The sequence below is a fragment of the Paenibacillus arenilitoris genome, from assembly GCF_014705655.1.
Lineage (GTDB): Bacteria > Bacillota > Bacilli > Paenibacillales > Paenibacillaceae > Pristimantibacillus > Pristimantibacillus arenilitoris.
The window spans coordinates 57,672-113,870 of sequence record NZ_JACXIY010000023.1; the positions used below are offsets into that span (position 1 = coordinate 57,672).

The window sequence follows — 56,199 nt, forward strand, 5'->3', positions numbered from 1 at the left end:
GAAAATCGCGGAATGCTCGCTGTCGATCGGAAGAATCGATACGTTGTACTTCTTGGCCAGCTCCATTACGATGTGGCCTGCCGTAACCAGCGTCTCCTTGTTGGCGAGGCCGATCGCTTTGCCGGCCCGAATGGCCGCGAGCGTCGCGGGGAGCCCCCTGCTCCCGACGATCGCGGTCACGACGAGGTCGGCATCCGTGCCGGCCGCCGCCTCAATTAACCCTTCTTCGCCGTAGGCGACTTTCGTCCCCGCGGGAAGGCGCGGCTTCACCGTCTCGGCATCCGACTTGGAAGCAAGGCTGACGATCTGCGGTTTGAACCGGTTTGCCTGCTCGACGAGCATGTCGACGTTCGCTCCCGCCGAAAGGCCGACGACCTCATACCGCTCCGGGGCGTGCGCAATCACGTCGAGCGTCTGCGTGCCGATGGAGCCCGTCGAGCCGAGTATGCTTATTTTTTTCATGCATGCAACCTCCAAACTTATACGGGAAGCAGCTCCGTGAGCAGCAACAGCGGGAATACGATAATCCAGCTGTCGCATCGGTCGAGAACGCCGCCGTGTCCCGGAAGCAACGAACCGGTATCTTTAATATTTCTCACTCGTTTATAGGCGGACTGGATCAAATCGCCGAACTGGCCCGCGACCGCCGCGACGAGGCCGATGAGCAGCGCCTTCGGCAGAGCGATCAGCTCGGGGGCGCTCCAGGCGAACAGCGCCGCAACGATTAAGGAAAGCAGCACGCCGCCAGCAGCGCCTTCTATCGTTTTGTTCGGGCTGATCGACGGCCAAAGCTTTGTTCTCCCCACTGCCTTGCCCGTGAAATACGCGCCGATATCGGACGACCAAATGCAGCCGAAGGACAGAAAGGTCCAGAATAGCCCGTGCTCGACTTGGCGCGCCTCGATCATGGCCGCAAACCCGTATCCTACATATAAAGCGCCTAGCAACATGAGCGCGGCGCCGTCGATCGTCGTTTTATTTTTCGTTATAACGGTAATGGCGAGGAGCAGGAAGGCAAGCATCCATACGACCGTCAAAGGCGATGGAACAAGGATCCCCCATTCCCGCCACGGAAGCACGAACAACAGAACGCCCGCATAGCCGAGCAGCGCGGAAGGATGCGACCATTCCACGCCGTTCATGCGAGAATATTCCGTAAATCCGATAATAGCGAGCAGCACGAGCAAGAAGGTGTACAGCCACCCGCCTACGACGGCCAAACCGACGAATATTGCCCCCGCGATTAATCCCGTTATGATCCGTTGTTTCAATAAAGTCACTCTCCGTCACTTGAAGCTACAACCCGCCATACCTCCGCGCGCGGCGTTGATATTCCTTGATCGCTTCGTGGAAATGCTCTTCCGTAAACTCGGGCCAATAGACGTCCGTAAACCATAATTCGCTATAGGCAAGCTGCCACATCATAAAATTGCTGAGCCTGAGCTCGCCGCTCGTTCGAATGAGCAAATCCGGGTCGGGAAGCCCGCTCGTCAGCAGCCGGTCAGCCATCACTTTCTCGTCGATATCTTCGATCGCGAGCTGTCCCCGCTTGACTTCCGTCGCGATTTCCTTAACCGCTTCAAGCATCTCCATCCGGCTTCCGTAATTTAAAGCAAAATTAAGTACGAGACCCGTGTTGTCCGCCGTCTTGACGATCGCTTCTTCTACCGCGCTAATCGTATACGACGGCAAATCTTCTTTATGTCCCATCATGCGCACTTGTACGTTATTGGCGATCAATTCGTCCAATTCGATTTCGAGAAACTGCTGCGGCAATTTCATCAAAAAATCGACTTCAGCCTTCGGTCGTTTCCAGTTTTCCGTCGAAAACGCGTACAGCGTCAAATATTTGACGCCAAGCCGATCCGCAGCAATCGTAATGCGTTTGACCGCCTTCATGCCGGAATGATGACCTGCCATTCGTGGCAATCCGCGATCTTTAGCCCAGCGGCCGTTCCCGTCCATTATGATTGCAACATGCTCAGGCACATTATGGGGAGCAATAGGCTCACCCGGCTGCAGGGACGATTTGCCTAATTTGGCCCAAAGTCGCTCGATCATCTTACTTCCTCCCAAACCGAAATCAAAACCAAACCCCACCTGTCGGAGGGGCCCAGAACGTCTTTATACTTCCATAATTTCTTTTTCTTTGGCAGCGAGGACCTTCTCGACTTCGGCAATATATTTATCGGTCGCTTTCTGGATGTCTTCCTGATGTCCGCGGGACTCGTCCTCGGAAATCGTCGTTTTCTCCAGCTTCTTCACGGCATCGTTGGCGTCGCGGCGAATGTTGCGGACGGCAACCTTCGCGTCCTCGCCGAATTTTCTCGCCGTCTTGACGAGCTCGGCGCGGCGCTCTTCGGTAAGCGGCGGGATCGAAATGCGGATCGACGCCCCGTCGTTCGAAGGGTTCAGGCCAAGATCCGATTTCATGATCGCCTTCTCGATCGCAGCCATCGACGATTTGTCCCAAGGCTGGATAAACAGCGTGCGTGAATCCGGCGTATTAATGTTCGCGAGCTGATTCAGCGGCGTCATCGCGCCGTAATATTCGACTTGAATGCGGTCAAGCAAGGCAGGGTTGGCCTTGCCGGCGCGAAGCGTGGATAAGTCGCGCTTCATCGCGCCGATCGCTTTTTCCATCCGTTCTTCAGCGTTCTTCTTGATCTCTTGCGGCATTATTTCGCACTCCCTTTCACAATCGTTCCGATTTTCTCGCCGAGGACGACACGCTTAATATTCCCCTTCTCGGTAATGGCGAACACGATGAGCGGAATGTTGTTGTCCATGCAGAGCGACGAGGCGGTCGAATCCATGACGCCCAAATTGCGGTTAAGCACTTCGAGATAAGTAAGCTCCTCGAATTTTTCGGCGGTGCTGTCTTTGAACGGATCGGCGGAATAGACGCCGTCCACTTTGTTTTTCGCCATCAGAATGACTTCAGCCTCGATTTCGGCAGCGCGCAGGGCGGCAGTCGTATCGGTCGAGAAGAACGGATTGCCCGTGCCGGCTGCGAAAATAACGACGCGGCCCTTTTCAAGGTGGCGGATAGCCCGCCGTCTAATGTACGGCTCCGCGATTTGCTGCATGGCGATCGACGTTTGTACGCGTGTTGGCACATCGATTTGTTCCAGCGCATCCTGAAGAGCAAGCGAGTTCATGACCGTGGCCAGCATGCCCATATAATCGGCCGTTGCGCGATCGATTCCTTTTGCCGTACCCGCAATGCCGCGCCAAATATTCCCTCCGCCTACGACGATTGCGACTTCGACGCCAAGCTCGACGACTTCCTTCACTTGTTCGGCGATCGAGGAAATGACCGAAGCCTCAATGCCGTAGCCTTCTTGACCGGACAACGATTCACCGCTAACTTTCAAGACGATACGTTTATAAACAGGATGTTCCAACTTTTTATACCTCCATCATGCACCTCAGCAGCTGAGGTCCTTCATATAAATTGTTACGAACGAAAAAAGATGTACTGCCGTTTCATAAAAGCAGGCGGGGCGGACGCCCCGCCCCGCCTGTGCGTTCGGATTAAAGTTTCGCTTGAGCCATAACCTCTTCAACGAAATTGTCTACTTTTTTCTCGAGACCTTCGCCAAGCTCGTAACGAACGAAGCGACGGATCGAAATGTTCTCGCCGATTGCGCTGATCTTCTCGTTCAGCAATGTCGAGATCGTTTTGTCCGGGTCTTTGATGAACGATTGCTCCAACAAGCAATACTCTTCATAGTATTTCGAGATGCGGCCTTCGACCATTTTCTCGACGATTTTTTCCGGTTTGCCTTCGTTCAGCGCTTGAGCCTTCAAAATTTCACGCTCTTTCTCAAGCTCGTCTGCCGGAACTTCTTCGCGACGCACGAATTTCGGGCTGGCCGCCGCGATTTGCATCGCTACGTCTCTAGCGAATTCGCGGAACTGGTCGGTCTTCGCAACGAAGTCCGTCTCGCAGTTGACTTCTACGATTACGCCGATGCGGCCGCCTGCATGAATGTACGATTCAACGACGCCTTCCGTCGCGATGCGGCCGGCTTTGTTGGCCGCTGCCGCGAGGCCTTTCTCGCGAAGCAGGGCGATCGCTTTGTCGACGTCGCCGCCCGTTTCGTCCAAAGCTTTTTTGCAATCGAGCATTCCCGCTCCCGTTCTCTCACGTAGTTCTTTTACCGCGCTAGCGCTAACTGCCATAATTAACCCTCCTATAAGTTACGCGAAGCGGTGACCGCTTCGTCCTAATATACGATTTGGTAGCCTTGCCCTAATCTTCCCATCGATTTTCGTTCAAAAAAAGGGCAGTGAGAGGTTTATCACCATCTGACCACCCTTTGTCGTCCTGCATAAGGAAAATCGAAGCTTAAGCCGTTGTTTGCTCGCCTTGGTTCGCTTCGACGATCGCGTCGGCCATCTTCGAAGTGAGAAGCTTAACGGCGCGAATTGCGTCATCGTTGCCCGGGATTACGTAATCGATCTCGTCCGGATCGCAGTTCGTGTCGACGATGCCTACGATTGGGATACCGAGCTTGCGAGCTTCCGCTACCGCGATGCGCTCTTTGCGCGGATCGATGATGAACAGCGCGCTTGGCAAAGATCTCATGCCTTTGATGCCGCCGAGGAATTTCTCGAGACGGTCTTTTTCTTTGCGAAGGATGATGACTTCTTTCTTAGGCAGAACCTCGAAAGTGCCGTCCTCTTCCCATTTCTCAAGCTGCTTCAAACGCTCGATGCGCTTCTGAATCGTTTGGAAGTTGGTCAGCGTGCCGCCGAGCCAGCGTTGGTTGATGTAGAAATTTCCGCAACGTTCCGCTTCTTCCTTAACGGAGTCTTGGGCTTGTTTCTTCGTGCCTACGAACAGCATCGTGCCGCCCTCGGCCGCGATCGACTTGACGAAGTTGTACGCCTCGTCGACTTTCTTAACCGTTTTTTGCAAATCGATAATGTAAATTCCGTTTCTTTCTGTGAAGATATAACGATCCATCTTCGGGTTCCAACGACGAGTCTGATGACCGAAGTGTACCCCAGCTTCAAGAAGCTGTTTCATGGAAATAACCGCCATTTCTTCAACACCTCCTGTAATGGTTTTTTAGTGCCCTCCGCCAGTCGCATCTTTCGCCAAAACTTCCGCCGAGCGGAAGCACCGTTTGACAAAATTGACCTGCGTGCGTTTTTAACACCGTCAATTAATATACCATAAATGCATTTCATCCGCAACAATCGATTGCGATACGGTAAGTTAGCCGGCCTCTAAAGCTTCAATCCGATCGGCGAACTCCTTCGCCTTCCTTTCGGTCAGCGGCTGGTTCGTAACGATTTCCATCGCTTCGGCAACGGAAATCCCTTCCGATAACAAAAAGAAACCGGCGCGAACTCGTTTGTCCTGTTCCTTCATTAATTTGACGAACTTTGCTTCGTCGCGTATGACACGATTCGCGGCCAGCAGCGCCGCGGTTTCGTTAAGCCCCGTCCCCGCCTCGATGCGGATTACGTGCTCGACAGCTTTCGGCGGAACATCCTGGTCGCCGCCGGCTTCGTCGACTTCGGCAGCCGAATCGGCGACCGGCGCCTTCTCTTGCTCCGCTTTTAATTGCTCATCTAGCCGCGCCGTAGCGCGATCGGCTTCGAGCATCGCATCCACTTCGGCTTGCGTGTACACCTTGGCGCCCGATTCTTCGCCGATCCGCTTCAATTGATCCTTGCTCTGATCGCCGAGCAGCATAAGCTGGAATAATAACGCCCCGATGATGATGCCGGAGCCGAGTCCGATAAGAAACGAACGATTTTTAAGCATGCGCCGCATCCTCCTGCTTGGCGAGCTGAATGATCAGCTGCACCTCCCCTTTGTTCATGCCCAGCTTTTTCGATATCGCCTCTATGGACTTGCCTTGGCCGTACAAACGGAACAGATCCGAATACCGCGTTTGGATGGAATCGGACTGGGGAGCCGCTTCCGGAGTACCGGCGGGCACGGGAACTTCCCGAACCGAGTCCGCGACCGCTGCACCTGGCTTCGGCTCGGCGTGAGCCGTCTGCCGGGCGGCGCCGGCAGACGTATCCGACGAATGGCGAAGCTGCTCGGCCAGCTGCTCGCATTTGCGCTCCAGCTCCGCGATACGCAGCTCCTTCCGCTGTGCTTCCAGCTTCGCTTCCTGCTGCGACTTGGCCACGAGCGAAGCGAGCTCGGCGTTATCCTTCTCCATATTTTCCATAAATTGCTCAAGCGCGGTTTCCATGTTTTGTACGGTTTGCTCCGGTATCGATTCATTCTTCTTTCGGGGCATCGCCAAGGCGCCGACGATGACAACCGCTCCGAGTAACAAAATATATTGCAAGTATGGCTGCATCGTTCATACCCTGCCTTTCCCGTAAATCCCGCTTCTTAAAGCTTTATGTCGAGGCGATGCCCTTTGAACGGATGGACGGGCTGCTGCCCGGCCGAATCATCCGGCTCTTCGGCAGTACGCTTGCGCTTCTCGCTTTTATGGGCGCCACCGTCCCCGGCCCGATTCTCGTTCCCGCTTCTTACTTGAAGGCCCGCAGATTGCTCTACGCCCGTATTTTTGCTTCTTAACCGTTCCGTATGCTTAGCCGATTGATCGGCCAGCATATTTTGTTCGGCAACCGGTTTATGGATGGCTTGTCCCTGCATGCCGCCGTACTCCTGCGTGCGCGGGACGGACATTTGCAGATCGATGGATTTAAACGTCATGACGGATCGCTCCTTTGCCTGTCCGCTGCCTTCACGGCGTATACGGAACGAATGCGATATCCCCTTCGGAATAGCGGAAGGTGACGCGCTGGGCGGAATCCTTGACGAATTTGGTGTAGCGCCCGATGACGATTTTGGTGCCGCCGAATACGGTGCCTGCGACGTTCACTTTCGATTGGTCGGAATCCTCGAGCGATTTCTCGATTTCGAGTATTCTCTCCTTCATTTGATCGTTCTCCGCGACCGTCTGCCGCTTCGTTGCGGTCAGCTTGATGCGAAGCGCGAGCCGGTCCGGCGTCAACTGCCCGGAAGCGGCCAATTGGTCGAGAATCGTAAGCGCTTTATCCGTTTTGTCTAAATTTTCGACGCCTTGCTTCAGCCTCGTACGCAGCTCGATCATCTCGGAACGAAGCTCCGGCTTGACGCCGACTTCGATCGAGGTTGCCGTCGACATCGAGTTGCCGATCGTCCGGGCCGTCACCGTCTCCCCGGCCTGAACGGCGCCGCCTACGATCAGCGCTTTGGCGCCCGAGCAAATGACGCTTCTGCCGGCTTTGACATGCGAATGCATGATGCTTTGCGATACGAGCACGTCTTCGCCCGCAATCACGTTTCCATCCTGTATGAAAGAGCTGCGGACGTTGCGAGCCGCTTTGACGAAGCCTTTGTTGCCGGCCAATATGCCGCCCGTGATTTCAACGGATCCTTCCGATTCGATCTCGGCGCCTTCGACGCCTCCCACGATCCGGATGTCGCCCGACGCTTTGACGCGAAAGCCGCTGAGCACGTTGCCGCGTATGACGACGGTACCGACAAAGTCGATGTTGCCGATGCTGTAATCGACGTCGCCGTTCACTTCATAGACGGGGAACACGTTGATTTTTTCTTTGTCCGTCAAAGTGATCAGTCCGTCGATCGCCGCGTACATCGCCGTCTGTTCGTCGTTGACGACGACGTTTTTTCCAACCTTGAACCTCGCCTGCTTGCCGTACTTCCCCGGAATTGCCTCGCCGGTGACGGTCATGCCAGGGACGCCGATCTCCGGCTCGAAGCACTCCGCGATCAGTTGGCCCCGCTTCACGTTCTTCAGCTTGACGACTTCCTTGAAATCGACCTTCCCGTCCTCAAGCTCCGTCGGACCGTTATGCCGATCGTCCATGTCGTAAGCAAGTCTGATAGATCCGTCCTTGCCGGGCTTGGGGGAGTCCCCCTCGGCGATTTGCGTTTGTTCCTTGCAAAAGGCGATCGGATTCGCCGCAATTTGATTCAGCACCTCGGTGCGGAGGCCATGGACAACCCCTTTGCTGCGTATAAAACGTTCGAGTTCCCCGCCATTCGTCTCGAATTCATCGGTCAAACGGTTAAACGTTAGGAAGGCAGACTGTTTGTCGGCTGATGTCTGTATACGCAGATAAGATTCCAATTGCAGGATGTCCACCTTGCTCCCCCCTTTCTAATGCTGCATAAGTTGATCTTTATGCTTAGCCAAAGCTCCGCGCAAGCGCAAAATGGCTTTTGAATGGAGCTGGGATATTCTCGAAGGCGATAATGACATGACTTCCGCGATTTCGCTTAACGACAGTTCTTCATAATAAAACAGCGAGACGACGGTCCGCTCTTTCTCCGTCAGCCGCTCGATGCCTTTGACGAGCGATTCCTTCAAATAAAACTCATGTACTTTATAATCGGGGTTTTTGGCCTTGTCGTCAACGAGCAAGGACATTCTCGTCTCCGATTCCTCTTCGCGGATCGGATCCTCCAGGGAGCATACCGTCGTAACGGCAATATCCTGCAGCATGCCTAAAAATTCTTTTTCCGACACCTGCAGGTAGCTGCTTATTTCCGAGTCGGTAACGGAGCGCAAATATTTTTGCTCCAAGTGCTGATAAGCTTCCTCCACTTTTTTGGCCTTCTCCCGGACGGAGCGCGGCACCCAGTCCCCTTGCCTCAGCCCGTCGATAATCGCCCCGCGAATACGCCAGGATGCGTACGTTTCGAATTGCAAGCCTCTGCGGTAATCGAACTTCTCGATCGCGTCGATCAAGCCCATCACGCCGTTGCTGGCCAAATCGTCCTTGATGACGTTTTTGGGCAAACCGATCGCCATCCGGTTCGTCACGTAATCGACGAGCGGCAAATATTGCTCGATCAGCGTTTTCTTCGCTTCCAAATCGCCCTGCTCTTTCCAGGATTGCCACATCTGGAAGTTTGTCAAATGAGGCGTCTTCTGCTCGATCATCGACTCACTCTCCTGTCAGGTGACGAATGGCTTTGGCCAATTCCTCAGGCTGTGAATTTTTTGTAGATAGCAATTGAGGAGGCTTTAAAGGACGAAATTGAGCCGCGTCCGCGGCTTTCGCTTGCTTCTCTTCCGGCGGCTGCGCCGTCGCGCCTTCCTGCAGCTGGGACTTCAGCAGTTGGTTCAAGTCATCGGTCTCATCCGGCGTTTTCGCGTCAAACTGCGCCCCTAAGCCGTCTTCCTGCCCGGACTGCGACGGCGCGAGCGTCGGAGGCCGAAGAATGTAGGCGAGCAAAGCGCGGGCCGCGTAAGCGAGAACGAAAAAAGCGACGAAAGCATAAAAGCTTCTGAGCATCACGACCGCGACCGGATTGCTTCCGAACGAGAAGGCTGCCGTCAGCACGACGCCGACACCTCCAAATACGGCATTCCATCGCCAAGTTCCGAGCATATCAAATCTCCTTTGTACCAAACTGCACGCTTCGGATCGCTAGCATCCCTTTGGCGCTGTCGAATTCGATCGTACGGCCGAAGCTTCCGCCCGTATCCTGGGCAACGATCGGTATTTTAAAACGGTTCAGCACGGCCGTGCACGATTCGACGTTCCGGGGACCGATTCGCAGGGAATCGGTTTGCCCCGACATCGCGAACATTTGCGCGCCGCCGGCCATTTTGGCTTTCAGCCTCACGACATGCGCGCCGGCCGCGATCATTCGGTCAAGCAATTCCGGAATAGCGGTATCCGCATATTTCGCGAAGTTGAACGTCGTTTCGCGGGCTATGTCCGACGAGGGCAGCATGACATGCGCCATGCCGGCTATTTTTTTGATTGGATCGTATAGGGTAAGCCCGACACAGGAGCCGAGCCCCGTCGTTTTGAGTACGGCTCCGTCCGTCGCGATATTTAAGTCCGCCATGCCAACCTTGACCAAATTTTGCTGTATCATTCGACGACGACTCCCAATGCCTTGAAAATTTTTTCGAACGATTCCGGATCGGGAATGAGGAAGAAATGTCCTTCGAGCGATTGACAGTCTTCCAAAAACGTCGTTTCGATCAACAAGGCCGAATCGCCCATTTCGCCGTATTGCATAAGTCCGTAGCTGAGGACGGCGCCGGCCATGTCGACGGCGATCGCCGGAGGGGAAGGCGCCATCGGCAATTGCGTAAAATCGGCGAGCGAGGATAAATACGACCCGGCCAATATGTTGCCGATCTCGCAAAGCGCGGACAGTTCCATGTCGGTATAGCCGTCCGTCTCCTCCACTTGCATCGACAGCAGCTGGCGCAGCAGGCGCCGGGCGGATTGCTCTTCGATGATGAAAAACATGTTTCCGGGAGCTTCGCCCTCGACCCGGAGGAAGACGGCGATCACGATCTGCTCCGAACCCCCGACGCGGTCCGCGACTTCCTCGAACGGAAGCAGGCTGACCTTCGGAACCGCCATGTCTACGGGCTTGTCCAGCAAGCGGGACAATGCGGTCGCGGCATTGCCCGCTCCGATGTTGCCGACTTCCTTCAGCACATCCAATTCAAAGGCTTCAAACCGGCTGAATAAACTCACGTTATACCTCAAGCTGCTCGAGCTGGATGATTTCGTTTTTGTTCAGCACCTCGGACAAGTTAAGCATAATGAGAAGCCGTCCTTCGCCGAGCCTTGCGATGCCGCGCAAATATTTGGCTTTGATGCCGCCGACGATTTCCGGCGGCATGTCGATCGCATCGGCATCGATATCGATGACGTCGTTCGCGGAATCCACGATGAAGCCGACCTCCATGTCTGCAACCGCGACAACGATGATTCTGGAATTTTCGGTCGGCACCGTCTCCGTCAGATTGAAGCGGCCGCGCAGATCGATGACCGGAACGACGACGCCGCGCAGGTTAATGACGCCTTTAATGAATGCGGCGGTCTTCGGAACGCGGGTGATCGGCGACAGTCTTTCGATCGTGCGAACCTTGTCCACTTCAATGCCGTACTCTTCGGTGCCCAGCGCGAACACGATAACCTTCAATTCTTCTCCCATCGTAAAAACCTCCCTATTTGATCAGCGCATTCGGATCGATGATCAAAGCAACGTAACCGTCGCCGAGAATCGTCGCGCCGGATATCGCTTCGATGTTCGTTAAATATTTGCCTAACGTTTTCAAGACGATCTCGCTTTGGCCGATGAACTCGTCAACCATGACGGCCGCCCACTTATCGCCCTTGCGGATGACGACGATTTCCGTTTCCTGTTCTTCGTTTTCGTCGTAATCCGGCGACTCGAGCACCTTGCTAAGCGAAACCAGCGGGATAATCGAATTGCGGAATTCGATCATCCGGTTGCCGTGAACGTTCACGATTTGCTCCTTGCGGATAATGCCCGTCTCGACGATGGAAGACAGCGGGATCGCGTACTTCTCCGATCCGAGCTTAATGAGCATCGCCGAAATAATGGACAGCGTCAGCGGAAGCTGAACGGAAAATTTGCTTCCCCTTCCGGCTGCCGAGTCGACGGTGACGTTGCCGCCGAGCGACGTAATCTTGGATTTGACGACGTCAAGGCCGACGCCCCGTCCGGAGATATCCGATATTTTATCGGCCGTGCTGAAGCCGGGGGCGAAGATCAGCATGTTGATTTCGTCCGGGGATAGCCGGCTGGCCGCCTCTTCGGAGACGACGCCGTTTTTGACGGCGATTTGGAGCACCTTCTCCTGATTGATGCCGCGGCCGTCTTCTTCGACCTCGATGAAGACGTGGTTGCCGCTGTGGAACGCCCTCAAATAGATGGTGCCGGTCTCAGGCTTGCCGGCCGCGATGCGCTCATCGATTGTTTCCAGGCCGTGATCGACCGAATTGCGAAGCAGATGCACGAGCGGATCGCCGATCTCGTCGATGACGGTGCGGTCAAGTTCCGTATCGGCGCCGGTTATGACGAGATCGATTTTTTTGTCCAGCGATTTGGCAAGGTCGCGGATCATCCGCGGGAAGCGGTTGAATACCGAGTCGACCGGGACCATCCGAAGCTTCAGCACGATGCTCTGCAGATCGGAACTGACGCGGGACAAATGCTCGACCGTTTCCGTCAGGTCCGATCGTTTGATTTCGCTCGCCAGCTGCTCCAGCCGAACGCGATCGATCAGCATTTCGCTGAACAGATTCATGAGCGTGTCCAGTCGCTCGATATCGACCCGAATCGTTCTTGAAGCTACGGCCGCGCCGCCTGCCGGGGCGCCCGAAGCGGGAGCTTTGGCCGGTGCCGCCGGCCGGACGGGTTGTTCTTCCTTTGGAGATTGCACCGCGGTCAACGCCTCTTCCATGGCAGCCGTTTCCGCCGCCGCCGCTGCGGGAGCCGCGTTGAGTTCCGCGAGCGATTCCTTGTCCAGCGCCATGACGACGGCGGATTCGATTTCGGAAATGTTCAAAATTTGAGCCTCGAGCTCCTCTTTGCTAATATTGGAAACGATGAAAACGGCAAACGAAAAGTCGAATTTTTCCTGCTCGATGTCTTGTACCGAAGGATTGGATTTAATGACCTCGCCGCTTCGCTCGAGCACTTCGAACACCATGTAGGCGCGCACCGCCTTCAATAAGCAGCTGTCGCGGATCGCGATTTGAACATGAAACACATGGTGACCGGATTCGATCGATTGCAGCAGGACGGAGGATTGATACTCGTCCAATAGCATCTCCTCCGCGACGAGCGGAACGGCGGACGTTGCGGCGGCGGCGGCTGGAGCCTGTGCCTGTCCGGCAGCCTTGGCGGGACTGTAATCGCTCTTCAGGATGACCTGCAGCGAGGCTACGATCGCCGTTACGTCGGCCTTGCCCGTGCCTCCGCCTACGATGTCCTGCACCATCGCCTCCAGCGCGTCCAACCCTTTAAACAGCGTATCGAAAATAAAACTGTCCATCTTCAGCTTTTCATTACGGACAAGGTCAAGCACGTTTTCCATCTCGTGCGTCAACGCCGCCAAGTCTTCGAAGCCCATGGTGGCGGACATGCCCTTCAGCGTATGCGCCGAACGGAATATGGATTGCACGATGCTCAGTTCCTCCGGCTCGCTTTCCAGCCGCAGCAGGTTCTCATTCAAGGATTGCAGGTGATCGTTCGACTCGTCGATGAACATCGACAGATAAGCATTCATATCCATATTTCCCAGCACCTCCTATTAGTGTGGTTAAACGGTTCTAGCCTGATTATTTCAACACGGCGTGCACCAGTTGTGCCGCAATGTGTTGCAACGGTAGAATTTTGTCGACACAGCCCGCTTCGACGGCGGAACGCGGCATGCCGTAGACGACGCAGGTCTCCTCGGCTTCGGCGATAGACGTTTCGATGCCGGCCTCCGACAGCTTCTTCATCCCTTTCGCCCCGTCGCTGCCCATCCCCGTCATGACGACCGCGTGGCGCTTCAATTCCTTGAAGCCGATCAGCGATTCGAACAGAACGTCGACGGACGGGCGATGACCGTTGCGCTGCGGCTGATCCGTCAACAGAATCGAGTAGCCGGAGGAATCCTTGGCCAGTTCCAAGTGATACCCCCCCGGCGCTATGTATACGACGCCAGCGGATACTCGCTCTCCTTGCTGCGCCTCGACGACTTGAAGCTCGCTGAAGCTGTCCAGCCGCTGCGCGAGCGACTTCGTAAACTTCGGCGGCATATGCTGGACGACGAGCACGGGAGCCGGAAAATCGCCGGGCAGCGACGTGATTACTTCGTGCAGCGCCCGAGGCCCGCCCGTAGAAGTGCCGATCGCGACGATATGGTTGAATGGGGCCGAGTTACCGCCTCTTCCTTTCGGCTTGATCGGCTCCGTCGGCACCGGAAGCTTTGCGGCGTATTCCGCCATTGCTTCCTTCGCTACCGACTTGACTCTTGCCTTGGATTGCGATTTGGCTTCGTCAGGCATACGCTTGACGCTTTGCGGCTTCGCCTGGCTCGCCGGCTCCGTGATCGGCTTGTCCTTCCGCGGCGACGGCGGTTCCTTCCCCGCCGGTTCCGCGGCAGCGGGCGGTTGAGCGGATTTAGCCCTCGCCCGATTCGGATCGTCCGTATTCGCGACGGCCGCTCGTTTGCCGTCGCCCGGGTTCGGACCGATCTCCCGTATCGTTAAAGCCGGTTGATGCCGCTTCGTCTTAACGGCAATCCGCAGCTTCTCGAGCAGCGCGTCGCAGGCGTGCTGGATATCGTTCGAGAGTATTCCGGACGGCTTGCGAATGAAGTCGAATGCGCCGTATTGCAACGCCTTGATCGTCTCTCTCGTGTTGTCGTCGCTGATGCCGGACAGCATGATGACCGGCGTCGGATCGGACTTCATGATTTGCTGCAAAGCCTCGATCCCGTTCATGACGGGCATCTCCAAGTCAAGCGTCACCGCGTCCGGCTTCCATTCGCGGACCGCTTCGACGGCTTCCTGCCCGTTGACGGCCGTGGCGACAATCGTAAATTGAGAATCCTGCTGGATCAGATCGCATATAAACTTCCGCATGAACGCGGAGTCATCGACGACCAGCACGCGATATGGAGCCATTCGTTTCCCTCCTTGGTCCCAAAGGATTATCTTGAAAGCCTGAACATTTTATGTATAAATCCTTTGACGCCGCCAAAGGCGGCCTGCGCCTGCGGAATGTCGAGAAACCGCTTCGCGACATATTCGATTGCGAGCGAAGCCTCGCTGACCGGATAGGCGATCGTGAACGGCGATTGCCGTTTTACCGCCTTGGAGACGGCCGGATCGTCGGGCAGTATGCCGAGCGTCGGCAGCTCCGATTGAAGGAAGCGCTGCGACACCAGGTTGATTTTGTCCGCGGTCTGCTTGCCTTCGCGGCTGTCGGCCGCACGGTTGACGATAAGCTTGAAGCTTACGTCGGCATTCATCGCTTTTACCATCTTAATTAGCGCGTACGCGTCCGTGATCGAGGTCGGTTCGGGTGTCGTCACGACGATCGTCTCCTGCGCGGCGGTAATGAATTTGACCGTTTCCTTCGATAGTCCCGCTCCCGTATCGAACAAAATGACGTCGTATTTGCCATGCAGCTTGCCGATCTCATCCGCGAATCCGTTCAGCTGCTCGGGCGACAAATCGAGCAAATCCTTGAAGCCGGAGCCGCCCGCGATAAAATGCAAGCCTTCCGGGCCTTCCTGCACGATGTCCCAAATCGTTTTCTCCTGCTTCAGCAGGTGGTACAAGCTGTATGTGGACGAGACGCCCATCAGCACATCGATATTCGCCATGCCGATATCGGCGTCGAATACGAGCACTTTCTTCCCGAGCCGTTGGAGCGAGATCGCGAAGTTTAAGCTGAAATTCGATTTCCCCACGCCGCCTTTGCCGCTTGTGACCGTGACGACGCGGGTCGTGCGGCCCTCCTCCCGAAGCTCCCGCTGTCTGACTAAATTGCGCAATGCTTCCGCTTGATCGTTCATCGGCCGCTGCTCCCTAACAAATGCTGAATGTACGAGTCGATCCGGAACCGCTCGATATCGTCCGGGACGGTTTGGCCGCTTGCCATATAGGTCGGAACGAAACCGAAGTTCGCGATCAGATTGAAAATCGCGCCGTATACGGACGTTTCGTCAAGCTTCGTGAACAGCACCTTCTTCACGCCGTACTTGCTGAATTGCTCGGCCACGGCAGCCATATCCTTCGTTTTTCCCGTTAAGCTGAGCACCAGAATCGTCTCACTCTCCTCGCTGGACTGAAGGAGGCTGTTCACTTCGGACACATGCAGCTCGCTGCGAAAGTTTCGGCCGGCGGTATCCATATAAATCAGCTCCCGTTCTTCCAGCTGCTTGAACGCCTTGGGCAAATCCATCGGCGAGAAGACGACCTCGAGCGGGACGTTCAAAATATTGGCGTACGTGCGAAGCTGATCCACGGCCGCGATGCGGTAAGTGTCGGATGTAATGAAGCCGACCTTCCTGCCGTGCTTGATGGTCTGCTCGGCGGCCAGCTTGGCGATCGTCGTCGTCTTGCCGACGCCGGTCGGTCCGACGAAATGAACGATGCGAGCCTCCGGGCTGATGCCGGATTCGCCGTACGGACTGAGCCACTCCGTCAGCAGGGAAGCCGAATGCTCCCACACCTGCTCTCTGGAATACGAAACCCCTTCTTCCGTCTGACGCTCGGCAATCGATTCAATCAACCGGTCGATCCATTGCGGATCGAGCTCCTGCTCGGTTAGATGCTCCTTCAATCCTCTCAGCTCGTCGGTCATGGCCGTTGCGTCGCTTGGCTGATTGGCCAGCTTGGCCATATACGCTTTCAGGTTGCGAATCTCTTCGATAATAAATTGCTCGCGGTCCGCTTTCGGGGTCTGCTCCGCGGCGGCATGCGCCTGCGGCGGATCCATGACGGCCGCAATGGACCGCTGCGCCTCGGAAGCATAAGCCGTCCTGCCGAATGCGGCATCCGCAGCCGGAGCGGGTACCTGCGCCGGGACCGGCTGCTGAGCAGGCGCTTTCGACGGATTCGATTCAACCGCGGCGATTACTTCCATTTTTTTCTTGCGAAACATCCCCATGAAGCCGCCGACTTTAATTTCCTTCGTATTCAAAATGACCGCATCCTTGCCCAGCTCGCTGCGAATCATCGACACTGCTTCGGGCAGCGCGTTAACGACATACCGTTTCACTCTCATAAATTCACCACCCCGACGCTTTGTACTTCAATGTTCGGCTCCAGCTCGCTGTAGGACAACACGGGCACGTCTTGCATCGTCCGCTCAACGATTTGCCTCAAGTACATGCGAATGGTCGGCGAGGCCAGAACGACGGGCTGTTGACCGGACTGAATTTGACGGTTTACCTGCTCGTTAAGCCTCTGATAAATCTGCTGCGTCGATACCGGATCGAGCGCGATGTAGCTGCCTTGGTCCGACTGCTGTACCGACTCGGCGATTTTTTTCTCGAGCTGGGGACCGACCGTAATGACGCGAAGCGTCTCCGCGCCGGATGAAAATTGCTGCGTAATTTGCCTGGACAGCGCCTGCCGGACATACTCGGTCAAAATATCCGGATCCTTCGTGTAATTGCCGTGATCGGCCAGCGATTCGAAGATCGTCACGAGATCGCGGATCGATACCTTCTCCCGAAGCAGCTTCGCCAGAACCTTCTGTACGTCCCCGACCGTAAGGATTGAAGGAATAAGTTCATCAATAAGGGCCGGATAAGATTCTTTGACATTCTCGACGAGCATCTTCGCTTCTTGGCGTCCGATCAACTCATGGGCGTGACGTTTAATGATTTCCGTCAAATGCGTCGCGACGACGGACGGCGGATCGACGACCGTATAGCCCGACAGCTCCGCGCGCTCCTTCATCTGCTCGTCGATCCATATAGCCGGCAGTCCGAATGCGGGCTCCGTCGTCTCGATGCCGACGACCGAATCGTCCTCGAACCCCGGGCTCATGGCCAAATAATGATTGAGCAGCAGGTCGCCTCGCGCCACCGTGTTGCCTTTGATCTTAATGACGTATTCATTCGGTTTAAGCTGAATGTTATCGCGGATCCGGATGACGGGAACGACGAGCCCAAGCTCGAGCGCGCACTGTCTGCGGATCATGATGATCCGGTCAAGCAAATCGCCGCCCTGCTGCGTGTCCGCCAGCGGAATAAGCCCGTAGCCGAACTCGAATTCGATCGGATCCACCTGAAGCAGGCTGATGACGCTCTCCGGACTGCGAACCTCTTCGATCTGCTGTTCTTCGACCAGCATTTCTTCCTGAGCCTGCTGCTTGCTGATCGCCTTCTGCATGAACCAACCGCCTAAGGCGAGCAGTATCGCGAACGGCCACGTCCGAACGATGCCGATCGGCGTGAGACCGAGCATGGCGATCGTGCCGGCCGCAATATAGAGAAGTTTCGGGTATTTGAATAACTGCGAAGTGACGTCGGTGGCCAAGTTGCCGTCGGAGGCCGCTCTCGTCACGATGAGGCCAGCCGCTGTCGAAATGAGCAAAGCCGGAATTTGGCTGACGAGACCGTCGCCGATCGTCAAAATCGAGAACGTCGACAGCGCTTCGGCAAAGCTAAGCTCGTGAATCGCCATGCCGATAATGAAGCCGCCGACAAGGTTAATGATAAGAATAATAATGGATGCGATCGCATCCCCTTTGACGAACTTGCTCGCGCCGTCCATCGCCCCGTAGAAATCGGCTTCGCGTTCGATTTTGGACCGCCGCTCCTTGGCCTGCTGTTCGTTGATCATGCCTGCGTTCAGGTCGGCGTCGATGCTCATTTGCTTACCCGGCATCGCATCGAGCGTAAATCTTGCCGCAACCTCGGCGACGCGTTCGGAGCCCTTCGTAATGACGATGAACTGAACGACGACGAGAATGAGAAAGACGATGAACCCGATCGCGATCTCTCCTCCGCCTACCCAGCTTCCGAACGTCGCGACGACCTCGCCCGCTTCGGCATGCGACAAAATATTTCTTGTCGTCGAGACGTTCAAGGCGAGACGAAATAGGGTCGTAATGAGCAATATCGCCGGAAATATGGAGAAATCAAGCGCTTCTTTCGTATTCATCGCAATCAGCAAAATCATGAGCGCTATTGAAATGTTAAGAATAATAAGTATGTCCAGCAGCAGAACGGGAATCGGGATGATCATCATGAGCACGATGCCGATTACGCCGATTAAGATGACTAGATCCTTTGCTTTCATGAAGCGGTCTCCCTCCCTTACGACGTTGATTTCGCTCGACCTTTCAGTTTATATACGTATGCCAGCACTTCCGCCACGGCTTGGAACAAGTCGGGAGGAATAACGTCCCCTATCTCGGCCCGTTCGTAAAGCGCTCTGGCCAGCGGCTTGTTTTCCATCGTAATGACGCCGTTTTCTTTCGCGATTTCCTTGATGCGCAAAGCGACATGATCCATCCCTTTGGCGATGATTTTCGGCGCCTCCATCCGTGACGCGTCGTACTTTAACGCGATGGCGAAGTGGGTCGGATTCGTAATGATGACATCCGCGTTCGGCACTTCCTGCATCATGCGCTGCAGCGCCATTCTGCGCTGCTTTTCCTTGATGCGACCCTTGATGATCGGATCGCCTTCCGTTTTTTTGTATTCGTCCTTAATATCCTGCTTCGACATCCTTAAGCTTTTGTTATGCTCATAACGTTGGTAGAGATAATCGGCGAAGGCCAGAACGGCCAATACCGCGCCGATCTCGACGCCCAGCCTTATCGTAAGGTCCGCGGTGAAGCTGAAAATTTGCTGGAGCGGCATGCTCGCCAGTACCAGTATTCGTTCCCATTCCTTCGAAATGGCCGCAAAGACCAGAATCCCGATAATGAGAAGCTTCAACACGCTTTTCAAAAACTCGACCAGCGACCTCATCGAAAAAATTTGTTTGAAGCCGTTGATCGGATTGATTTTCGTGAACGTCATCTTCAGCGGCTCGCCCGTTAACAAAAAGCCGAACTGCACGATGTTTCCGACGATCCCGATAATCATGGCGATCGCAAATATGGGAAGGAGCGTTAACAGCAATTCGAACACGATATTATTGAATAAAGTAATGACGCTCTCGGCATTCAGCTCCATGAGAAGCCAGCTCTCGAACAAATTGCCGAACAGCGACATGATATGCTGCTTGTAAAATCCACCCAGCATAATGAAGCCGAGAAAGGTGAACAGCAGCACGAACGAACCCGGCAAATCGGCCGATCTGGCGATCTGACCCTTCTTTCTCGCCTCGTTCATTTTTTTCGGCGTCGCCTTTTCCGTTTTCTCCTGGCTGAATAATTGGAGGTCTAGCTCCAGGCGGTAATTGCGCACGTTCGTATCCTCCCATTATCCTTCAGGCGGCGGCGGGCCTTGCACGATGCCAAACAACTGCTCCAGCGATTCGAACATGATCGAAAACAATTTTTCGAAAATGCCCGCAAGACCGGGCATAAGCAGAATCAATAAAATCATGCCGATGATCAGCTTTAGCGGAATGCCGATAACGAACACGTTGTATTGCGGCGCCGTCTTCGTCAGAAAGCCGAGTCCGACGTCGGCAAGGAACATCGCGACGATTAGCGGAGCCGCCACTTGAATCGCGAGCAGAAACGTATTTCCGACCGTTCTCGCCAAAAAATCCGTCACGCTGCCGCTCATCAGCCTGCCGAACAGCTCGTTTGACAGCGGCATCCATTCGTAGCTGTCCATCAAGCCGGTCAATAAAAAATGATGGCCGTTCATCATCAGGAATATCACGATGATCAGCATATACTTGAAATTGCCTAACAGCGGAGCGGCCGTGCCCGTATGCGGATCGACGATGTTGGCCATCGCGAAGCCGACCTGCAGATCCATGAAAGCCCCCGCCGTCTGCACGACGGTAAAAAACAAATAAACGACGTAGCCCATTAGTATGCCAAGCAACACTTCGCGCAGCACAAGCAGCACATATTCGGCGTCCGGCACGATCGTCTGTTTCATTCCGTACGTCAAGAAAACGATAAACGAAATGAAAAAGCCGAGTCCGATTTTGAACATATTCGGTACGCCTCGCGACGAAAAAACAGGCGCCACGACGAAAAACGCAGTAATTCGACAAAAGATAAGCAAAAAAATAGGAAACCCTTGTACGATCGCGTTCATCCCTTCACAACCTAACCGATGTATTGATGAAGATTATTCAGCAGATTGTAAGTGAAATCGATGACCGTATTTAGAATCCAGGGGCCAAACACGATAAGGGACACGAACACGGCAACGATTTTCGGAACAAACGCAAGCGTCTGCTCCTGGATTTGCGTGGTCGCCTGAAAGATGCTGACTAGCAATCCGACGATCAAAGCAAGAGCGAGCATCGGCGCACTGGCTTTCAACACGACGTATACGGCCTCTCCGGCCAATCCGATTATGAAATCAGTACTCATCGAACGTCCCTCCTTGCTTGTCTCAGGTGTTGAAGCTTAACAGTAACGACTTGACGATTAAATACCAGCCGTCGACGAGGACGAACAAGAGCAGCTTGAACGGCAGCGATATCATGACCGGCGGAAGCATCATCATCCCCATCGCCATCAACGTGCTGGCGACGATCATGTCGATGATCAAGAACGGGATGAAAATCATGAATCCCATTTGGAACGCGGTCTTAAGCTCGCTTATCGCATAGGCGGGCACGAGCACCGTAAGCGGAATATCCTCGTAGGAAGCCGGTTTCTCCGTCTTCGTATAGTTCATGAACAATAGAAGATCCTTCTCCCTCGTATGGGAGAACATAAACTTCTTCATCGGGACGGCCGCTTGCTCGAACGCTTCGGTCTGCGTCATTTCGCCTTTCAAATAAGGCTGCAGCGCCGTTTCGTTTACTTGCGAGAAGGTTGGCGCCATAATAAAGAAAGTCAAGAACATGGCAAGCCCGATCAATACTTGGTTAGGCGGCATCATCTGGGTGCCCAGCGACGTTCGAACAAAACCGAGCACGATGACGATTCGGGTAAAGCTGGTCATTAACACCATGATCGCCGGCGCGATGCTTAAAACCGTAATCAATAGAAGAATGGACAGCGCGCTGGTGCCTGGCGCCTCGCCGTTGCCTTCCCCAATGTTAATGGAAATGTCGGGCAAAGGTTCGGCGAATGCTTGATTATGAACGAACATGGCAAGCAGCTGCACGGCAACGATTGATATCCACCACTTACTTTTCATCATCCATCAACCGTTCGTTTGATTTTGGGTCGTGAAGCAGCGTTTCCAGCTGCTGCTTCCGTTCGGCTTGCTGGCTTAGCTTCTCCTGCAGTATCGTTTGGAAGGACGACGCCGAATTCCAACGTTCCCGCGTTGGCTCCGTCTTCTCTTGCCCGCTGCGTTTTTTTGCTTTATCAAGGAAACCTGCAAGCAAGTTATGCGGCCAGACCGACTCGGGCTTGCGTTCCAATTGGGCGATGACCGCGCGGACTTGCTCGGGATCGTCCAGCTTGTCAAGCAGCGTAATGCTCTCGCCGACTCCGACGATATAGACGCGGCCAGCGATCTCTACAGCCTGAATGGAACTATTTTGTCCGAGCGCGACGCCTCCGAGCGAGCGGAGCGAACGGTTCGTCCCCCAGGATCGGCCGCGCTGGGACAACCATTTGATCACGAGAACGATAAGCACGATCACGATCGCAAGCGAGACGATAACCCATACGAGGCTGCCCGCCACGTTGCTTGTCCCGGTAAACGCGAGCTGCCCGCCGCGTTCCGCGCTGCTGCCGTCCGTAGCGGCAGCAGCCGCAAAGCGCGACCAATTCGCCATCCCCAGAGCAGACGCCGTCGAAATGCTCGAAAGAATGTTAAGCATGGCTGGCTTCCGTTATCCGAGCGTTTTCTTGATCGCTTCGATGACGCGGTCGGCTTGGAATGGCTTGACGATGAAATCTTTGGCGCCCGCTTGAATGGCGTCGATAACCATCGCTTGCTGCCCCATCGCGGAACACATGATCACTTTCGCGTTGCCGTCCATTTTTTTGATTTCTTTGAGGGCGGAAATGCCGTCCATTTCGGGCATCGTAATGTCCATCGTGGTCAGGTCCGGTTTCAATTCCTTGTACTTCTCTACTGCCTGCGCGCCGTCTTGGGCTTCACCGACGACCTCGTAGCCGTTTTTAGTCAAAATGTCCCGAATCATCATGCGCATGAATGCTGCGTCGTCTACGATAAGAATGCGGTTTGCCATCATTTTTATCCTCCTAGGATGTTATTGTAATTTTTGAATGCGGTCCCATTGGCTTACGATATCCGTTACCCGTACGCCAAAGTTTTCATCGATGACGACAACCTCGCCTTTCGCGATCAGCTTGTTGTTCACCAAGATGTCGACTGGTTCGCCGGCCAGCTTGTCCAGCTCGATGATCGAACCTTGCGACAGTTCCAAAATATCCTTAATTTGCTTCTGGGTCCTTCCTAATTCTACCGTTACCTTCAGCGGAATGTCGAGCAACAAATTGAGGTTCGTATCCTCCGTTTGAACGTAGGAAGCATTGCCGAAATTCGCGAATTGAACGGGCTGAACGTTGACGTTTCGGTTCGCGGCGGGGCCGTATGTATGCGGTCCTGGCGGCTGCATCGGATAATCGTAACCCGGCACGGGCGCTTGGTACGGCATAGGCGGCACATGCTGCATCGGTGGCGCCATATTCGTCTGCGGCGGTACGGCATGAAGCTGGGCGGCTGCCGCAGTCTGCTGCATCGCGGCCGTTTGCTGCATTTCGGCCGAGAGCTGTGCGGCGGGTGGCTCCGGAGCCGCAGGCTTCGCGGGCTCATCCTCGACCACGCCCATAAGGATGTCAACCATTTGCTTTGCGAACGCGACCGGCAGCAGCTGCATGATCGTCGAATCGATCAGATCGCCGATCGTCAGCCGGAACGAGATTTTAATGAACGCGTCGACTTGCGGCAGATGATCCATGCCATCGCCTTTGTTGACGTCCAAAATATCGATGCCCGGCGGCGAAATGTTGACGAACCGGTTAAAAATCGTGGACATCGACGTAGCCGATGAGCCCATCATCTGATTCATCGCTTCCTGCACGGCGCTGATATGAATTTCGTTCAGCTCTTCGACGGTAACTTCGCCTTCGCCTCCGAGCATCAGATCGGCGATGATTTGGGCGTCCTTCGTCTTGATGACCAGAGAATTGATACCCTGGAAGCCGTCAACGTATTGCACGCTTACCGCGACATGCGGCTTAGGAAACACGTCGGCCAGTTCTTCCTTCTTGACCAGCGTGACTTGTGGCGTCGTGATGTCGACTTTTTTCCCGAGCAGCGTCGATAAAGCGGTCGCCGCGCTGCCGAACGTGATGTTGCCGATTTCTCCGAGCGCATCCTGCTCCAGGGACGATAAATAATCGGATAGCACATCCTTGCCGGAGGATGGCGCGGGTTCCGGCTCGTTGGACGACTGACGAAGCAGCGCGTCGATCTCCTCTTGCGACAAATAATCTTTACTCATCATGGTTTTCTTCAACCCCTTCGCTAATAACCTCGTCCACTTGAACGGCCAGCCGATCTTTGACGGAGCCCGGGCTGCCGATGAATTTGAGCTTGTCGCCGACCTTGATCCTCAGCCCTTCATCTACCGCCTTATTCAGCGAAATGACGTCGCCCACGTTCAATCCGAGAAACTCTTTGATCGTGATGGAGGATTCGCCAAGTTCCGCGACGATCGGAAGCTTCGCTTTGCTGAGCCGCTGCTCCAATATTTCTTTTTCCTCGGGGGCGCGCGCTTTCTTCTGCGACACGAACCAGTGATGGACGGACAACCTGGACATAATCGGCTCGATGACCACGTGAGGGATACATAAGTTGATCATGCCGGTCGTATCCCCGATTTTGGTGCTGAAGGAGATGAGCGCGATCGTCTCGTTCGGTGATACGATCTGCATGAACTGCGGGTTCGTCTCGAGCGCTTCCAGTCTCGGCGAAATGTCGATTACCGTACGCCAAGCCTCCTGCAGACTCTCGAACGTCCGACTGAAGATCCGCTCCATGACGATCGTTTCGATCTCGGTCAGATTGCTGATCTTCGCCGGCGCCGCCCCTTGGCCGCCCAGCATGCGATCCACCATGGCAAAAGCCACGTTCGGGTGAACTTCGAGCACCATCCGCCCTTCCAGCGGCTCCGCTTCGAATATGTTCAAAATCGTCATCTTCGGAATCGAACGAATGAATTCGTCATAAGGCAGCTGCTCGACCTGTACGACATTAATTTGAACGAATGTGCGGAGTTGCGCTGAGAAATAGGTTGTCAAATATCGCGCGAAGTTTTCGTGTATACGGGTCAAACTGCGAATATGATCTTTCGAAAAACGAACCGCGCGCTTGAAGTCGTAGACGCTGACCTTGCGCGTCGTCTCTTCCTTCTTCAGGTCCTCCGCATCCATCTCCCCCGACGACAAGGCGGCCAGAAGGGCGTCGATCTCGTTCTGCGATAAAACATCAACCAATTTTCTCACCTCCTTCGAGGAATGTCGGCATCATTCGTTAAAGCTCCTGAATCATGAAATTCGTGATCTCTACTTTAACCAGCTTCCCTTTCGGGATGATGGGGTTAATCAAATTTAGAAGTTTCGATTCCAGGGCGTCCTCGCCCTGCGAGCCGTTAAATTGATCGGCCGTCATGTCCGCAACGGTGCGGTTAATAATCGGTCTAACTTCAATTTCCAGCAGCTTATCGAAGTCCTCTTTCGTTTTCTTGCTGTCCAGCTGGAAGGCGAAGCTAAGCACGACGACGTATTCGGCGTCTTTTAAATTTCGTCTGAAGTCTTTCAGTTCCGAGGTGACCTCGACCCGCTCGTCCGCGGACAGCACCTCGACCTCGATCGTTTCCGTCTCCGGCGACTCTTCCTTCGGATCCGCGAAAAACGATTTAAACAATATAATCGATACGATCGCAATGAGCGTAATGGACAGCAAAATCGTAATTAGCCATGGTAGCATCTTTTTCATGACGAGGGACCCTCCGTATGCTCACTCTTTTGGGCCGCCGCTATAAGGCCGATTGAACGAAGATACTGCACGTTTAACGATACCAGTTCCGCCGACTTTTCCTTCACGACGAGCTTCTTGCCCGTCGTAAGCGTAATAACCGTATCGGCGGACTCTTCGATTAATTCGATGAGAAGAGCGTTGATTATGACTTTAGTGCCGTTGAGACGCGTTACGGTAATCATGAGTGACCCCCCACACCTAGGGAGGCCTTACGCCTCCCGCCGAGTTATGACTTGCTTATCGTTTCAAGTTGACGACTTCCTGCAAAATTTCGTCGGATGTCGTAATGATGCGCGAATTTGCCTGGAAGCCGCGCTGCGCGACGATCATCTCCGTAAATTCGGCCGTCAAGTCGACGTTTGACATTTCAAGCTGGCCGGCGATAATCGCGCCCGTGCCGAATTCCGGATCGCCCGCGAAGCTCAGGAAGCCCTCGATGTCGGCTTCGGGGTTGGCGTTGGCCGTTACGCGGTACATGTTGCCGCCCAGCTTCTCAAGACCGCTCGGGTTAACGACTTTCGCGACGCCGATCTGCTCGATCGGCTCCGTGCCGTCTGCCGTTACGCCCATGATCGTGCCGTCCTGGCCGATCGAGAACGCCGTTACGGCCTCGTCAAGCGTGATGATGTCGCCGGCGGACGATAGTACGAAATAACCGTCGGATGTAACGAGCTGCCTGTTCGAGTCGAGCGTAAAGTTGCCTGCGCGCGTCAGCAGCATCTCCGAGTCTTCATTGGCGCGAACGACAAAAAATCCGTCTCCATCTATCCGCAGGTCCGTCGGCTGATTCGTGGTCATGGCGCTGCCCGCGGTATGTACCGTGTCGATCGAGCTGATCGACACGCCAAGGCCGATCTGCTTCGCGTTCACGCCGCCGCGTTCGCCTTCTTCCGGTGCCGTAACGCCCGCAACCGTCTGGCTGAGAATGTCTTTAAACATGACGCGGCCGGCTTTGAAGCCTACCGTATTGACGTTCGCGATATTGTTGCCGATTACGTCCAGCTTCGTTTGAAACCCGCGCATGCCGCTGACGCCCGAATACATCGATCTAAGCATTGAATTTTTCCTCCTATTATAATGAATGAATGGATGACGGAACTGTATCGACTCGCGATTTCCCGCGCTATCCGAGCTGCTTCAATCGGTCCGCAGCCCGAGGCTCCCGGATAGGTCCAGCCTTACGATAAAATAATAGCGCTGTCGATCTGGGTGAATACGTTGCTTCTCATTTGGCCGCCGTCCATCGCCGTCACGACCGTCCGGCTTGGCACGTTCACGATCATCGCGATATCGCGGAACACGATCAACGAATCCTGAGCGCCCTTCGATTCCGCTTCGTCCACGGCGTTCATGATTTTCGTAAGCGATTCCGGCTGCAAATGAATGCCGCGCTGCTGCATGCGGACTTCCGCGTGATGGCTGAATTTCAGCACCTTGGCGTCGAGCATGTCCCGGAATTCCGTCGATTGCGACGATCGCCCGCCCGGCTTGCCCGGCTGCAAAGGCGTCGATTTCAACGGAAAGAGATGTCCGATCTTCATGCGATCGTTCATGACTCGCGATCCCCTTCCCCGGAATCAAAAGAGCCTGCGTCGTCGTCCTCCCCGGATGTCTTCGATATGGAAGTTACGTAATCAAGCGCGATTTCTTCTCCGTCGACCGAAGCGTACAGCACGCCTTCCTTGGATAGGATGGAATCGACCACGCCGCTTAAAGTCTGAATTTCTCCCGCATCGTCATATTCGTTCCATTCGATCGTTTTGCCGATCAGGCTGGAAGCCGAACCGATATTTTGCCGAAGCAGCGATAGCTCCGTCGCCATATTCATCAGCTGCTCGACGGACGTGAATTGCGCCATCTGGGCAATGAACTCCTTGTCCTGCAGCGGCTGCATCGGATCCTGGTTTCGAAGCTGCGTAACGAGAATGCTTAGAAATTGATCCTTCCCGAGCGTATCGTTTTTTTTGGCGGCTGCCGCCCGCACGTTTTCCGTGCTGTAATTGGGCCAGACGACTTTGGTCGAAACGCTGTCTGCCATTTCTGATCACCTCCGATCAATCAAGCCTTGCGCCTACCCATTAGGCTCTCACGTTAATCCCCCTGCCGAATCCAAGTCCCTGGACCGCGGCTTGTTCAACCAATTCGGTTTCAAAACGAACTTCATCGGCTCCCTCGCCTCCGCTGAATAGCTGTCTGGAGGATTCATGCTGCCTGCCGCCGCCTTGTCCTTGGTGCTGCTGGGACCAAAGCGTATCCGTCTGCCCCTGCGAAACCTCGAGCTTGTCGACCGTTATTCCTTGCGCCTGGAGCGCTGCGCGGAGCTGGGCCATCTGGTTGTCCAGCATATCTTTGGCCATCGCCGTGTCCGTTTGGAATACGGCCGTCAGCAAGCCGTTTTGCATCGAGATGCGAACGTCCACCTGGCCCAAATGCTCGGGGAACAATTGCAGCTTCGCTTCGGAGATGCCGTTTACTGTCGTTACGTCGAACCTTTGAACGATCATGCCCGTCATGGTCTCGGCGAACTGATCCGCTGCGACAAATGACGCAGCCGCGCCAGCCGTTGCATGGACGGTCAGCGGAGCAAATCCGCGCGTCAGTTCCGCATTGGCCGTTCCGTGCGGCATTTGCGGAATCGCTTCAATTACGGTTCCCGCTTGCTCCGTTATTGCCAAGGATTCAAGCTGCTGAGCCGAGACCGCGGTGAACGCGGGATGAACGGCTTGTTGCGAAAGCCGCTGCAGCATAGTTGCCGCCTCCGGTTGAGGGACGCTCTGAACGGCGAATAATTGCGTCGCGACCGATGCTTCAGGCTTTAACCGGAAATTATTAGCCGATGCCGGCTCCTGTTCCAGAAGCTGCGCCAACGCTTGAAGCTGGTGGCCGATAAAAACCGTCGGATCCTGCTGCTGCACCCGCTTGACGTTTCCTTGCTGGAGCACGGCTTGCAGTTGAAGCAGCGCGTCTTGAAGACTGCTTTTGAGGCTTGCCGTCAATTGAACGCCAAGCTCGGACGCTTGCCCCCCATCCTCTCCGCTTGCCGCGGCAGCGACCGGTTGAATGATCGCGGACGGAACGCCAAGCAGCGCAAGCAGCGCGTTCATTTGATCGAGAGCGGCTTCCAACTGATGCAGGTCGTGTTGTTCCGTCTCTGCGGATTGACCGCCATCCTCCGTCGGAGCTTCCAATTGCTCGATAAGGCCGTCAATGATCGCGAGCAGGTCGGACAGCGATGTCCCGGTCTGACCGGCACTGGCAGTCGCGGCTTCGGGAACGGCTGGGCCGGCTAGGTATGGAACCGGCGAGGTGCTCTCTCCGCCCGCCGATATCCCGCCGTTTATTTGCCGGATCAGCGCTTTTTGGAAATCGGCGCCGCCCGCGCCATTGGCGCTCGCTCCGCTCGCCGGCGTTGACGGTTGCGTCTGCGACGGCGTCGTAACCGATTGTGAAACGATCATTTCCATCTTTTTCACCCCCTTTCCGAAACCGGAATTCCATTCGGCAAGGCTAAGCTCAAGTGCCGGTCATTAATTTGGAAACAAGCTGGGCGGCAATCGCGTCGTTTATGCCCGACATTTCGGCCAGAATGCCCGAACGGGTCTGGTCGTCCACCGCATTCAGGATGCGAAGCACTTTGCTCGGGCTAACCTCCGCCATCTTGATCAACAGCTCGGCGGCGCTTTTGGCATCCATCGCGGTAAAGGTGGCGCCAAGCTGCTCTTGATCGAGCACCGTGGATGGCGTCTTGGTTTCGGCCGGCGTCTGCTTGTTCAGTCTGGCCTGCAGCGCCGCGATCTGCAAATCCTTGGCCGTCACGTTGTCCTTAAGCATCATCGCCGCATCCGCCGCGGTCTGCGGATTCATTTTTTCCATGATGCGCACGCGGTCGTCCGCGCGCATATTGGCGAAGACGAGCACCATTTCCTCGAGCGTCATGCTTTGCAGAATCGGGGCGGCTTTGCTCGGCGTAATTTTGGAGAACATGCCGGACAGCTCCTGGATCTTCGCTTGATACTGCTCGTCCTCGAGCAGCTGTTCCTCGCTCGACGCTTTGAGCTGCGTATTATCGGCCTTCAACCCGTTGACCTCTTGCTCGAGCGTCGACTTCGCTTGATTCGCCGCCGCCAGCTCGCTCTCGATCGCGGTAAGCTGGGCTTGCAGATCGGCGATCTTCGCCGACAAGTTGGCCGACTTTATTTCTTCGTCGTCCAGAATGGCTCCTGCAACCTTTGGCTCGGGAAGCACGTCTTTGAGGAGAGGTACATTGTTGCCGACTTCAAGCATCTTGTTGCGGAAATCCATGTTGAATAACGTATAAAGCACGCCGAGCAGCACAATCGCGAATAAGACCGGCGTCATCAAGAACATAAGCCGCTCCATAGCGCTGTAGCCCTGCTTTTCCGTTTCGGGTCCAGCCATTTCGTTCACTCCCTCTAGCCGGCGTCACATGCGTGTTATGGGGTTGAAAGCGTGAAGCGGACGCTTGCCAGCTCGTCAAGCTCGTTCTGTTCCTTGATTTGCATGGCGTATTGGAAGCGTGCGAGCGCATGATCCTTTGCTTTCAGCCATACTTTCTCGTCCTTCATTTTGTCGGACAGCCTCGTTCTGCTCTGTTCGACCGCCTTTTGCGCATGCAGCACGTCTTTTGTTTTGTTTGCGATGCCGTTTTTCAAGTATTCGACATATTGCTGAATAACCTGGAGCTCGGACAACGGGATCGCGGCTTGCGAAGCTTCGTGAAGCTTGCGTTCCCAGTCCGTCTTCTCCGTCTGCAGCTGTTCAAGCGATCGCTCCTCGGCCGCAAGCGCGCCGATGGCCGAAGACAAGAGCCATTCCGCCTGCGTTTTCTCGCTTGCTTTTAAATCGACGACCCGTTGAAAGGAATATCGAAACGATGCCATTTACCGGTTCAGCTCCTGTAAAATTCGGATATTAATCGATGCTGCGCCTCTTCCAGGCTTACCTTTTCATTCGTCTTCTGCTTCGTAAAGCCGTGTATCGCATCTATGGATTGGAGCGCCGTATCGATTTCCGCATTCGAACCTTTTTGGTACGCCCCGATATTGATCAAGTCTTCCGAATCTTTATAAATAGATAACAGCTTTTTCATTTCGTTGGCCGCATCCTGCTGCTCTTCCGTCACGATTTCTTTCATGACGCGGCTTACGGACGCGAGCACGTCGATTGCCGGAAAATGCCCTTTGTGCGCCAAGTGCCTGCTTAGCACGATATGGCCGTCCAATATGCCCCGAACCGCGTCCGCGATCGGTTCGTTCATGTCGTCGCCGTCGACGAGCACGGTATAGAAGGCGGTGATGGAACCGGTCGGGCCCGTTCCCGCCCTCTCGAGCAGCTTCGGGAGCGCCGCGAATACCGACGGCGTGTAGCCGCGGGTCGCCGGAGGTTCGCCGATCGCAAGACCGACTTCGCGAAGCGCCATTGCATACCGCGTAACGGAGTCCATCATAAGCATGACGTCGAGCCCGCGGTCGCGAAAATATTCGGCGATGGAAGTCGCGATAAGCGCGCCCTTCATCCGGATGAGCGCCGGCTGGTCGGAAGTCGCGACGATGACGACGGAACGGGCCAAGCCTTCCGGGCCAAGATCCTTCTCGACGAACTCGAGCACTTCCCTGCCGCGCTCGCCGATTAAGGCAATGACGTTCACGTCGGCCGAAGTATTGCGCGCGATCATGCCGAGCAGCGTGCTTTTGCCGACGCCGGATCCCGCGAAGATGCCGACGCGTTGGCCGCGGCCGACCGTTAGCAGGCCGTCGATCGCCCGCACGCCGATGCCAAGCGGCTCGACGACCCGCGGCCGCATGAGCGGATTGCTCGGCTCGTTGTGCGTCGAATAATGCGGCATCCGCCTCGGAAGCATGGAACCGTCCAGCGGATTGCCAAGTCCGTCGAGCACTTTGCCGAGCAGCTCGGATCCGACTTGGACCGACAGCGGCTTGCCGGTCCCGACGACATCGCAACCCGGGCTGATCGCATGCAGCTCGCCGAGCGGCATAAGAATGACCTTGTTGTCCTTGAATCCGACGACTTCGGCTTTGATCGGCTTCGCCCCTTTGGACGGATAAATGAAGCAGACGTCGCCGATGCTGGCGTCCGGCCCTTCCGATTCGACCGTAAGGCCGATAACCTGCGTAACTTTGCCGTTCACCCGTACGGGATCGAGCGGCTGCAAATGCTCGATGTACTTCAGCACGTCCAAATTATTCGCCGCCATCGGAATGCCCTCGCTCTTCTCCGCTGTGATGGGCGAGATGCAGCAGCTCGCGCTTGATCTCGGTCAATTGGGTATCGATGCGCGCATCGATGCTTCCGAATGCGGAACGAATGACGCACCCGTTATCCTTAACGGAAGAATCGGGCAAAATTTGCAGCTCGGCTTGCGAATCGATCGCCATATGGAGCTCTTCCCTGGCCGCTTGGACGAATGCAAGCTGCCCGGGGGCGACGCATAATGTAATGACGCCCTGCTCTCTTCTTCTGGTCAACGATTTCCGTATCAAATCGATGGCGATTTCCGGAACCAGCGTTAGCTGCTGACCGATAATTTTCTCGGCGACCGCGCAGCTGAGCTCGACCAGGAAAGGCTCCGCCTCTTGAATGATTTGCTCGCGCATTTCATAAGCAGCCTTCAGGACGGTCGACGCTTCGGCGAGCTTGTTCTCCCATTGTTCTCTCAAATCGCGTTCCGACCGGTCCGCACCTTCCGAGTAACCGAGCTCGTAGCCGGTTTGTCTTGCGCTTTCCGCGGCCGATTCGTCCTCGGAACGTTTGTCGAGCCACCATACTTCGATTTGCTGACGGGCTTCGGTCAGCATGCGCTCGCTCGTCTCGGCGGCTTCGCGAAGCCGCTCTTCCGCGAACTGCTGGGCGTCGTTCAAAATTTGGTCGCGCAATTGAATCGTCTCTTCATCGGGAACCGGCTCAGCAATGGCCGGCGCTTCAACCGGATCTACCGCTTGGTATTGGCGCTGCCGAAGCCGCTGCAGCTGCTTGAGCTGCTCGACCGATACGACGCTCGAAGATTTGATCAGATTAGACAATGATATCGTCTCCTCCGCCGCGCGCGATGATGATTTCTCCGGATTCTTCTAGCCTGCGGATCGTGGCGACGATGCGCGTCTGCGCCTCTTCGACGTCGCGGAGGCGCACCGGGCCCATAAATTCCATTTCTTCCTTGAAGGTCTCGGCCATACGCTTCGACATGTTGCGGAATATCGCCTCGCGCACCTCTTCGCTGGCCACTTTGAGGGCAAGCTGAAGATCGGCGTTCTCGATATCGCGGATAATACGCTGAATGGAACGATTGTCGATGTTGACGATGTCCTCGAATACGAACATCCGTTTCTTGATTTCTTCCGCAAGCTCCGGATCTTGAATTTCGAGGGCGTCCAGAATCGTTCTCTCCGTGCCGCGGTCGACGCCGTTCAAAATTTGAACGATCGAATCAATGCCGCCCGCGTTCGTGTAATCCTGCGTCACGGTAGCCGACAGTTTCTGTTCGAGCACCCTCTCGACCTGAGAGATGACTTCCGGCGAAGTGCTGTCCATTAAAGCGATTCGCCTGGCCACGTCGGCCTGTTTTTCCTGGGGCAAGGAAGACAGAATGTGCGATGACTGCTCGGATTGCAAATAGGACAACACGAGCGCGATCGTCTGCGCATTCTCGTTTTGAATAAAGTTCAAAATTTGTGTCGGTTCCGCTTTTCTCGCGAAGTCGAACGGCCTTACTTGCAGCGTCGCCGTCAGCCGGTTAATCACTTCAAGCGCCTTCTGTTCGCCGAGCGCCTTCTCCAATATGTCTTTCGCGTACGTGATGCCGCCCTGGGTGATGTACTCCTGCGCCATGCAAATTTGATGAAACTCGCTTAAGATCGTTTCGCGATCTAAGCTGTCTACTTTGCGGACATTGGCGATCTCGAGCGTTAGCTGTTCGATCTCGTCGTCGCGCAAATGCTTGAAAATTTGGGCCGATACTTCCGGTCCAAGCGTGATGAGCAAGATCGCCGCCTTCTGGCGCCCCGTCAAGCCTTGGATCGCTTTTGACAATTTATCCACCTCTATTCGTCGACTAGCCATGTGCGTAGTAGGTTAACAAATTCGTCCGGCTTCCGTTTGGCAAGCGTTTCGAGATTTTTGCGCGCTTGGCTGTCGTTGCTGACGCTTTCCAGATCGAGCGTCGGATATTCCACTTTAGCCGTCGGCGCCGCAAGTTCGATCTCTTCTTCTTCGGCCGCCTTCTTGCGTCTGCGAACCAGCATGACGACGAGCCCCGCGATAACGGCAAGAGCCGCCGCTCCGATTCCGATGATCCATGGCATCGATAAGCCGGCCGATTGTTCGTTCGCCGTGCTGCCGGTGAACTCCCTCGCGATTAGCGCAACCTTCTTCGCCATAAGCGCGTCGTCGTTGACGTTTTGTCCCGAATCGGCAAGCTGTGCGCGGACCAACGAAGTCAGGTAAGTCATGATCGCCGTTCGGCTCGCATCGTCGGTCAGCTGCGACTGCTCGATGCCGATACTGATATTCAGGTCCTTGATTACGTACGGTCCCGATACGATGCTGTTGTTAATTCGGTTGACCTCGTAGTTTCGAATCTGATTGTTCGATTCCGAGGAGGTCTGGCCGGCTGTGGCCGCTTCGTAGCCGGGAACGTCGGTTTCGCCCGTGCCCGCCACGCCGCCCGCTTCGCCGGAGGAACCCGTCGACGTGCTGCTGTTGATTTCTTCGCTAATGATAATGCCGTTGTTATTGTTGTTCTCCAGCGGCTGGACAAGCATTTCCTCCGTCTGCTTCTTGTCGAAGTTCATGCTGCTGGAAACCTGGATGACGAGATTTTCCGGACCGACGATCGGTCCCAGAAACTGCTGAATGTTTTTCTTGAGCTCCGACTCGTACTTACGTTGAATTTGAAACTGGGCTTCGACCGCGTCCGTATTTCCCGCCGCTGCCCCGTCCGTTTCCGAGAACATCAGCTCGCCTTGGGGACTGGATATCGTGATATCCTGCACGGCCAGCTTCGGCACAGACGTCTTCACCAGGTTGTAGTACCCGTCGATCTCTTTTTGGCTCGGGCGGTAACCCGCCGCGAATTGAAGCATGATCGAGGCGGAAGCCGTCTCCGCGTCCTCCGGCGACAGAAACACGCTTTCTTCGGGCAAATTGATCAATACCTTCGAGCTCTCCACGCCTTGCATGGCATTAAGTAATTGTTGAACCTCGCCGTTTAAAGCATTTAAGTATTTGACGTTGAATTCGTTCTCCGTCGTGCCGAATGTGGACGAGCCCGTATTGAAGGCTTCGAAGCCGATCGACCCGTTCTGTACGAGCCCTTGCGAGCCGACATCCACTTTGATTCTAGAAGCGACCGCACTCGGAACGGAAATGCTTTTTCCGTTATCGCTGAGCTCATAAGGAATTCCGCTGCCGTCCAAATAATTCATAATGGCCGCGGCGTCCGTCGTGTCCAAATTTTGAAAAGCGATTTCGTATTCCGTCCTCGTGAATACGATCGTCAACAGAACGATTGCAAGCAGTAAACCTGCTACAGATGCCCCCAGCCATATTTTTTGTTTTCTGCCCATTTGGCTCCAAAACGTCGTAAGCCTTTGTCGATACTGGGCGAATCTCTCGCTCACGTTGTCACCCCACCCGATTGCTAAGCTAGGTCATATGTACGATCAAATCTGCATCCGCATCATTTCCTGATAGGCCTCTACCACTTTGTTGCGGATTTGTGAGGTAAGCTGCAAGCTTAGCTGCGCCTGTTCCGACGCGATGAGCACCTTCGTCACGTCCACTTGGCCGATCAGAAACTTGTCGTTCAAGTTATGTACGTTCTTCTCTTGGGCGCTGACGCCGTCGATGGCCGCCTGCAAATATTGCCCGAACGATTGAGTCAATTCGGCGGGAGTCGCCTGCTGGACCGGTTTGGATTCGACAAGCTTCGCCGGCTGGAATTGACCGGGCGTAATCGATTGAATCATCATTAAGCCTCCGCTTCGTCCACTAATGTCGACTTACTTTTATTTGCCGATTTCGAGCGCTTTGACGAACATCGCCTTCGTTGCGTTCAAGGCCGTTACGTTCGCTTCGTAAGAACGGGTAGCCGAGATCATGTCGACCATCTCCTTCGTTACGTCGACGTTCGGCATGTTTACGTACCCGTTAGCGTCCGCATCCGGGTGCGTCGGATTGTAAACCAGCTTGTTCGGGGACTGATCTTCTTGAATTCTCGTCACTTTGACGCCTTGGGCGCTCGAACCGCCGTTCAATTGCCGCTCAAGCACACTGGAAAACGACTGCCGGATCGGCTCCATCACGACCATCTTCCGCTTATAAGGCTGGAATTGTCCGTTAACGTAGCTGCCGCGAGTCGTTTCCGCATTCGCTATATTCGATGAAATGACGTCCATCCGCAGACGCTGCGCGGTTAAAGCAGAAGCGCTTATATCAAATCCCGTCGACAATTTCACTGTTAAGCTCTCCCTTCGATGGCGGTTCGCATCATTCTGACGTCATGATTGATTTGCTGGACGTAAAAGTTGTAGCTTAGTTGGTTTTTGGCGAGCAGCGACATTTCCCTGTCGATATCGACATTATTTTCGTTGTTATTCATGGATGTGGCGCCATCGACAATGACTTTAGGCGCAGGAAGCGCATAGGACCCGGAGCCAATGGCGATATGCCTCAGATCCGTCCTTGTGCCCGACAATTGTCCTAGACCAGCCGTTCCCATCGACTGTTCCAGCAGCTCTTCGAACAATACCTCCGACCGTTTGAAATGCGGCGTATCAGCGTTAGCCACATTGTTGGAAATGACGCGTTGCCGCATTTCTGCCGCTTGCAGTGCCCCTTCCATTCTTGTAAAAGCAGCGCCATTCAACAAATTCACGTAGTTTCACCACTTTCCGCTTCGAGATGTTCCTTTTTTACTATTCAACAGAATATGTCTCATTCCTGCCGTGTTCGACAATAAAAATTAAAAAAATGAGACATATGTGTCGATTCTTGCCGACATCCTAATCTTCAACAATTTCCTAAAATATTACAATAAGAAAAAAGCCCTATCTTTATAAAAAGATAGGGCCCTAATGGTCAAAACGTCCTAATTCACGCCTTCATTTTGTCCAATTCCTGCAGTAATTGGTGGTTTAAAATTTTAATGTACGTGCCTTTCATCCCTAACGACCGCGTTTCGATGACGCCGGCGCTTTCCAGCTTGCGGAGCGCGTTGACGATGACCGATCGCGTAATGCCGACCCTGTCCGCGATTTTCGACGCGACGAGCAGTCCTTCCTTCCCGTCCAGCTCCTCGAAAATATGCTCGACCGCTTCCAGCTCGCTGAACGATAACGAACCGACCGCGACCGACACGACGGCGCGGCTTCGCACTTCCTGCTCGATTTCCTCCGTACGCTCGCGCAAAATTTCCATGCCGACGATCGTCGATCCGTATTCCGCAAGAATAAGGTCGTCATCGTCGAACGCGCCCGACAACCTCGTCAGCACGAGCGTGCCTAGACGGTCCCCGCCGCCGATAATCGGCACGACGGTCATAATTTCCTGATCGCCAAGCCTCTGGAACGTTTCGAACACCCCCGGGTCGGGCTTCACGTTCGTCATCGATTCCTGCATTTCCAGAAAGCGTGAATTGCTGTCCTGCGGGAAACGCAGTTCTTCCGCCGACAAATTGCGAATAAAATCGTGGTCGTATACATCGACGGCCGCACATCCGAGTATCTTCCCCTTACGACTGACAACGAACACATTCGTCTGAATGGTTGTGCAGAGCACCTCCGCCATTTCCCTGAAGCTGAGCGCCTTCCCAGCGGCGCGTTGCAGCAGCCGGTTGAGCGTTCTTGTCTTTGTAAGTAAAGTCATTCCAATGCCTCCCAAAACTCTTAACAACTACAATATATATTGACTCAAATCTCGATTTTGCGCAATGGTTCCCAGCTTTTCCCTCACGTATTCCGGCGTAATGACCATTTTCTCGAGCGACAATTCGGGAGCCTCGAACGACAGATCCTCCAGCAGCTTCTCCAAAATAGTGTGAAGCCTGCGCGCCCCTATGTTTTCCGTATTACGATTCACGTCCGCGGCGATCGAAGCGAGCTCCCGGACGGCTTCGTCCGAAAATTCGATCTCGATGCCTTCCGTTTCTAAAAGGGCCGAGTACTGCTTGGTCAACGCGTTTTTCGGCTCCTTCAAAATACTGACGAAATCGTCGAGGCTGAGACTTGTCAGCTCTACGCGAATCGGGAAGCGCCCTTGCAGCTCCGGAATCAAGTCGGAAGGCTTCGCGACGTGGAAAGCGCCCGCGGCGATGAACAGAACGTAGTCAGTCTTGACCGGACCGTACTTCGTCATGACGGTAGAGCCTTCGACGATCGGCAAAATATCGCGCTGTACGCCTTCCCGCGACACGTCCGGTCCCGAACCTCGCGTCGGACTCGCAATTTTGTCGATCTCATCGAGGAAAATAATGCCCGACTGCTCGGCGCGGACGATCGATTCCGAGATGACGTCGTCCATATCGATAAGCTTATTCGCTTCTTCGGAGATGAGCGCCTTGCGCGCTTCTTTGACGGGCAGCTTCCTCTTCTTGGGCTTCTTCGGCATGAGCTGGCCGAACAGCTCCTGCATATTCATCCCCATGCCTTCCGGACCCTGGCCGGACAGCATATCCATCACGTTCGGCGTCGTGTCCTCGACCTCGATCTCGATCACTTCATTCTCGAGCTTGCCCGCGGCCAGCTGCTCCCTAAGCTGGGCTCTCCTCTGCGCCAACCCTTGATCGACGTCCGGCTCCTGCGGCTGTTCCTGCGTCTGTTGGCCGCCGAACAACATTTCGAAAGGATTTTTTTGCGTTTTCGTCTTTGCCGCGGAAGGAGCAAGCAGTGTGACGATCCGCTCGTTGGCAAGCTTCTCGGCCTTGTCCTTTACCTTCTCCGTACGTTCGGCCTTCACCATTCGGATGGACGTCTCGACAAGATCCCGCACCATCGATTCGACGTCGCGGCCAACGTAGCCGACTTCCGTGAATTTGGTCGCTTCAAGCTTGACGAACGGCGCTCTTGCAAGCTTAGCCAGCCTGCGGGCGATTTCCGTCTTGCCGACGCCGGTGGGACCGATCATCAAAATGTTTTTCGGAACGATTTCGTCGCGCAAAGCCTCATTCAGCAGGCTTCTGCGGTAACGGTTGCGGAGCGCGATCGCGACCGAACGCTTCGCTTGCTTTTGGCCGACAATGTATTTATCAAGTTCCGTTACGATCTGACGGGGCGTTAGTGCGTCATTTCCCATTTTTATATCCCTCCGAATTCGATTCGTCCTGCTTGCCTGCTCGAAGATTGCTGCGTTATTTCAACCTCGCGTCATGCTATCCGATTTCTTCCACGATTATATTGTTGTTCGTAAATACGCAAATTTCGGCCGCGATTTCGAGCGCGGATTTCGCGATATCCTTTGCCTCCATGCCATCGGCATGGCGCTTCAGCGCCCTGGCAGCCGAGAGCGCGAAGCTTCCGCCCGACCCGATTGCCAAAATGCCGTCATCCGGTTCGATAATTTCGCCGTTGCCCGATATGAGAAGCAGCCCGGTCTGATCCATGACCAGCATCATAGCCTCGAGCCTGCGGAGTATTCTGTCCGAGCGCCAGTCTTTGGCAAGCTCGACGGCCGAACGCTGCAAATTGCCGTGGTGCTCCTCCAGCTTCGCCTCGAATTTCTCGAACAGCGTGATCGCGTCGGCAACCGATCCGGCAAAGCCGGCAATGACTTGTCCCCGGTACAGCCTTCTCACTTTTTTGGCTTGATGCTTCATGACCATGCTGTTGCCGAAAGTGACCTGACCGTCGCCAGCGATCGCGCCCTTCCCTTGATGACGGACCGCGCAAATCGTTGTCGCGTGAAATTGCATTTCCATCGCTTTGCCTCCTCTAAATATTATTTAGAAAACAACCGGATATGTTCATTACGGTTTTCTATCGCAAATGTTCCCGTTTAAATTGCGCGATGCCTTCAAGCGCGCGATTCGCAATCATTTCATTCTTTTCTTTTTTGTTGCGGATCTTCTTCTCGAGAGGCGGGAAGAGCCCGAAATTCGCGTTCATCGGCTGAAAATGCTTAAAATCCGCCGTCGTGATGTAATTCGCCATGCTTCCGAGCGTCGTATGCGGCGGAAGAACGAGCGGATCGAGGCCGCGCGCGAGCCTTGCCGCGTTAATGCCGGCAATCAATCCGGACGCGGCCGATTCGACGTAGCCTTCGACGCCCGTCATCTGGCCCGCAAAAAACAAAGTATTTCGCGCGTTAAGCTGGTAAGTCGGCTTAAGCAGACGCGGCGAATTAATGAACGTGTTCCGGTGCATGACGCCGTACCGGACGAACTCGGCGTTCTCGAGACCCGGAATAAGCGAGAAGACGCGTTTCTGCTCGCCCCATTTCAAATGGGTCTGAAAGCCGACGAGGTTATACAGCGTGCCGGCCGCGTTATCCTGCCGGAGCTGAATGACGGCATGAGGCAGCTTGCCCGTGTGCGGGTTGACGAGACCGACCGGCTTCATCGGACCGAACAGTACCGTCTGCTTCCCGCGGGTGGCCATCACTTCGATCGGCATGCAGCCCTCGAAATAGACTTCCTTCTCGAATTCCTTCAGCTCCGCCGTCTCCGCCGTCGTTAACGCTTCGTAAAATCGGTCGAATTCCTCTTCCGTCATCGGACAATTCAAGTATGCCGCTTCGCCTTTATCGTACCGGGAGGCCAAATAAACCTTATTCATGTCGATCGAATCTTTCTCGACGATCGGAGCCGCCGCGTCGTAGAAATAAAAATATTCCTCGCCGAGCAGCTTGCGGATTTGCGCGGACAAGCCCGGCGCCGTGAGCGGACCCGTCGCAATGACGACGATGCCGTCCGACGGAATTTCCGTCACTTCCTCATTGCGCACCTCGACGAGCGGATGCTCGAGCAGTCTGCGAGTCACTTCGCCCGAGAAGCCGTCGCGATCGACTGCGAGCGCGCCGCCCGCCGGGACGGCATGTTGATCCGCGCAGCTTAAGATGAGCGAATCGAGGCGGCGCATCTCTTCCTTCAGCACGCCTACCGCGTTTGTCAAGCCGTTCGCGCGCAAGCTGTTGCTGCAGACAAGCTCGGCGAATTGATTCGTATGGTGGGCCGGCGTTTTTGTTTCCGGGCGCATTTCGTATAGCACGACGGGTACACCCTGCGATGCGACTTGCCAAGCGGCTTCGCTTCCGGCAAGGCCAGCTCCGATGACGGTTACTTTTTGCGTTTCTGACAACGTTGGTCAATCCTTTCGAATATAGTGCGCCCTGGCCCTCTCAAGGGAATTCTACCCTGGCCTTCAAAGGGGAAATTTTCTTACTAATGATTGATCAAAAACCTTTCGAACCCTCCCAAACCAACCTTTCGAACCCTCCCAAACCCTCCCTTCCAAGGGAGGGCCCCGAGGCGCTGCGCCCTCTGGACACCCGCAATTGAACTAACGTTGGAGCTGCAGAGGCGGGTGTGAGGTGAAGTCAAGTTGGAGCGCTTTCGTCCCTGGGAGACACGCTTAACGTTAGTGCGCTCGTTTACCATCAATGTACTTTTAATAATGTGCTGTAAATATCCATCCAGGGCAATCGGAGGAGGGACTTGATTAACGCCCTGCAAGGCCGTTTAAGAGCGGTCACGGTCGTTACTAATGGCTAGACCCTTCCGGGATGCTTGGAAGGGTCGTCTGCGCCAGCGAAGCTGTTATATGATCCTGTTAGGGACTAGCCGTTCTGCGAGTCAAGCTCTTCCTCGTCAAGCACCTCTTCGGAATAATCGCAGGACGGGCATTGGAGTCTTGCGCCGCTGCGGTTGCGCTTCTCGACGAGCATGGTGTCGCATTGCGGGCACGGCTTGTTCGTCGGCTTATCCCAGGAGACGTAATCGCAGCCCGGATATTGATCGCAGCCGTAGAAGATGCGTCCTTTTTTGCTGCGGCGCTCGATGATCTTGCCTTCCTTGCACTTCGGGCACGTCACGCCGATATCTTTGACGATCGGCTTCGTGTTCCGGCAGTCCGGGAAGCCCGAGCAAGCGAGGAACTTGCCGAATCGGCCCATCTTGTATACCATATGGCGGCCGCATTTCTCGCAAATCTCGTCCGACACCTCGTCTTGGATCTCGATTTCCTTCATTTCGTCCTCGGCTACTTCGAGACGCTTCTCGAACGATTCGTAGAACGTGACAAGAACCTTCACCCAATCCTCGGTGCCTTCCTCGACATGGTCGAGATTTCCTTCCATGTTCGCCGTGAACTCGGCGTCGAGAATTTCCGGGAAAAATTCCTCCATGAGCTGGTTGACCATTTCCCCGAGCTCCGTCGGCATAAATTTTTTCTCTTCGATGGCAACGTAGCCGCGCTTCTGGATCGTTTCGAGCGTCGGCGCGTACGTGCTCGGCCGGCCGATCCCCAGCTCCTCCAAAGTTTTCACGAGCCTGGCTTCCGTGTATCGCGGCGGCGGCTGCGTGAAATGCTGCTTCGGCTCAATCGACTCCGATTGAATGACGTCGCCGGCTGCGAGCGGAGGCAGAAACTTATGCTCTTCCACAGTGCCGTCATCGTTGCCTTCGACGTACACCTTCATGAACCCGGCGAACTTCACTTTGGAGCCGGCGGCTCTGAAAACCGTATCGCCGGATTGCAGGTCTACCGTCATCGTATCGAGTACGGCCGATTGCATCTGGCTCGATACGAAGCGCTCCCAGATCAGCTTATACAAGCGATGCTGATCCCGGCTGAGGAACGGCTTCATCGATTCCGGGTCGCGCATGCTCGACGTCGGCCGGATCGCTTCGTGCGCGTCCTGGGCGTTGCTGTTCTTCCTCGTATAGACGCGGGGCTGTTCCGGCACGAACGCCTCGCCGTACTTTTCCGTAATATATTCCTTCGCTTCCTCTTGGGCGACGGGGGAAATGCGGGTCGAGTCGGTTCTCATGTAAGTAATCAAGCCGACTGTGCCTTCCTTGCCTAGCTCGACGCCTTCGTACAGCTGCTGCGCGACCGACATCGTCTTCGAGGCACGGTAGCCTAGCTTGCGGGCCGCCTCCTGCTGCAAGGAGCTTGTAATGAACGGCGGAGCCGGGTTGCGCAGACGTTCCTTCTCCTTCACCTCGGCGACCGTGAACCGGTTGTCCTTCATCGCGGCAAGCACTTCCAGCACATCCGCTTCCTTGCCGAGCTCGCGTTTTTCCCCGCTCAGCGAATAATATTTCGCCTCGAAAGGGATACCCGAATGGTTCAGCTTGGCCGTTATCGACCAGTACTCCTCCGGCACGAATGCGTCGATCTCGTTCTCGCGGTCGATAATGAGCTTCACCGCTACCGACTGCACGCGACCGGCCGATAATCCTTTCTTGACCTTCTTCCATAATAGCGGGCTTATTTTGTAGCCTACGAGCCGGTCAAGAATGCGGCGGGCTTGCTGCGCGTTCACGAGATCCATATTGATTTTGCGCGGCGTTTTGAACGCGTCCTTAACCGCCTGCTTCGTTATTTCATTAAATACGACGCGGCAGCTGTCTTTCTCGTCCAGCTCCAAATAGTGAGCCAGATGCCAGGCAATCGCTTCGCCTTCGCGATCGGGGTCGGCCGCCAGAAAGACATGCTTCACTTTTTTGCTGGCATCCTTCAATTCCTTCAGGACGCTGCCTTTGCCGCGGATCGTTATGTACTTGGGGTTAAAATCGTTTTCTACTTCGACGCCGATCTGGCTTTTGGGCAAATCGCGAATATGGCCCATCGAAGCTTTGACGATGTATTTGCTGCCCAAATATTTGCCGATCGTCTTCGCCTTGGCCGGTGATTCGACGATGACTAATGAATCCGCCATGTGGGGCGCCTCCTCTCTCTACTGGAACTATAATGCCATATATATGGACCCGGACTGCAGCTCGATTTTCCGTTTTATACATAAATTTAGCAGAAGTGCGTTCAAATGTCCAAACGGAATCGAAGACAGCTCATGCAATTCGTTAATGGACAAGGGCTGATCCCGCAGCAAAGCTATGATTTTCCGTTCTTCTTCATTAAGCGCCGCTTCGTTCCCGGCCGGCCCGCCAGCCTCGCCCGATTCATCCAAATCGAGACGTCTCAGCGCGGCGGGCAGCCAGGCCAGCTCCTCGACAATATCGTTCACGCAGCCGATCAGCTTGGCTTCGCCGCGCTTGATCAGATCGTTCGGGCCCTCGCTCTTCGGCGAGGAGATCGGGCCGGGTACCGCGAATACTTCCCTGTTCATCTCCATAGCCTGCTGAGCGGTAATTAACGACCCGCTTCGCCTCGCGCCTTCGACGACGACGGTACCGAACGTCAAGCCCGCGATGATGCGGTTTCGCAGCGGAAATTGGCCCGGGTGAAGCGGGGTGCCAAGCGGCGTCTCGGAGACAAGCAAGCCGTGCTCGGCTATTTTATGGAAGAGAGAGACGTTCTCCGGCGGATAGCATCGATCGATCGGCGTCGGCAGCACGGCAATCGTGCCGCCTCTGCCGTAAAGCGCCGCTTCGTGCGCTTTGCCGTCGATACCGCGGGCCAGCCCGCTCACGACCGTAAGGCCCGCGGCGGAAAGCTCCCGCGCAAGGCTCGTCGCGGAATGCCGGCCATATGCGGTCGGAACCCTTGTCCCGACTACGGCTATGGCGGGCCGCTCGAGAAGCTCCAGCCTGCCGCGCGCATAGAGCACCCATGGCGGCTGGGCGATCTCCTTCAGCGCCTGCGGGTATTCCGAATCGAAAGGCGTCAGTACGGCCGTATGACCGCCGACGTTGTCCGCACGGTCGGCTTCGGACATCCATGTCCGCCCGGCATAGCGTTCCGAAGCCGCCTTTGCCTGCGCGCCGCGCATGCCGATGGCGGTCAAATCGTCCGTCTTCCAGATCGGCTTCTCCCAAAGCCGATGGCTAACCGCTTTATGGATCGCCTGCCATCCGATGCCCGGAATTTCATGCAAGGCGACGATCATCTGCTTGCGCATATGATGGTTTGCTGTCATTATGAACCAGTCCCTTCGTCATTGCGGGACGGCCTGCATTCTTATCTATTGTGCGTTACGCGGCAAAAGAATGCAAGTCGCCCGCTAAAATAGTAGTTTTCGGTCAAAAAAAAGCAACCTCCCAACTCCCGCGGACGGGTCGTTGAAAGGTTGCTTACCTTCATGACTTCGGTTCGATTATTTGCGTGTAATGCATTTCTCCAGCAAGCCTTGCTCTTCGAGCACGCTGACGAGCGTAGAGCCCATATCGGAAGGCGTTGGAGCCACTTTGATGCCGCAAGCTTCGAGCGTTGCGATTTTTTCGGCGGCCGTACCTTTGCCTCCGGAAATAATGGCGCCCGCATGGCCCATCCGTTTACCCGGAGGAGCCGTTGCGCCGCCGATGAAGCCGACGACCGGCTTCTTCATGTTCGCTTTGATCCACTCGGCCGCTTCTTCTTCCGCCGTGCCGCCGATCTCGCCGATCATGATGACGGCGTACGTATCGGGATCCTCGTTGAATCGGTTCAAAATATCGATGAACTCGGAGCCTTTAACCGGGTCGCCGCCGATGCCGACCGCGCTCGATTGGCCGATGCCGCGAGTCGTCAGCTGATGAACCGCTTCGTAGGTGAGCGTGCCGGAGCGGGAAATGACGCCGACATGGCCCGGCGTGTGAATGTATCCCGGCATAATGCCGATCTTGCACTCGCCCGGCGTAATGACGCCAGGGCAGTTCGGACCGATCAGCGTCGTTTTGCTTCCGTCCATATAACGTTTTACTTTGACCATGTCAAGCACCGGAATGCCTTCCGTGATGCAGATGACGAGATCGAGCTCGGCATCCACCGCTTCCATGATCGCGTCCGCCGCGAATGCCGGCGGTACATAGATAACCGAAGCGTTGGCGCCGGTTGCGGCAACGGCTTGGGCTACCGTGTTGAATACGGGAAGGGAAACCAGCGATCCGTTTTCAAGAGTAATGTCGACGTTCGTGCCGCCTTTGCCGGGCGTTACGCCGCCAACCATTTGCGTTCCGTATTCCAATGCGCCTTTCGTATGGAACAAGCCGGTCGCGCCGGTAATGCCTTGCGTAATGACTTTTGTATCTTTATTGACCAAAATGCTCACTCTTAACTCACATCCCCTGAATGATTTCGCATGCGGGCGTCCCGCACGGCAAGCTATCTTATTTCACGAGAGCGACGATCTTCTGCGCGCCGTCCGCCATGGAATCGGCAGCTACGATGTTCAGTCCCGATTCTTTCAAAATCTTTTTGCCGAGGTCGACGTTCGTGCCTTCGAGGCGCACGACGAGCGGACGGTCCAGGCCGACCTGCTTCGCCGCTTCCACGACGCCGTTCGCGATAACGTCGCAGCGCATAATGCCGCCGAAAATATTGACGAAGATGCCTTTGACCTTCTCGTCGGACAAAATGATTTTGAACGCTTCCGTTACTTTCTCGGCCGTGGCGCCGCCCCCTACGTCGAGGAAGTTGGCCGGGTCGCCGCCGTAATATTTGATAATATCCATCGTTGCCATGGCAAGCCCCGCGCCGTTTACAAGACAGCCGATGTTGCCGTCGAGCGCGATGTAGCTAAGATCGAACTTGGATGCTTCGATTTCCTTCGCGTCTTCCTCTTCCAGGTCGCGCAGCTCGACGATGTCCTTGTGACGGTACAGCGCGTTGGAATCGAAGTTCAGCTTGGCGTCAAGCGCGATGACTTGTCCGTCGCCTGTCACGACGAGCGGATTGATCTCGGCGATCGACGCGTCCTTCTCGACGAATGCCGTATAAAGCGAAATCATGAACTTAACCGCTTTGTTCACGAGCTCGCCGGGAATGTTGATCGAGTAAGCCAATTTGCGAGCTTGGAAAGCTTGCAGGCCTACGGCCGGATCGATGATTTCTTTGAAAATTTTCTCAGGCGAATGCTCGGCCACTTCTTCGATCTCCGTGCCGCCTTCTTCCGAAGCCATCATGACGACGCGGCCCGTGCCGCGGTCGAGAACGACGCCGATATAGTACTCCTTCTTAATATCGCAGCCCTGCTCGATCAGAAGGCGCTTCACTTCCTTGCCCTCCGGTCCAGTCTGGTGGGTCACCAGCACTTTGCCGAGAATTTCGCCGGCGTACGCGCGAACCTCGTCCAAATTTTTCGCGACTTTAACGCCGCCCGCTTTGCCGCGGCCGCCCGCGTGAATTTGCGCCTTCACGACGACGACTTGCGTGCCGAGTTGTTTGGCGGCTTCGACGGCTTCGTCGACGGTGAAGGCCACTTTGCCTTCAGGCACGACTACGCCATACTGCTTAAGGACCGCTTTCCCTTGATACTCATGGATATTCATTGTTGAAATCCTCCATTTCACAGACTGGATACAGTCATATGTACACAAACCTATATTATTGTAGCATCTTTCCCCACGCGTTACCTTATTTTCATACATAATTAATACGGCTTTTTTGATATGAGTTTCATCTCATTTTGAGATTAAACAGCCCTATTCCGGGGAAACCACGCCGCTTATTATTTCCCAATCCCATTTTTTATACGCGCATGGAAATTCAGGATTGACAAACGGAATCGTCTCCATTATGATTGGTTCAAAATAAAACGAGCGGATCGTAAGGAAGCACCTTCATTCATCGATGGAGGTGCTTTTTGTCTTGTTCAGCTTAATTCACAGCGCAAGCGTATACGGGGTCGACGGCAAGCGGATTGCCGTGGAGGTCGATATCGCAAGCGGCTTGCCGCAGGTCAATATCGTCGGCCTGCCCGACCCCGCGGTCAGAGAATCGGTCGAGCGGGTCAGGGCCGCGCTTAAGAACAGCGGGTTCGCGTTTCCGATGGACCGCATCACGGTCAATTTGGCCCCGGCCGACCTCCGCAAGGAAGGAACGTCGTTCGACCTCGCAATCGCGGCCGGAATCCTGACGTCGAGCGCTCAGATCGACGCCTCGCCTCTGCGCGATACGCTTCTGATCGGCGAGCTGTCTCTCGACGGGAGCGTGCGGCCCGTGCCCGGGGTGCTGGCTATGCTCGAGCAAGCCAAGCTATGCGGCCTTACCCGCGTGCTGCTTCCGAAGGGCAACGCGAAAGAGGCCGCATGGATTTCCGGACTCGAGCTGTTCGCGCTGACGCATTTGAAGGAGCTAATTCCGAACAAGGAAGCGGGCGGCGGCTGGGAACATATCCGGGCGTTCAAGGGCGAGTACGGGGCGGCTGCAAGCGCCGCAAGCGGCGAACAATCCCGGGAGGGACAGGAAAGCGGCGATTACCGGGACGTCGTCGGTCAGCATCAAGCGAAGCGGGCGATGCTCATCGCCGCCGCGGGCAAGCATAATATTTTGCTGAGCGGTCCGCCGGGAACGGGCAAAACGATGATGATCCGAAGGCTCCCCGGCATCCTCCCGCCGCTGAACGAACAAGAAGCGCTCGAAGTGACGAAAATATACAGCGTCGCGGGCAAGCTGAACGAGAGCGCCCCCGGGCTCATCAGGCATCCGCCGTTCCGCGCCCCGCATCATACGATCTCGTCAGGCGGGCTAATCGGCGGCGGCTCGATCCCGAAGCCGGGAGAAGTGACGCTGGCGCACCGGGGCGTCCTGTTCCTGGACGAATTGCCCGAATTTCCGAGGCAGGTGCTCGAGGTCATGCGTCAGCCGCTCGAAGACCGCATCGTGACGATCGCCCGCTCGAAGGCGGTCTTTCAGTTTCCGGCGAGCCTCATGCTCGCGGCATCCTTCAATCCGTGCCCTTGCGGCTATCACGGGTACGAGTACGGCGATAAGCGCTGTACGTGCAGCCCGGCCGTCATCGGCCGGTACCGCTCGAAAATTTCCGGGCCGCTCCTTGATCGGATCGATCTGCACGTGGAGGTTCCCCGTCCGATCTCGGTCGACAACGCGAAGGGAGGGCAGTCGCTCGATTCGGAGCAGATGCGCCGGATGGTACAGGAAGCCAGAGACTTCCGGCTTGAGCGGACGGCACCGCGGAAGGAGCGCGAGAGGGGTGAATTATCGGGTGTTTCGCTCCGGAAGTCGGTTCATTTGAAGCGCGAAGCGGCGGAACTGCTTGAACACGCCTTCGACGCGCTAGGCATCAGCATGCGGGCTTACGACCGGATACTGAAGCTGTCGCGCACGATCGCGGATCTCGCAGCAAGCGAGGCGGTCGAGCCTGAACATGTGGCGGAAGCGATCCAGTACCGCCGAACGGACGGCCAACAGCCGTAACGGCAAGCAAGCGTCGGAGAAACGTTCCTCAGACGCTCATTCGTTTATACGGCCGACACGTTCAAAACGCCCGGGGATAATGGCTGCAAGCGACGACGCTTCCGTCCCCGCGGCTCACTTCCACCGTCACGACGTCGAATTGGATGGAAGCTCCCGCCTCCATCCGGCTTTTCAAATAAACCTGCGCCGTCTCCCTTATTTGCATCTGCTTGCGGCGATCGACGGACTCGGCCGCCGTGCCGAACCTCCCGCCTGCCGTGCGCGACCGCACCTCGACGAAGACGAGCCGCCCCTCATGCTCCGCGATCAGATCGATTTCCCCGCTGCGGCATCGCCAATTGCGTTCGACGATCCGGTAACCCGCGTCCCGCAAAAATCGGCAAGCCGTCTCTTCGCCAAGCCGGCCGAGCTGAATCCGCGAGTCCTTTCTTTGCTTGTTTCCCGATTCAGTCATAGTCCAATTCCCTCGCTCTGCGGTCCGAGCGGTACACGAAGCTTAAAATTTCCGCGACGAGCGTATACAGCTCGGGCGGAATCTCCTGATCGATGTCAAGCTTTGACAGCACCTCGACGAGCGAGGGGTCCTCCTGCACCGGAATCCCGTTCTCCCTTGCCCTCCCGAGTATAAGATCCGCGACATGTCCCTTCCCTTTAGCCACCAGTACAGGGGCGCTCCGATCGCCTGGCTCGTACTTAATGGCTACCGCTTTATTGATTTTATTCGTTTCCGCGCCTTGCTCCCTCTCGCTGCTCATATGCGGTAATCGACTCCTTTGTAACGGGCTGCCGCAAAAGGGGACAAATCCGGCGGCTGGTTCCGCTTCGCGGCGGCGGCCGCCGAGGCGCGCACGGCGCCGTCCTCCGCCGCTTTAGGCAGCGGCGTCGCGCGTAGCGACAGCAGCTGGTAGCCGGCATTTTGCAGGCTGCTTGCGATTTCTGCACGCGTGGAATCCGCGAGCGTCGCGATGGCGGGATGGTCGTTCCATAAATGCAGGCTGACGATTTTGTCCGTCACGTTCACGTCTACCAGCGTGTCGCCAAGCGTACGCATGGACAGATTGAACAAGAGCCGGCAATTCGACGCGTCGAGCTCGCCCTTGCGCCCACGCCGGGTTTGAATTTGCACCGACGCCGTTTGGCTGCCGTCCTGGCCGCGCAGCGGAATGAACAAGGTGACATGGGTCAGCAACGAGTTGTTGCGCTCGGGCGCCAGCAGCAGCTGCTGGCCGGTGATCTGCTGAACGAGCTGCTGCGCCGTTTCCTTGACGGCGGCAGGCGCGTCCTCGGACGCGACGAGCGTCAGCAGCGCGCTCTTTAACGATTCCTGCTTCGACTCCTGCTTCGCCGGGTCCAAGACCGGGCTGCCGTCAGACGCGACGGCGGGCTGGGATGGGGGAGCGGCAGACGATCGGTCCATCAATGACCGTGCTTCCACCTCCCTTGCCTGCGACTCGGCCTGATCGCCTGGCGCTTGCGGCAACGAGGCCGAGGCCGTTCCCATACCGGCATTCGCGTGCTGGGCTTGAGCGGCCGAATGTCCTCCCGCCGTCCGGTTACGCGCTTCCGCCGAAGCGGGAGCCGTTCCTTCTTCCATGCCGCCGGTCAAGCCGCCCTGAGGCGCATCCGCCTGATTCGCCGGAGAGGCGTCTGCCGCAAGCGGCTTCGTCAGCTGAAGCTCGTGGTCCACGCCAAGCCATTTCATCATTTGGCCAAGCCAGTTCGGCGCCCCCGTACCCGCGATGCCTCGACCGGCCGCCGGCAGGCGCTCCGAAGCGCCGCCCGCTCCGGCAAATTCGGCGTTCTCGGCAGCCGCTCCGGATTTGGATGCTGGCACAGCGGCGGAATCCTCCATTCCCGCTTGCTGGGCCTGCGCCGCCCTAGACGGCGCGGCAGTCGCCTTGCTTCCCTCCGCGCTGCGGCCGGCCGCTCCTTCCTCGGCAGCCGCCGCGCGTAGAAGCGCCGCTCCGTCGGCAAGCAGATTCAGCACCTTTGCCGCAGCCTGCGGGAGTTGCTTCGCCTCCGTTTCCCCGTCCGATTGTACGGCAGTTGAAGCAAGCTGCCGCTGCAGCGTCTCGAGAAGCTCGTGCGCGCTTCTCCCGAACATGACCTGACGCAATGCCCCGATCGTCGCTTCCGTCATCGGCAGCCCCCGCTTGAAGGCCGCAGCGGATGCCTGCATCCATTGCTCCGCATTGTCGCCCGCCGGCATCGCGGACGCGGCTTGCTGGAAAGCTTGCGCCACCTCGCGATTCAGAATGACGCCTTCGCGGCGCAAATCCTTGACGAGCTCGACCGCCCACTTCTGCTCGGGCAGCGCCAGCTGCTTCGCCCACTCCTTGAATGTATCCTCCGGCAAGCCTACGGCGTTCGGGTCGACCTGTTTCAGCATGATCAACGCGCCGCCGGATTGCGGCTGAACTTGCAGCATCGCCGATTGCCCTGCTTGCAGCGGAAGCTCCAGCTTTGCCTTCACCTGTACGCCGTTTATTTGCACGAGCGCCTCGTTGTTATCCGTCACCTGGAGGATGACCCCCCGGACGATTTGCCCGACCTTCAGCTCCATCGCCCGCGTATCGCCGGCAGACGACTCGCCAAGGAAGCTTCTCATCATCTGGCTTATATTCATCTGTTTTTTTCGCCTCCGTCGCTTGACGCGCACGCCTCGCCAGTTGGTATATCCTCTTTTATCGGACGAACGTCCTTCGCGCTTAAGCCTATTCCCATAAAAAAATAAACGCCCGTCCGACTGCGCGCGGAACCATCCTTCCTGCGCAATCTGACGGGCGTATCATGAAGACTAAAATAATTGCAGCTGCTCCTCGGGAAACAGCTTGCCGAGGAACGATCTTCGGTGGAGCGGGCTTGGGCCGTTCGCCAGCAGTCGCTCCCTGTGCAGCTTGGTCGCGTATCCTTTATGTATGGCAATTCCGTATTCGGGATACTGCTTCTCCCATTCCTCGGCGCACAGCCGATCCCTCGTCACCTTCGCGACGATGGAGGCGGCCGCGATCGACTGGCTCGTCGCATCGCCTTTGATGATCGAGAGCTGCGGCAGCGCGACGTCCACCTTCTCCGCATCCACGAGCAAATAATCGGACGGCGTGTGCAGCGACTCCACGGCGATCTTCATCGCGAGCCTGGCGGCCTGCTTAATGTTGATCCGGTCGATCGTCTCCGCGCCGACGCGGGCCGCCGACCAGGCCACGCATTCCTGTATGATGACATCGTACAGCTGGTCCCGTTTTTTCTCCGACAGCTTCTTCGAGTCGTTCACATCCTCGATCACGAGCCCCGGCGGCAAAATAACGGCGGCGGCCACGACGTCCCCGAACAGGCAGCCGCGGCCGACCTCGTCCACGCCGGCGATCGCGGCGTACCCTTCTTGCCATAACGATAGTTCGTATTGCAGCAACTTTATTCCCCCTCTTCCCCAGAATCAATCAATAAGGAGGAGCCTCAAGCGTAATCCGTCCCAGCTTGCCTGCGCGCAAATCCCGCAAAATAATGCCGGACGTCTTCTCCAGATCGACGCGGCCGCCGCTGATCAGACAGCCTCTGCGCCGTCCGATGTCTTCCATGACGCGCACGATTTCTTCGGAATCGGCCGCGTCCTTCGGCGGCGCATCCAGCTCGTACCGCTCCGCGAGCGTGTTCCAGTACCGGCCCGCCAGCTCGCGCACCGCAAAAAACGCGATGTCGTCCACGTTCAAAACTTGCTCGCGGATCGAGCCGATCATCGCCAGCCTGTATCCGACCAGTTCGTCCTCGAATTTCGGCCACAAAATTCCGGGCGTATCGAGCAGCTCCATCTCGGTGCCGACCTTGATCCACTGCTGTCCCTTCGTTATGCCTGGCCTGTCGCCGGTAAGCGCGATATTGCGGCCGGCAAGCCGGTTAATGAGCGTCGACTTGCCGACGTTCGGAATGCCTACGATCAATCCCCTGACGGCGCGCGGATTCATGCCTTTCGCCGCTTGTCTCGCGATTTTCTCGTGCAGAATCTCCTTGGCCTTCATCGGAATCTCGCCCACGCGCGTGCCCGTCGAGGAATCGACCGCAACGCATTCATGTCCTTCGCTTGCGAAATAAGCCATCCATTGCTCCGTCGTGCGGGGATCGGCCAAATCCGATTTGTTCAATACGATCAAGCGCGGCTTGCCGTTCAAAATTTCCTCAATCATCGGATTCCGGCTCGATAGCGGAACCCGGGCATCCAACAGTTCGATGGCAAGATCGATTAGTTTGAGCTTGTCTTGAATTTGCCGCTTTGCTCTGGTCATATGACCAGGGAACCATTGAATGGTCATCCGCTTTCACCTCATTTTGTCCAGTGCTTAATAAATTCCAGCTTGTTCAGAGGCCAGAATATGACGTCGGCGCGGCCTACAATCTCGTCGTCGTCGACGAAGCCGATCGCCCGGCTGTCTGTGCTGTCGCTCCGGTTGTCGCCAAGCGCGAAGATCTTGCCCTCCGGCACCGTCGTCTCCGTAAACCGGGAATTCGGGTAATTGTAATCCAGCCCTTCGCCGTTATACAGCGTACCTTGCGCGTGGGCCGATTCTACCGCTTCCTTAATGTACGGCTCGTCGATTTTTTTATCGTTGATATAGAGATCGTCGCCCTCGAGACGGATCGTATCCCCCGGCACGCCAATAACGCGTTTAATAAATTTTCGCCCCTGCTCCGGCACGTCGAACACGACGACCTCGCCGAATTCCGGCTCGCGGATCGCATAGAGAATTTTGTTCACGATGAGCCGCTCTCCGGTTTCGAAGTTAGGCTGCATGGAAGGCCCGTCCACGATAAAAGGCGCGAATAAAAACTGGCGGATCAGAAATACGAGGACGACCGCGATGACGAGCGCCTTGATCCATTCCACGATTTCCTTATAGGCGCCGCCCCGCTTGGCCGAGCCGGATGCATGGGTTACCGCGCGTTCCGGAAGCTGCTGCCTCATGTCCGCGCCCGTTTCCTTCGATTCGGCGTCCGCGCTGCCGTTCAGCCCGTCGCTTTGTTTGTGTGAGTCCACTCCGTTCGCCTTCTTCCTTATGCTGTAGTATGTAGAAAATACGAAAAGGAGCTTGTTTGCGCAAGCCCCTCTTGTCGTTTGATCTTAACGGATTTCTTTGATTCTGGCAGCTTTGCCGCGAAGGCTGCGAAGGTAGTACAATTTCGCACGGCGAACTTTACCGCGGCGAGCCACTTCGATTTTCTCGATTTTTGGCGAGTTAAGCGGGAACGTTCTCTCCACGCCTACACCGTAGGAAATTTTGCGCACGGTGAACGTCTCGCTGATTCCGCCGCCGCGGCGCTTGATAACGACGCCTTCGAACAGCTGGATGCGTTCGCGGGATCCCTCGATGACCTTTACGTGAACTTTCAGCGTATCGCCAGGGCGAAAGCTTGGCAGATCTTGGCGCAGGTTTTCTTGCGCGATCGTTTGTAAAAGATTCATTTGATTCACTCCTTCCACCATAGACGTTCTTATAAGCTCGCCTTATTCCACCGAATAGGTTCATCGCTGATAGCGGACCGTCCGAGTTAACAAACAACATTAGAAATTTTACCACACGGCGCCCAATAATACAACACGTTTTTTAAGCGTTCGTTTCATGTATACTGGACAAGACAAACTTCGGCAATAAATGAGGTGTATGTTTTGTTTCCTATGAAACGATTGCGAATGGCACTTATAAAATCAAGCCTGAGCGCGGCCTTGATCATGGCGGCGGTTCCGATCCCCGCTCATACGGCCGCTGCCCCTTTATCGTTCACCGACACGGCCGGACATTGGGCGGGAGAGTACATCTCGTGGGCCGTCGAACAACATTTGGCGCAGGGCTACGCCGACGGCTCCTTCCGCCCGAACAAGCTCGTGACCGAAGCGGAATTTCTCGCGATGCTGCTCCGCGCTTACGGACTCGTCTCGGATGCGAAAGCCGGCGGCGACTGGTCGCAGCCCTATTACGCTTATGCCGACAGTCACGGCTGGCCGTTGTTTTACGACAACGACGGCGGGTCGTTCCGCCGCGGGCAAGCGGCGCTGCTCCTGGCGTCCGCGGCTAACGGCAAAGCGTACAGCGAGCAAGGCGCGATCGAATGGCTGCTGAGCGAGCGCATTTCGAACGGCCGGACTTCCGCCACGGTCGGCGGCTACGAGCCCGACGGCAAGCTTACGCGCGCGGAAGCCCTGACGTTCTTTTATAACCTGAAGCTCCACAAGGATTCGCTCTCTACCGCAACCATTGCCGAGACAGGCACTTCGCTCGGAGGCGTCGCGCTCGGCGACAGCTTGCAGGAAATGACCCGATCGCTCGGCAAGCCGTCCCGAATCGATCCGAGCGAGTACGGCTTTGCTTGGTATGTATATACAGGCGGCTATTCGAATTACAGCATGTACGGCGTGCTGGACAATCGCGTAACGGCATTGTTCTCAGGCTCCTCCGGCAGCTGGCGAACAAGCGACGGCGTATCGGTCGGCATGACGCTCGCAGAGGCCAAGAAGCGCGTCGGAACGGCCGCCAAGGGAAGGACGGAGGACGATTATTTCGCTTACGCCGCCGGCAGCGAACAGATCGCGCTATTCGTCGACCGGCATGACAACGATAAAATCATCGGTATGCTTCGCATGGATGCATCGGCAGCCACATCGTCCAAGCCGGCTTATTCCGCGAAGCTGCAGTCCGCCTACGAACAACAGCTGTTCGACCTCGCGAACGCGGAACGTTCGTCCCGCGGCATCCCCGCTCTCTCGTGGGATAAGCCGGCCTCAGCGTCGGCCCGCAAGCATAGCGCGGATATGATGAAACGCGATTTCTTCGACCACGCGAATCCGGACGGGCTGTCCCCGTTCGCTCGAATGAAGAACGAAGGAATCCGCTACAGCTCCGCTGCGGAAAATATCGCGGCGGGCTACCGGAACGCCATTTACGCGCATTACGGCTGGATGAATTCCGAATCCGGACACCGCGAATCGCTGCTTTCGGCCAAATATACGCGGCTCGGCACCGGCACAGCCTTCGGCGGCAGCTATGATACCTATTATACCCAAAACTTTTACGCGCCATAATCAGGAATCCGGCGATTTCTCGGCCGTTTCCCGTTTCATGGCGTCCAGCCATTTCTTCTCCTTATCCGTAAGTTCGGCAGTCTCAAGCAAATCCGGGCGGCGTCGAAGCGTACGCAGCAGCGACTGCTCGCGCCGCCACGCTTCAATGTTGCCGTGATGGCCCGAGATCAGCGCATCCGGAACCGGCCAGCCCCGAAATTCGGCGGGACGCGTATAATGCGGGTGCTCGAGCAGTCCCGTGCTGTACGAGTCGGTCACCGCGGACGACTCGTTGCCGAGCACGCCCGGAAGCAGCCTGACGACGCTGTCGATGACAACCATCGCCGGCAGCTCGCCGCCGGTCAGCACGTAATCGCCGATCGACAGCTCTTCCGTCACGAGATGCTCCCGAATCCGTTCGTCATACCCTTCGTAATGGCCGCATATGAGCACG

General features: G+C 55.9%; 62 protein-coding genes (2 of these 62 running past the window's edge). 2 read left to right on the forward strand and 60 right to left on the reverse strand.

Translation table 11 applies throughout. From position 1 onward, the window contains the following. From IDH41_RS19135 to sucC, 52 genes are all read right to left on the reverse strand, one after another. On the reverse strand, window positions 1–462 hold the 5' portion of the coding sequence (locus IDH41_RS19135; RefSeq protein WP_190863858.1) for a 1-deoxy-D-xylulose-5-phosphate reductoisomerase. Its footprint begins 678 nt before the window's first position; only the first 462 of its 1,140 coding nucleotides appear in the window; its start codon is at window positions 460–462; the stop codon falls past the left edge of the window. A 17-nt stretch (window positions 463–479) separates the two neighbouring features. Further along, window positions 480–1,271 carry a phosphatidate cytidylyltransferase gene (locus IDH41_RS19140; protein WP_190863860.1) on the reverse strand — a complete coding sequence of 264 codons (792 nt, stop codon included), beginning with the start codon at window positions 1,269–1,271 and terminating at the stop codon, window positions 480–482. 25 nt (window positions 1,272–1,296) lie between these two features. Continuing rightward, a complete protein-coding gene (locus IDH41_RS19145) occupies window positions 1,297–2,061 on the reverse strand; it encodes an isoprenyl transferase (protein ID WP_190863861.1) in 765 nt (254 codons plus the stop codon). Window positions 2,062–2,124: 63 nt separating this feature from the next. Continuing rightward, a complete protein-coding gene (frr, locus tag IDH41_RS19150; RefSeq protein WP_190863863.1) occupies window positions 2,125–2,679 on the reverse strand; it encodes a ribosome recycling factor in 555 nt (184 codons plus the stop codon). Beyond that, entirely contained in the window at window positions 2,679–3,407 is a 729-nt protein-coding gene (gene pyrH, locus IDH41_RS19155) for a UMP kinase (RefSeq protein ID WP_190863865.1), read from the reverse strand. The genes frr and pyrH overlap by 1 nt, the downstream gene beginning before the upstream one ends. 130 nt (window positions 3,408–3,537) lie before the next feature. Continuing rightward, entirely contained in the window at window positions 3,538–4,188 is a 651-nt protein-coding gene (gene tsf, locus IDH41_RS19160) for a translation elongation factor Ts (protein WP_190863867.1), read from the reverse strand. Window positions 4,189–4,354: 166 nt separating this feature from the next. Continuing rightward, window positions 4,355–5,053, reverse strand: a complete 699-nt coding sequence (rpsB, locus tag IDH41_RS19165; protein WP_190863869.1) for a 30S ribosomal protein S2 — start codon at window positions 5,051–5,053, stop codon at window positions 4,355–4,357. A gap of 177 nt (window positions 5,054–5,230) precedes the next feature. Further along, window positions 5,231–5,785, reverse strand: a complete 555-nt coding sequence (locus IDH41_RS19170; protein WP_190863870.1) for a hypothetical protein — start codon at window positions 5,783–5,785, stop codon at window positions 5,231–5,233. Further along, on the reverse strand, window positions 5,778–6,338 hold the full coding sequence (locus IDH41_RS19175) for a DUF6115 domain-containing protein (protein WP_190863872.1): 561 nt from the start codon (window positions 6,336–6,338) through the stop codon (window positions 5,778–5,780). The genes IDH41_RS19170 and IDH41_RS19175 overlap by 8 nt, the downstream gene beginning before the upstream one ends. A gap of 35 nt (window positions 6,339–6,373) precedes the next feature. Then, on the reverse strand, window positions 6,374–6,703 hold the full coding sequence (locus tag IDH41_RS19180) for a hypothetical protein (RefSeq protein WP_190863874.1): 330 nt from the start codon (window positions 6,701–6,703) through the stop codon (window positions 6,374–6,376). Window positions 6,704–6,734: 31 nt separating this feature from the next. Continuing rightward, on the reverse strand, window positions 6,735–8,141 hold the full coding sequence (locus IDH41_RS19185; protein WP_190863875.1) for a DUF342 domain-containing protein: 1,407 nt from the start codon (window positions 8,139–8,141) through the stop codon (window positions 6,735–6,737). 15 nt (window positions 8,142–8,156) lie between these two features. Continuing rightward, entirely contained in the window at window positions 8,157–8,942 is a 786-nt protein-coding gene (locus IDH41_RS19190) for a FliA/WhiG family RNA polymerase sigma factor (protein WP_190863877.1), read from the reverse strand. A gap of 4 nt (window positions 8,943–8,946) precedes the next feature. Further along, on the reverse strand, window positions 8,947–9,393 hold the full coding sequence (locus IDH41_RS19195) for a hypothetical protein (protein ID WP_190863879.1): 447 nt from the start codon (window positions 9,391–9,393) through the stop codon (window positions 8,947–8,949). 1 nt (window position 9,394) lies between these two features. Further along, window positions 9,395–9,889, reverse strand: a complete 495-nt coding sequence (locus IDH41_RS19200; RefSeq protein WP_190863881.1) for a chemotaxis protein CheD — start codon at window positions 9,887–9,889, stop codon at window positions 9,395–9,397. Further along, the gene (locus IDH41_RS19205; RefSeq protein ID WP_190863883.1) at window positions 9,886–10,506 is read right to left on the reverse strand and encodes a chemotaxis protein CheC; all 621 of its coding nucleotides are present in this window, start codon (window positions 10,504–10,506) and stop codon (window positions 9,886–9,888) included. Before IDH41_RS19205 ends, IDH41_RS19200 begins: the two co-directional genes overlap by 4 nt. Before the next feature lies 1 nt (window position 10,507). Then, window positions 10,508–10,969, reverse strand: coding sequence for a chemotaxis protein CheW (locus IDH41_RS19210; RefSeq protein WP_190863885.1), 462 nt, complete (start codon window positions 10,967–10,969; stop codon window positions 10,508–10,510). Window positions 10,970–10,982: 13 nt separating this feature from the next. Further along, on the reverse strand, window positions 10,983–13,079 hold the full coding sequence (locus IDH41_RS19215) for a chemotaxis protein CheA (RefSeq protein WP_190863886.1): 2,097 nt from the start codon (window positions 13,077–13,079) through the stop codon (window positions 10,983–10,985). A gap of 46 nt (window positions 13,080–13,125) precedes the next feature. Then, on the reverse strand, window positions 13,126–14,460 hold the full coding sequence (locus IDH41_RS19220) for a protein-glutamate methylesterase/protein-glutamine glutaminase (RefSeq protein ID WP_190863888.1): 1,335 nt from the start codon (window positions 14,458–14,460) through the stop codon (window positions 13,126–13,128). Window positions 14,461–14,486: 26 nt separating this feature from the next. Continuing rightward, window positions 14,487–15,356 (reverse strand): MinD/ParA family protein, encoded by an 870-nt coding sequence (locus IDH41_RS19225; protein ID WP_190863889.1) that lies wholly within the window; start codon window positions 15,354–15,356, stop codon window positions 14,487–14,489. Further along, complete coding sequence (gene flhF, locus IDH41_RS19230) at window positions 15,353–16,570, reverse strand: flagellar biosynthesis protein FlhF (protein ID WP_190863891.1); 1,218 nt, start codon at window positions 16,568–16,570, stop codon at window positions 15,353–15,355. The genes IDH41_RS19225 and flhF overlap by 4 nt, the downstream gene beginning before the upstream one ends. Then, the gene (gene flhA, locus IDH41_RS19235) at window positions 16,567–18,597 is read right to left on the reverse strand and encodes a flagellar biosynthesis protein FlhA (protein ID WP_190863893.1); all 2,031 of its coding nucleotides are present in this window, start codon (window positions 18,595–18,597) and stop codon (window positions 16,567–16,569) included. Before flhA ends, flhF begins: the two co-directional genes overlap by 4 nt. Window positions 18,598–18,614: 17 nt before the next feature. Next, the gene (gene flhB / locus IDH41_RS19240) at window positions 18,615–19,715 is read right to left on the reverse strand and encodes a flagellar biosynthesis protein FlhB (RefSeq protein ID WP_190863895.1); all 1,101 of its coding nucleotides are present in this window, start codon (window positions 19,713–19,715) and stop codon (window positions 18,615–18,617) included. 15 nt (window positions 19,716–19,730) lie between these two features. Beyond that, window positions 19,731–20,528: a flagellar biosynthetic protein FliR gene (gene fliR, locus IDH41_RS19245; RefSeq protein WP_190863896.1), complete on the reverse strand. Its 798-nt coding sequence runs from the start codon at window positions 20,526–20,528 to the stop codon at window positions 19,731–19,733. Window positions 20,529–20,539: 11 nt separating this feature from the next. Further along, complete coding sequence (fliQ, locus tag IDH41_RS19250) at window positions 20,540–20,809, reverse strand: flagellar biosynthesis protein FliQ (protein WP_190863898.1); 270 nt, start codon at window positions 20,807–20,809, stop codon at window positions 20,540–20,542. Window positions 20,810–20,831: 22 nt separating this feature from the next. After that, entirely contained in the window at window positions 20,832–21,539 is a 708-nt protein-coding gene (gene fliP / locus IDH41_RS19255) for a flagellar type III secretion system pore protein FliP (RefSeq protein WP_223829874.1), read from the reverse strand. Window positions 21,540–21,576: 37 nt separating this feature from the next. Next, complete coding sequence (locus IDH41_RS19260) at window positions 21,577–22,221, reverse strand: flagellar biosynthetic protein FliO (protein ID WP_190863901.1); 645 nt, start codon at window positions 22,219–22,221, stop codon at window positions 21,577–21,579. Between the two features lie 12 nt (window positions 22,222–22,233). After that, window positions 22,234–22,596: a response regulator gene (locus tag IDH41_RS19265; protein ID WP_190863902.1), complete on the reverse strand. Its 363-nt coding sequence runs from the start codon at window positions 22,594–22,596 to the stop codon at window positions 22,234–22,236. 21 nt (window positions 22,597–22,617) lie between these two features. Further along, entirely contained in the window at window positions 22,618–23,877 is a 1,260-nt protein-coding gene (gene fliY / locus IDH41_RS19270; protein ID WP_190863904.1) for a flagellar motor switch phosphatase FliY, read from the reverse strand. Next, window positions 23,867–24,868, reverse strand: coding sequence for a flagellar motor switch protein FliM (gene fliM, locus IDH41_RS19275; protein WP_190863906.1), 1,002 nt, complete (start codon window positions 24,866–24,868; stop codon window positions 23,867–23,869). The genes fliY and fliM overlap by 11 nt, the downstream gene beginning before the upstream one ends. 37 nt (window positions 24,869–24,905) lie before the next feature. Then, a complete protein-coding gene (locus tag IDH41_RS19280; protein WP_190863908.1) occupies window positions 24,906–25,370 on the reverse strand; it encodes a flagellar basal body-associated FliL family protein in 465 nt (154 codons plus the stop codon). Then, entirely contained in the window at window positions 25,367–25,594 is a 228-nt protein-coding gene (locus tag IDH41_RS19285) for a flagellar FlbD family protein (RefSeq protein ID WP_190863910.1), read from the reverse strand. The genes IDH41_RS19280 and IDH41_RS19285 overlap by 4 nt, the downstream gene beginning before the upstream one ends. 55 nt (window positions 25,595–25,649) lie before the next feature. After that, complete coding sequence (flgG, locus tag IDH41_RS19290; RefSeq protein WP_190863912.1) at window positions 25,650–26,468, reverse strand: flagellar basal body rod protein FlgG; 819 nt, start codon at window positions 26,466–26,468, stop codon at window positions 25,650–25,652. 122 nt (window positions 26,469–26,590) lie between these two features. After that, window positions 26,591–26,965: a TIGR02530 family flagellar biosynthesis protein gene (locus IDH41_RS19295; RefSeq protein WP_190863914.1), complete on the reverse strand. Its 375-nt coding sequence runs from the start codon at window positions 26,963–26,965 to the stop codon at window positions 26,591–26,593. Then, entirely contained in the window at window positions 26,962–27,450 is a 489-nt protein-coding gene (locus tag IDH41_RS19300) for a flagellar hook capping FlgD N-terminal domain-containing protein (protein ID WP_190863916.1), read from the reverse strand. The genes IDH41_RS19295 and IDH41_RS19300 overlap by 4 nt, the downstream gene beginning before the upstream one ends. 40 nt (window positions 27,451–27,490) lie before the next feature. Then, window positions 27,491–28,876 (reverse strand): flagellar hook-length control protein FliK, encoded by a 1,386-nt coding sequence (locus IDH41_RS19305; protein WP_190863918.1) that lies wholly within the window; start codon window positions 28,874–28,876, stop codon window positions 27,491–27,493. Between the two features lie 49 nt (window positions 28,877–28,925). After that, a complete protein-coding gene (locus tag IDH41_RS19310; RefSeq protein ID WP_190863920.1) occupies window positions 28,926–29,831 on the reverse strand; it encodes a MotE family protein in 906 nt (301 codons plus the stop codon). A 35-nt stretch (window positions 29,832–29,866) separates the two neighbouring features. Then, window positions 29,867–30,313, reverse strand: a complete 447-nt coding sequence (gene fliJ, locus IDH41_RS19315; RefSeq protein ID WP_190863921.1) for a flagellar export protein FliJ — start codon at window positions 30,311–30,313, stop codon at window positions 29,867–29,869. An 8-nt stretch (window positions 30,314–30,321) separates the two neighbouring features. Continuing rightward, window positions 30,322–31,647: a flagellar protein export ATPase FliI gene (gene fliI / locus IDH41_RS19320; RefSeq protein ID WP_190863923.1), complete on the reverse strand. Its 1,326-nt coding sequence runs from the start codon at window positions 31,645–31,647 to the stop codon at window positions 30,322–30,324. Continuing rightward, window positions 31,634–32,473: a FliH/SctL family protein gene (locus tag IDH41_RS19325; protein ID WP_190863925.1), complete on the reverse strand. Its 840-nt coding sequence runs from the start codon at window positions 32,471–32,473 to the stop codon at window positions 31,634–31,636. The genes fliI and IDH41_RS19325 overlap by 14 nt, the downstream gene beginning before the upstream one ends. Then, entirely contained in the window at window positions 32,466–33,509 is a 1,044-nt protein-coding gene (gene fliG / locus IDH41_RS19330) for a flagellar motor switch protein FliG (RefSeq protein ID WP_397328240.1), read from the reverse strand. The genes IDH41_RS19325 and fliG overlap by 8 nt, the downstream gene beginning before the upstream one ends. Beyond that, window positions 33,491–35,068 (reverse strand): flagellar basal-body MS-ring/collar protein FliF, encoded by a 1,578-nt coding sequence (gene fliF / locus IDH41_RS19335; protein WP_190863929.1) that lies wholly within the window; start codon window positions 35,066–35,068, stop codon window positions 33,491–33,493. Before fliF ends, fliG begins: the two co-directional genes overlap by 19 nt. Window positions 35,069–35,110: 42 nt before the next feature. Further along, entirely contained in the window at window positions 35,111–35,416 is a 306-nt protein-coding gene (gene fliE / locus IDH41_RS19340; RefSeq protein WP_190863931.1) for a flagellar hook-basal body complex protein FliE, read from the reverse strand. A gap of 39 nt (window positions 35,417–35,455) precedes the next feature. Then, on the reverse strand, window positions 35,456–35,905 hold the full coding sequence (gene flgC / locus IDH41_RS19345; protein WP_190863933.1) for a flagellar basal body rod protein FlgC: 450 nt from the start codon (window positions 35,903–35,905) through the stop codon (window positions 35,456–35,458). 2 nt (window positions 35,906–35,907) lie between these two features. Next, a complete protein-coding gene (flgB, locus tag IDH41_RS19350; RefSeq protein ID WP_190863935.1) occupies window positions 35,908–36,324 on the reverse strand; it encodes a flagellar basal body rod protein FlgB in 417 nt (138 codons plus the stop codon). A 218-nt stretch (window positions 36,325–36,542) separates the two neighbouring features. After that, complete coding sequence (codY, locus tag IDH41_RS19355) at window positions 36,543–37,313, reverse strand: GTP-sensing pleiotropic transcriptional regulator CodY (RefSeq protein WP_190863937.1); 771 nt, start codon at window positions 37,311–37,313, stop codon at window positions 36,543–36,545. A 27-nt stretch (window positions 37,314–37,340) separates the two neighbouring features. Further along, entirely contained in the window at window positions 37,341–38,738 is a 1,398-nt protein-coding gene (gene hslU / locus IDH41_RS19360; RefSeq protein ID WP_190863938.1) for an ATP-dependent protease ATPase subunit HslU, read from the reverse strand. Window positions 38,739–38,814: 76 nt separating this feature from the next. After that, complete coding sequence (gene hslV, locus IDH41_RS19365) at window positions 38,815–39,360, reverse strand: ATP-dependent protease subunit HslV (RefSeq protein ID WP_190863940.1); 546 nt, start codon at window positions 39,358–39,360, stop codon at window positions 38,815–38,817. 58 nt (window positions 39,361–39,418) lie between these two features. Further along, window positions 39,419–40,738: an FADH(2)-oxidizing methylenetetrahydrofolate--tRNA-(uracil(54)-C(5))-methyltransferase TrmFO gene (gene trmFO / locus IDH41_RS19370; RefSeq protein WP_190863942.1), complete on the reverse strand. Its 1,320-nt coding sequence runs from the start codon at window positions 40,736–40,738 to the stop codon at window positions 39,419–39,421. Window positions 40,739–41,216: 478 nt separating this feature from the next. Then, window positions 41,217–43,322 carry a type I DNA topoisomerase gene (gene topA, locus IDH41_RS19375; protein ID WP_190863943.1) on the reverse strand — a complete coding sequence of 702 codons (2,106 nt, stop codon included), beginning with the start codon at window positions 43,320–43,322 and terminating at the stop codon, window positions 41,217–41,219. A gap of 27 nt (window positions 43,323–43,349) precedes the next feature. Then, on the reverse strand, window positions 43,350–44,480 hold the full coding sequence (dprA, locus tag IDH41_RS19380) for a DNA-processing protein DprA (RefSeq protein WP_190863945.1): 1,131 nt from the start codon (window positions 44,478–44,480) through the stop codon (window positions 43,350–43,352). A gap of 177 nt (window positions 44,481–44,657) precedes the next feature. Beyond that, window positions 44,658–45,590 carry a succinate--CoA ligase subunit alpha gene (gene sucD / locus IDH41_RS19385; RefSeq protein WP_190863947.1) on the reverse strand — a complete coding sequence of 311 codons (933 nt, stop codon included), beginning with the start codon at window positions 45,588–45,590 and terminating at the stop codon, window positions 44,658–44,660. A 58-nt stretch (window positions 45,591–45,648) separates the two neighbouring features. Further along, window positions 45,649–46,809, reverse strand: a complete 1,161-nt coding sequence (gene sucC / locus IDH41_RS19390; RefSeq protein WP_190863949.1) for an ADP-forming succinate--CoA ligase subunit beta — start codon at window positions 46,807–46,809, stop codon at window positions 45,649–45,651. 319 nt (window positions 46,810–47,128) lie between these two features. On the opposite strand from sucC, the gene IDH41_RS19395 reads away from it, so the two are divergent. Further along, complete coding sequence (locus IDH41_RS19395; RefSeq protein ID WP_190863951.1) at window positions 47,129–48,697, forward strand: YifB family Mg chelatase-like AAA ATPase; 1,569 nt, start codon at window positions 47,129–47,131, stop codon at window positions 48,695–48,697. Window positions 48,698–48,758: 61 nt separating this feature from the next. On the opposite strand, the gene IDH41_RS19400 is transcribed toward IDH41_RS19395, so the two are convergent. The 7 genes from IDH41_RS19400 to rplS form a co-directional block, all read right to left on the reverse strand. Next, entirely contained in the window at window positions 48,759–49,151 is a 393-nt protein-coding gene (locus IDH41_RS19400; protein WP_190863954.1) for a YraN family protein, read from the reverse strand. Further along, a complete protein-coding gene (locus IDH41_RS19405; RefSeq protein ID WP_190863956.1) occupies window positions 49,144–49,452 on the reverse strand; it encodes an EscU/YscU/HrcU family type III secretion system export apparatus switch protein in 309 nt (102 codons plus the stop codon). The genes IDH41_RS19400 and IDH41_RS19405 overlap by 8 nt, the downstream gene beginning before the upstream one ends. Continuing rightward, window positions 49,449–51,323 carry a hypothetical protein gene (locus tag IDH41_RS19410; protein WP_190863958.1) on the reverse strand — a complete coding sequence of 625 codons (1,875 nt, stop codon included), beginning with the start codon at window positions 51,321–51,323 and terminating at the stop codon, window positions 49,449–49,451. Before IDH41_RS19410 ends, IDH41_RS19405 begins: the two co-directional genes overlap by 4 nt. Window positions 51,324–51,494: 171 nt before the next feature. Then, a complete protein-coding gene (locus IDH41_RS19415) occupies window positions 51,495–52,109 on the reverse strand; it encodes a ribonuclease HII (RefSeq protein WP_190863960.1) in 615 nt (204 codons plus the stop codon). Between the two features lie 28 nt (window positions 52,110–52,137). Next, window positions 52,138–53,004, reverse strand: coding sequence for a ribosome biogenesis GTPase YlqF (gene ylqF / locus IDH41_RS19420; RefSeq protein ID WP_190863962.1), 867 nt, complete (start codon window positions 53,002–53,004; stop codon window positions 52,138–52,140). Between the two features lie 11 nt (window positions 53,005–53,015). Next, window positions 53,016–53,654, reverse strand: a complete 639-nt coding sequence (lepB, locus tag IDH41_RS19425) for a signal peptidase I (RefSeq protein WP_190864011.1) — start codon at window positions 53,652–53,654, stop codon at window positions 53,016–53,018. Between the two features lie 156 nt (window positions 53,655–53,810). After that, window positions 53,811–54,152 (reverse strand): 50S ribosomal protein L19, encoded by a 342-nt coding sequence (gene rplS / locus IDH41_RS19430; RefSeq protein ID WP_190864013.1) that lies wholly within the window; start codon window positions 54,150–54,152, stop codon window positions 53,811–53,813. A 228-nt stretch (window positions 54,153–54,380) separates the two neighbouring features. Between rplS and IDH41_RS19435 the strand changes: the two genes are divergently transcribed. After that, window positions 54,381–55,766, forward strand: a complete 1,386-nt coding sequence (locus tag IDH41_RS19435) for a CAP domain-containing protein (RefSeq protein WP_190863963.1) — start codon at window positions 54,381–54,383, stop codon at window positions 55,764–55,766. Here the strand turns inward: IDH41_RS19435 and trmD are convergent, their stop codons facing one another. After that, window positions 55,767–56,199, reverse strand: partial view of a tRNA (guanosine(37)-N1)-methyltransferase TrmD gene (trmD, locus tag IDH41_RS19440; protein WP_190863965.1) — the 3' portion only. The gene runs 323 nt beyond the window's last position; only the last 433 of its 756 coding nucleotides appear in the window; its start codon lies off the right edge, out of view — the gene reads right to left on this strand; it ends in the stop codon at window positions 55,767–55,769.

Bases quoted from the DNA above. Each gene is read 5' to 3' on its own strand.
- rplS (WP_190864013.1), bottom strand. From the start codon at position 54,152: ATGAATCTTTTACAAACGATCGCGCAAGAAAACCTGCGCCAAGATCTG.
- IDH41_RS19175 (WP_190863872.1), bottom strand. From the start codon at position 6,338: ATGCAGCCATACTTGCAATATATTTTGTTACTCGGAGCGGTTGTCATC.
- IDH41_RS19310 (WP_190863920.1), bottom strand. From the start codon at position 29,831: ATGGCTGGACCCGAAACGGAAAAGCAGGGCTACAGCGCTATGGAGCGG.
- hslV (WP_190863940.1), bottom strand. From the start codon at position 39,360: ATGGAAATGCAATTTCACGCGACAACGATTTGCGCGGTCCGTCATCAA.
- sucC (WP_190863949.1), bottom strand. From the start codon at position 46,809: ATGAATATCCATGAGTATCAAGGGAAAGCGGTCCTTAAGCAGTATGGC.
- IDH41_RS19410 (WP_190863958.1), bottom strand. From the start codon at position 51,323: ATGAATATAAGCCAGATGATGAGAAGCTTCCTTGGCGAGTCGTCTGCC.
- IDH41_RS19145 (WP_190863861.1), bottom strand. From the start codon at position 2,061: ATGATCGAGCGACTTTGGGCCAAATTAGGCAAATCGTCCCTGCAGCCG.
- fliY (WP_190863904.1), bottom strand. From the start codon at position 23,877: ATGATGAGTAAAGATTATTTGTCGCAAGAGGAGATCGACGCGCTGCTT.
- frr (WP_190863863.1), bottom strand. From the start codon at position 2,679: ATGCCGCAAGAGATCAAGAAGAACGCTGAAGAACGGATGGAAAAAGCG.
- IDH41_RS19405 (WP_190863956.1), bottom strand. From the start codon at position 49,452: ATGAGCAGCGAGAGGGAGCAAGGCGCGGAAACGAATAAAATCAATAAA.
- IDH41_RS19265 (WP_190863902.1), bottom strand. From the start codon at position 22,596: ATGGCAAACCGCATTCTTATCGTAGACGACGCAGCATTCATGCGCATG.
- IDH41_RS19180 (WP_190863874.1), bottom strand. From the start codon at position 6,703: ATGACGTTTAAATCCATCGATCTGCAAATGTCCGTCCCGCGCACGCAG.
- fliP (WP_223829874.1), bottom strand. From the start codon at position 21,539: ATGTTCGTTCATAATCAAGCATTCGCCGAACCTTTGCCCGACATTTCC.
- IDH41_RS19260 (WP_190863901.1), bottom strand. From the start codon at position 22,221: ATGCTTAACATTCTTTCGAGCATTTCGACGGCGTCTGCTCTGGGGATG.
- flhF (WP_190863891.1), bottom strand. From the start codon at position 16,570: ATGAGAGTGAAACGGTATGTCGTTAACGCGCTGCCCGAAGCAGTGTCG.
- fliQ (WP_190863898.1), bottom strand. From the start codon at position 20,809: ATGAGTACTGATTTCATAATCGGATTGGCCGGAGAGGCCGTATACGTC.
- IDH41_RS19200 (WP_190863881.1), bottom strand. From the start codon at position 9,889: ATGATACAGCAAAATTTGGTCAAGGTTGGCATGGCGGACTTAAATATC.
- hslU (WP_190863938.1), bottom strand. From the start codon at position 38,738: ATGGGAAATGACGCACTAACGCCCCGTCAGATCGTAACGGAACTTGAT.
- lepB (WP_190864011.1), bottom strand. From the start codon at position 53,654: ATGAGGCAGCAGCTTCCGGAACGCGCGGTAACCCATGCATCCGGCTCG.
- fliJ (WP_190863921.1), bottom strand. From the start codon at position 30,313: ATGGCATCGTTTCGATATTCCTTTCAACGGGTCGTCGATTTAAAAGCA.
- IDH41_RS19190 (WP_190863877.1), bottom strand. From the start codon at position 8,942: ATGATCGAGCAGAAGACGCCTCATTTGACAAACTTCCAGATGTGGCAA.
- fliR (WP_190863896.1), bottom strand. From the start codon at position 20,528: ATGAACGCGATCGTACAAGGGTTTCCTATTTTTTTGCTTATCTTTTGT.
- tsf (WP_190863867.1), bottom strand. From the start codon at position 4,188: ATGGCAGTTAGCGCTAGCGCGGTAAAAGAACTACGTGAGAGAACGGGA.
- rpsB (WP_190863869.1), bottom strand. From the start codon at position 5,053: ATGGCGGTTATTTCCATGAAACAGCTTCTTGAAGCTGGGGTACACTTC.
- codY (WP_190863937.1), bottom strand. From the start codon at position 37,313: ATGACTTTACTTACAAAGACAAGAACGCTCAACCGGCTGCTGCAACGC.
- topA (WP_190863943.1), bottom strand. From the start codon at position 43,322: ATGGCGGATTCATTAGTCATCGTCGAATCACCGGCCAAGGCGAAGACG.
- flhA (WP_190863893.1), bottom strand. From the start codon at position 18,597: ATGAAAGCAAAGGATCTAGTCATCTTAATCGGCGTAATCGGCATCGTG.
- IDH41_RS19195 (WP_190863879.1), bottom strand. From the start codon at position 9,393: ATGCTCGGAACTTGGCGATGGAATGCCGTATTTGGAGGTGTCGGCGTC.
- IDH41_RS19220 (WP_190863888.1), bottom strand. From the start codon at position 14,460: ATGGCTCCATATCGCGTGCTGGTCGTCGATGACTCCGCGTTCATGCGG.
- IDH41_RS19280 (WP_190863908.1), bottom strand. From the start codon at position 25,370: ATGAAAAAGATGCTACCATGGCTAATTACGATTTTGCTGTCCATTACG.
- IDH41_RS19215 (WP_190863886.1), bottom strand. From the start codon at position 13,079: ATGGATATGAATGCTTATCTGTCGATGTTCATCGACGAGTCGAACGAT.
- fliE (WP_190863931.1), bottom strand. From the start codon at position 35,416: ATGATTCAATCGATTACGCCCGGTCAATTCCAGCCGGCGAAGCTTGTC.
- IDH41_RS19170 (WP_190863870.1), bottom strand. From the start codon at position 5,785: ATGCTTAAAAATCGTTCGTTTCTTATCGGACTCGGCTCCGGCATCATC.
- IDH41_RS19305 (WP_190863918.1), bottom strand. From the start codon at position 28,876: ATGGAAATGATCGTTTCACAATCGGTTACGACGCCGTCGCAGACGCAA.
- IDH41_RS19300 (WP_190863916.1), bottom strand. From the start codon at position 27,450: ATGGCAGACAGCGTTTCGACCAAAGTCGTCTGGCCCAATTACAGCACG.
- IDH41_RS19435 (WP_190863963.1), top strand. From the start codon at position 54,381: ATGGCACTTATAAAATCAAGCCTGAGCGCGGCCTTGATCATGGCGGCG.
- IDH41_RS19285 (WP_190863910.1), bottom strand. From the start codon at position 25,594: ATGATTACCGTAACGCGTCTCAACGGCACTAAAGTCATAATCAACGCT.
- fliG (WP_397328240.1), bottom strand. From the start codon at position 33,509: ATGGCTAGTCGACGAATAGAGGTGGATAAATTGTCAAAAGCGATCCAA.
- dprA (WP_190863945.1), bottom strand. From the start codon at position 44,480: ATGACAGCAAACCATCATATGCGCAAGCAGATGATCGTCGCCTTGCAT.
- IDH41_RS19400 (WP_190863954.1), bottom strand. From the start codon at position 49,151: ATGACTGAATCGGGAAACAAGCAAAGAAAGGACTCGCGGATTCAGCTC.
- IDH41_RS19225 (WP_190863889.1), bottom strand. From the start codon at position 15,356: ATGAACGATCAAGCGGAAGCATTGCGCAATTTAGTCAGACAGCGGGAG.
- ylqF (WP_190863962.1), bottom strand. From the start codon at position 53,004: ATGACCATTCAATGGTTCCCTGGTCATATGACCAGAGCAAAGCGGCAA.
- IDH41_RS19295 (WP_190863914.1), bottom strand. From the start codon at position 26,965: ATGAACGATCGCATGAAGATCGGACATCTCTTTCCGTTGAAATCGACG.
- fliI (WP_190863923.1), bottom strand. From the start codon at position 31,647: ATGGCGGCGAATAATTTGGACGTGCTGAAGTACATCGAGCATTTGCAG.
- IDH41_RS19210 (WP_190863885.1), bottom strand. From the start codon at position 10,969: ATGGGAGAAGAATTGAAGGTTATCGTGTTCGCGCTGGGCACCGAAGAG.
- flgG (WP_190863912.1), bottom strand. From the start codon at position 26,468: ATGCTTAGATCGATGTATTCGGGCGTCAGCGGCATGCGCGGGTTTCAA.